At 58.2% G+C, this 55048-nt stretch carries 63 protein-coding genes and 1 tRNA gene (1 of these 64 running past the window's edge); 58 read left to right on the forward strand and 6 right to left on the reverse strand.

Going from position 1 to position 55048, the window contains the following annotated elements:
• Nucleotides 1–135 precede the first annotated feature (135 nt).
• Together ALP40_RS25405 and ALP40_RS14200 are read right to left on the reverse strand one after the other, a co-directional pair.
• Nucleotides 136–1620 (reverse strand): HEPN domain-containing protein, encoded by a 1485-nt coding sequence (locus tag ALP40_RS25405; protein WP_147478323.1) that lies wholly within the window; start codon nucleotides 1618–1620, stop codon nucleotides 136–138.
• Nucleotides 1621–1866: 246 nt separating this feature from the next.
• Nucleotides 1867–2625: a S24 family peptidase gene (locus ALP40_RS14200; RefSeq protein WP_122208883.1), complete on the reverse strand. Its 759-nt coding sequence runs from the start codon at nucleotides 2623–2625 to the stop codon at nucleotides 1867–1869.
• 125 nt (nucleotides 2626–2750) lie between these two features.
• Here ALP40_RS14200 and ALP40_RS26200 point away from each other — a divergent pair, with 125 nt between their 5' ends.
• From ALP40_RS26200 to ALP40_RS14355, 30 genes are all read left to right on the forward strand, one after another.
• Nucleotides 2751–2990: a YdaS family helix-turn-helix protein gene (locus ALP40_RS26200; RefSeq protein WP_122208884.1), complete on the forward strand. Its 240-nt coding sequence runs from the start codon at nucleotides 2751–2753 to the stop codon at nucleotides 2988–2990.
• A gap of 227 nt (nucleotides 2991–3217) precedes the next feature.
• Nucleotides 3218–3706, forward strand: coding sequence for a phage regulatory CII family protein (locus ALP40_RS14210; RefSeq protein ID WP_122208885.1), 489 nt, complete (start codon nucleotides 3218–3220; stop codon nucleotides 3704–3706).
• Complete coding sequence (locus ALP40_RS14215) at nucleotides 3699–3905, forward strand: TraR/DksA C4-type zinc finger protein (protein WP_122208886.1); 207 nt, start codon at nucleotides 3699–3701, stop codon at nucleotides 3903–3905. Before ALP40_RS14210 ends, ALP40_RS14215 begins: the two co-directional genes overlap by 8 nt.
• Complete coding sequence (locus ALP40_RS14220) at nucleotides 3902–6592, forward strand: bifunctional DNA primase/polymerase (protein ID WP_122208887.1); 2691 nt, start codon at nucleotides 3902–3904, stop codon at nucleotides 6590–6592. The genes ALP40_RS14215 and ALP40_RS14220 overlap by 4 nt, the downstream gene beginning before the upstream one ends.
• A 328-nt stretch (nucleotides 6593–6920) precedes the next feature.
• The gene (locus tag ALP40_RS14225) at nucleotides 6921–7403 is read left to right on the forward strand and encodes a hypothetical protein (RefSeq protein ID WP_122208888.1); all 483 of its coding nucleotides are present in this window, start codon (nucleotides 6921–6923) and stop codon (nucleotides 7401–7403) included.
• Nucleotides 7404–7656: 253 nt separating this feature from the next.
• On the forward strand, nucleotides 7657–7980 hold the full coding sequence (locus tag ALP40_RS14230; protein ID WP_122208889.1) for a phage holin, lambda family: 324 nt from the start codon (nucleotides 7657–7659) through the stop codon (nucleotides 7978–7980).
• A complete protein-coding gene (locus ALP40_RS14235; RefSeq protein ID WP_122208890.1) occupies nucleotides 7977–8363 on the forward strand; it encodes a hypothetical protein in 387 nt (128 codons plus the stop codon). Before ALP40_RS14230 ends, ALP40_RS14235 begins: the two co-directional genes overlap by 4 nt.
• 357 nt (nucleotides 8364–8720) lie before the next feature.
• Nucleotides 8721–9290, forward strand: a complete 570-nt coding sequence (locus tag ALP40_RS14245) for a terminase small subunit (protein WP_122208891.1) — start codon at nucleotides 8721–8723, stop codon at nucleotides 9288–9290.
• 4 nt (nucleotides 9291–9294) lie between these two features.
• Entirely contained in the window at nucleotides 9295–11325 is a 2031-nt protein-coding gene (locus ALP40_RS14250) for a phage terminase large subunit family protein (protein WP_122208892.1), read from the forward strand.
• A gap of 1 nt (nucleotide 11326) precedes the next feature.
• Nucleotides 11327–11533 (forward strand): phage head-tail joining protein, encoded by a 207-nt coding sequence (locus ALP40_RS14255; RefSeq protein WP_004881104.1) that lies wholly within the window; start codon nucleotides 11327–11329, stop codon nucleotides 11531–11533.
• Nucleotides 11530–13011, forward strand: coding sequence for a phage portal protein (locus ALP40_RS14260; protein ID WP_122208893.1), 1482 nt, complete (start codon nucleotides 11530–11532; stop codon nucleotides 13009–13011). Before ALP40_RS14255 ends, ALP40_RS14260 begins: the two co-directional genes overlap by 4 nt.
• On the forward strand, nucleotides 13008–14150 hold the full coding sequence (locus tag ALP40_RS14265) for a head maturation protease, ClpP-related (protein WP_122208894.1): 1143 nt from the start codon (nucleotides 13008–13010) through the stop codon (nucleotides 14148–14150). Before ALP40_RS14260 ends, ALP40_RS14265 begins: the two co-directional genes overlap by 4 nt.
• A complete protein-coding gene (locus ALP40_RS14270; protein WP_122208895.1) occupies nucleotides 14150–14494 on the forward strand; it encodes a head decoration protein in 345 nt (114 codons plus the stop codon). Before ALP40_RS14265 ends, ALP40_RS14270 begins: the two co-directional genes overlap by 1 nt.
• 87 nt (nucleotides 14495–14581) lie before the next feature.
• Nucleotides 14582–15577 carry a major capsid protein gene (locus ALP40_RS14275; protein WP_122208896.1) on the forward strand — a complete coding sequence of 332 codons (996 nt, stop codon included), beginning with the start codon at nucleotides 14582–14584 and terminating at the stop codon, nucleotides 15575–15577.
• Between the two features lie 2 nt (nucleotides 15578–15579).
• A complete protein-coding gene (locus tag ALP40_RS14280; RefSeq protein ID WP_122208897.1) occupies nucleotides 15580–15894 on the forward strand; it encodes a hypothetical protein in 315 nt (104 codons plus the stop codon).
• On the forward strand, nucleotides 15891–16547 hold the full coding sequence (locus ALP40_RS14285; protein WP_122208898.1) for a hypothetical protein: 657 nt from the start codon (nucleotides 15891–15893) through the stop codon (nucleotides 16545–16547). Before ALP40_RS14280 ends, ALP40_RS14285 begins: the two co-directional genes overlap by 4 nt.
• Nucleotides 16540–17070, forward strand: a complete 531-nt coding sequence (locus tag ALP40_RS14290; protein ID WP_122208899.1) for a hypothetical protein — start codon at nucleotides 16540–16542, stop codon at nucleotides 17068–17070. Before ALP40_RS14285 ends, ALP40_RS14290 begins: the two co-directional genes overlap by 8 nt.
• Nucleotides 17067–17651: a phage baseplate assembly protein V gene (locus ALP40_RS14295; protein WP_122208900.1), complete on the forward strand. Its 585-nt coding sequence runs from the start codon at nucleotides 17067–17069 to the stop codon at nucleotides 17649–17651. Before ALP40_RS14290 ends, ALP40_RS14295 begins: the two co-directional genes overlap by 4 nt.
• A 42-nt stretch (nucleotides 17652–17693) precedes the next feature.
• A complete protein-coding gene (locus ALP40_RS14300) occupies nucleotides 17694–17954 on the forward strand; it encodes a hypothetical protein (protein ID WP_122208901.1) in 261 nt (86 codons plus the stop codon).
• A gap of 4 nt (nucleotides 17955–17958) precedes the next feature.
• Entirely contained in the window at nucleotides 17959–18285 is a 327-nt protein-coding gene (locus ALP40_RS14305) for a GPW/gp25 family protein (RefSeq protein WP_122208902.1), read from the forward strand.
• The gene (locus ALP40_RS14310; RefSeq protein ID WP_122208903.1) at nucleotides 18282–19163 is read left to right on the forward strand and encodes a baseplate J/gp47 family protein; all 882 of its coding nucleotides are present in this window, start codon (nucleotides 18282–18284) and stop codon (nucleotides 19161–19163) included. Before ALP40_RS14305 ends, ALP40_RS14310 begins: the two co-directional genes overlap by 4 nt.
• 1 nt (nucleotide 19164) lies before the next feature.
• Nucleotides 19165–19770: a phage tail protein I gene (locus tag ALP40_RS14315; RefSeq protein ID WP_122208904.1), complete on the forward strand. Its 606-nt coding sequence runs from the start codon at nucleotides 19165–19167 to the stop codon at nucleotides 19768–19770.
• Entirely contained in the window at nucleotides 19767–21065 is a 1299-nt protein-coding gene (locus ALP40_RS25865) for a phage tail protein (protein WP_258198122.1), read from the forward strand. The genes ALP40_RS14315 and ALP40_RS25865 overlap by 4 nt, the downstream gene beginning before the upstream one ends.
• 6 nt (nucleotides 21066–21071) lie before the next feature.
• A complete protein-coding gene (locus tag ALP40_RS14325; RefSeq protein ID WP_122208905.1) occupies nucleotides 21072–21506 on the forward strand; it encodes a phage tail assembly chaperone in 435 nt (144 codons plus the stop codon).
• Nucleotides 21507–21596: 90 nt separating this feature from the next.
• A complete protein-coding gene (locus ALP40_RS14330) occupies nucleotides 21597–22760 on the forward strand; it encodes a phage tail sheath family protein (RefSeq protein ID WP_122208906.1) in 1164 nt (387 codons plus the stop codon).
• 12 nt (nucleotides 22761–22772) lie between these two features.
• On the forward strand, nucleotides 22773–23282 hold the full coding sequence (locus ALP40_RS14335) for a phage major tail tube protein (RefSeq protein ID WP_004881137.1): 510 nt from the start codon (nucleotides 22773–22775) through the stop codon (nucleotides 23280–23282).
• A 45-nt stretch (nucleotides 23283–23327) separates the two neighbouring features.
• Nucleotides 23328–23600 (forward strand): phage tail assembly protein, encoded by a 273-nt coding sequence (locus tag ALP40_RS14340; RefSeq protein WP_183136046.1) that lies wholly within the window; start codon nucleotides 23328–23330, stop codon nucleotides 23598–23600.
• Between the two features lie 138 nt (nucleotides 23601–23738).
• Nucleotides 23739–26498: a phage tail tape measure protein gene (locus ALP40_RS14345; RefSeq protein WP_122208948.1), complete on the forward strand. Its 2760-nt coding sequence runs from the start codon at nucleotides 23739–23741 to the stop codon at nucleotides 26496–26498.
• A 9-nt stretch (nucleotides 26499–26507) separates the two neighbouring features.
• On the forward strand, nucleotides 26508–27353 hold the full coding sequence (locus ALP40_RS14350; protein ID WP_183136044.1) for a phage tail protein: 846 nt from the start codon (nucleotides 26508–26510) through the stop codon (nucleotides 27351–27353).
• Nucleotides 27328–27534 carry a tail protein X gene (locus ALP40_RS14355; protein ID WP_122208908.1) on the forward strand — a complete coding sequence of 69 codons (207 nt, stop codon included), beginning with the start codon at nucleotides 27328–27330 and terminating at the stop codon, nucleotides 27532–27534. The genes ALP40_RS14350 and ALP40_RS14355 overlap by 26 nt, the downstream gene beginning before the upstream one ends.
• Here the strand turns inward: ALP40_RS14355 and ALP40_RS14360 are convergent.
• Nucleotides 27531–27980 carry a hypothetical protein gene (locus ALP40_RS14360; protein WP_122208909.1) on the reverse strand — a complete coding sequence of 150 codons (450 nt, stop codon included), beginning with the start codon at nucleotides 27978–27980 and terminating at the stop codon, nucleotides 27531–27533. The two genes, ALP40_RS14355 and ALP40_RS14360, sit on opposite strands and share 4 nt — an antisense overlap.
• Nucleotides 27981–28074: 94 nt before the next feature.
• Here ALP40_RS14360 and ALP40_RS14365 point away from each other — a divergent pair, with 94 nt between their 5' ends.
• The 3 genes from ALP40_RS14365 to ALP40_RS14375 all read left to right on the forward strand — a co-directional run bounded on the left by ALP40_RS14365 (nucleotide 28075) and on the right by ALP40_RS14375 (nucleotide 30672).
• The gene (locus tag ALP40_RS14365) at nucleotides 28075–29118 is read left to right on the forward strand and encodes a phage late control D family protein (RefSeq protein WP_122208910.1); all 1044 of its coding nucleotides are present in this window, start codon (nucleotides 28075–28077) and stop codon (nucleotides 29116–29118) included.
• Nucleotides 29119–29155: 37 nt separating this feature from the next.
• A complete protein-coding gene (locus ALP40_RS14370) occupies nucleotides 29156–29701 on the forward strand; it encodes a glycoside hydrolase family 19 protein (protein WP_122208911.1) in 546 nt (181 codons plus the stop codon).
• 176 nt (nucleotides 29702–29877) lie between these two features.
• The gene (locus ALP40_RS14375) at nucleotides 29878–30672 is read left to right on the forward strand and encodes a DNA adenine methylase (protein ID WP_122208950.1); all 795 of its coding nucleotides are present in this window, start codon (nucleotides 29878–29880) and stop codon (nucleotides 30670–30672) included.
• A gap of 1087 nt (nucleotides 30673–31759) precedes the next feature.
• Here ALP40_RS14375 and ALP40_RS14380 read toward each other — a convergent pair.
• On the reverse strand, nucleotides 31760–32449 hold the full coding sequence (locus ALP40_RS14380; RefSeq protein WP_122208912.1) for an SOS response-associated peptidase: 690 nt from the start codon (nucleotides 32447–32449) through the stop codon (nucleotides 31760–31762).
• A 112-nt stretch (nucleotides 32450–32561) separates the two neighbouring features.
• Between ALP40_RS14380 and ALP40_RS14385 the strand changes: the two genes are divergently transcribed.
• Nucleotides 32562–32996 (forward strand): LexA family transcriptional regulator, encoded by a 435-nt coding sequence (locus ALP40_RS14385; protein ID WP_004881169.1) that lies wholly within the window; start codon nucleotides 32562–32564, stop codon nucleotides 32994–32996.
• Nucleotides 32983–34263, forward strand: a complete 1281-nt coding sequence (gene umuC / locus ALP40_RS14390) for a translesion error-prone DNA polymerase V subunit UmuC (RefSeq protein ID WP_122208913.1) — start codon at nucleotides 32983–32985, stop codon at nucleotides 34261–34263. Before ALP40_RS14385 ends, umuC begins: the two co-directional genes overlap by 14 nt.
• Nucleotides 34264–34346: 83 nt before the next feature.
• On the opposite strand, the gene ALP40_RS14395 is transcribed toward umuC, so the two are convergent.
• Nucleotides 34347–34431, reverse strand: a tRNA-Leu gene (locus tag ALP40_RS14395).
• A gap of 117 nt (nucleotides 34432–34548) precedes the next feature.
• Between ALP40_RS14395 and queA the strand changes: the two genes are divergently transcribed.
• From queA to ALP40_RS14425, 6 genes are all read left to right on the forward strand, one after another.
• Nucleotides 34549–35613 (forward strand): tRNA preQ1(34) S-adenosylmethionine ribosyltransferase-isomerase QueA, encoded by a 1065-nt coding sequence (gene queA, locus ALP40_RS14400; protein ID WP_122208914.1) that lies wholly within the window; start codon nucleotides 34549–34551, stop codon nucleotides 35611–35613.
• Between the two features lie 14 nt (nucleotides 35614–35627).
• Entirely contained in the window at nucleotides 35628–36743 is a 1116-nt protein-coding gene (gene tgt, locus ALP40_RS14405; protein ID WP_122208915.1) for a tRNA guanosine(34) transglycosylase Tgt, read from the forward strand.
• 55 nt (nucleotides 36744–36798) lie between these two features.
• Nucleotides 36799–37134 carry a preprotein translocase subunit YajC gene (gene yajC / locus ALP40_RS14410; protein WP_002552468.1) on the forward strand — a complete coding sequence of 112 codons (336 nt, stop codon included), beginning with the start codon at nucleotides 36799–36801 and terminating at the stop codon, nucleotides 37132–37134.
• Nucleotides 37135–37196: 62 nt separating this feature from the next.
• Nucleotides 37197–39065 (forward strand): protein translocase subunit SecD, encoded by a 1869-nt coding sequence (secD, locus tag ALP40_RS14415; protein ID WP_122208916.1) that lies wholly within the window; start codon nucleotides 37197–37199, stop codon nucleotides 39063–39065.
• Between the two features lie 9 nt (nucleotides 39066–39074).
• Nucleotides 39075–39986, forward strand: a complete 912-nt coding sequence (secF, locus tag ALP40_RS14420; RefSeq protein ID WP_122208917.1) for a protein translocase subunit SecF — start codon at nucleotides 39075–39077, stop codon at nucleotides 39984–39986.
• Between the two features lie 110 nt (nucleotides 39987–40096).
• Entirely contained in the window at nucleotides 40097–40636 is a 540-nt protein-coding gene (locus ALP40_RS14425) for a glycine zipper 2TM domain-containing protein (protein WP_122208918.1), read from the forward strand.
• A 64-nt stretch (nucleotides 40637–40700) separates the two neighbouring features.
• Here the strand turns inward: ALP40_RS14425 and suhB are convergent, their stop codons facing one another.
• Nucleotides 40701–41516, reverse strand: a complete 816-nt coding sequence (gene suhB / locus ALP40_RS14430; RefSeq protein ID WP_004878727.1) for an inositol-phosphate phosphatase — start codon at nucleotides 41514–41516, stop codon at nucleotides 40701–40703.
• 215 nt (nucleotides 41517–41731) lie between these two features.
• Between suhB and trmJ the strand changes: the two genes are divergently transcribed.
• The 17 genes from trmJ to ALP40_RS14520 all read left to right on the forward strand — a co-directional run.
• Nucleotides 41732–42499 (forward strand): tRNA (cytosine(32)/uridine(32)-2'-O)-methyltransferase TrmJ, encoded by a 768-nt coding sequence (gene trmJ, locus ALP40_RS14435; RefSeq protein ID WP_122208919.1) that lies wholly within the window; start codon nucleotides 41732–41734, stop codon nucleotides 42497–42499.
• Nucleotides 42499–43287, forward strand: coding sequence for a serine O-acetyltransferase (gene cysE, locus ALP40_RS14440; protein WP_122208920.1), 789 nt, complete (start codon nucleotides 42499–42501; stop codon nucleotides 43285–43287). The genes trmJ and cysE overlap by 1 nt, the downstream gene beginning before the upstream one ends.
• Before the next feature lie 158 nt (nucleotides 43288–43445).
• Nucleotides 43446–43937, forward strand: a complete 492-nt coding sequence (gene iscR / locus ALP40_RS14450) for a Fe-S cluster assembly transcriptional regulator IscR (RefSeq protein WP_004878734.1) — start codon at nucleotides 43446–43448, stop codon at nucleotides 43935–43937.
• 44 nt (nucleotides 43938–43981) lie between these two features.
• Complete coding sequence (locus ALP40_RS14455; RefSeq protein WP_122208921.1) at nucleotides 43982–45196, forward strand: IscS subfamily cysteine desulfurase; 1215 nt, start codon at nucleotides 43982–43984, stop codon at nucleotides 45194–45196.
• Nucleotides 45197–45282: 86 nt separating this feature from the next.
• On the forward strand, nucleotides 45283–45669 hold the full coding sequence (gene iscU / locus ALP40_RS14460; protein ID WP_002552476.1) for a Fe-S cluster assembly scaffold IscU: 387 nt from the start codon (nucleotides 45283–45285) through the stop codon (nucleotides 45667–45669).
• Nucleotides 45670–45711: 42 nt separating this feature from the next.
• Nucleotides 45712–46035: an iron-sulfur cluster assembly protein IscA gene (gene iscA, locus ALP40_RS14465; protein WP_003365093.1), complete on the forward strand. Its 324-nt coding sequence runs from the start codon at nucleotides 45712–45714 to the stop codon at nucleotides 46033–46035.
• A gap of 11 nt (nucleotides 46036–46046) precedes the next feature.
• Nucleotides 46047–46568 (forward strand): co-chaperone HscB, encoded by a 522-nt coding sequence (hscB, locus tag ALP40_RS14470; protein ID WP_122208922.1) that lies wholly within the window; start codon nucleotides 46047–46049, stop codon nucleotides 46566–46568.
• A 46-nt stretch (nucleotides 46569–46614) separates the two neighbouring features.
• Nucleotides 46615–48477 (forward strand): Fe-S protein assembly chaperone HscA, encoded by a 1863-nt coding sequence (gene hscA / locus ALP40_RS14475; RefSeq protein ID WP_122208923.1) that lies wholly within the window; start codon nucleotides 46615–46617, stop codon nucleotides 48475–48477.
• A 3-nt stretch (nucleotides 48478–48480) separates the two neighbouring features.
• Complete coding sequence (gene fdx / locus ALP40_RS14480; RefSeq protein ID WP_122208924.1) at nucleotides 48481–48822, forward strand: ISC system 2Fe-2S type ferredoxin; 342 nt, start codon at nucleotides 48481–48483, stop codon at nucleotides 48820–48822.
• Between the two features lie 14 nt (nucleotides 48823–48836).
• Nucleotides 48837–49037: a Fe-S cluster assembly protein IscX gene (gene iscX / locus ALP40_RS14485; protein WP_122208925.1), complete on the forward strand. Its 201-nt coding sequence runs from the start codon at nucleotides 48837–48839 to the stop codon at nucleotides 49035–49037.
• A 96-nt stretch (nucleotides 49038–49133) separates the two neighbouring features.
• On the forward strand, nucleotides 49134–49559 hold the full coding sequence (gene ndk, locus ALP40_RS14490) for a nucleoside-diphosphate kinase (protein ID WP_007916882.1): 426 nt from the start codon (nucleotides 49134–49136) through the stop codon (nucleotides 49557–49559).
• Between the two features lie 31 nt (nucleotides 49560–49590).
• Nucleotides 49591–50739 carry a 23S rRNA (adenine(2503)-C(2))-methyltransferase RlmN gene (rlmN, locus tag ALP40_RS14495; protein WP_122208926.1) on the forward strand — a complete coding sequence of 383 codons (1149 nt, stop codon included), beginning with the start codon at nucleotides 49591–49593 and terminating at the stop codon, nucleotides 50737–50739.
• A gap of 38 nt (nucleotides 50740–50777) precedes the next feature.
• The gene (pilW, locus tag ALP40_RS14500) at nucleotides 50778–51536 is read left to right on the forward strand and encodes a type IV pilus biogenesis/stability protein PilW (protein WP_122208927.1); all 759 of its coding nucleotides are present in this window, start codon (nucleotides 50778–50780) and stop codon (nucleotides 51534–51536) included.
• Nucleotides 51536–52537, forward strand: a complete 1002-nt coding sequence (locus ALP40_RS14505) for a RodZ family helix-turn-helix domain-containing protein (RefSeq protein WP_122208928.1) — start codon at nucleotides 51536–51538, stop codon at nucleotides 52535–52537. The genes pilW and ALP40_RS14505 overlap by 1 nt, the downstream gene beginning before the upstream one ends.
• 3 nt (nucleotides 52538–52540) lie before the next feature.
• Nucleotides 52541–53650 (forward strand): flavodoxin-dependent (E)-4-hydroxy-3-methylbut-2-enyl-diphosphate synthase, encoded by a 1110-nt coding sequence (gene ispG, locus ALP40_RS14510; protein ID WP_122208929.1) that lies wholly within the window; start codon nucleotides 52541–52543, stop codon nucleotides 53648–53650.
• Nucleotides 53651–53672: 22 nt separating this feature from the next.
• A complete protein-coding gene (hisS, locus tag ALP40_RS14515) occupies nucleotides 53673–54962 on the forward strand; it encodes a histidine--tRNA ligase (RefSeq protein WP_122208930.1) in 1290 nt (429 codons plus the stop codon).
• Nucleotides 54963–55001: 39 nt separating this feature from the next.
• A protein-coding gene (locus ALP40_RS14520) for a tetratricopeptide repeat protein (RefSeq protein WP_122208931.1) crosses the window boundary here: on the forward strand, nucleotides 55002–55048 show its 5' portion. The gene runs 595 nt beyond the window's last position; the window shows 47 of its 642 coding nt (coding positions 1–47); the start codon lies at nucleotides 55002–55004; the stop codon falls past the right edge of the window.

The following is a 55048-nucleotide window of genomic DNA, read 5'->3' on the forward strand; positions in this document are numbered from 1 at the left end:
GCTCGTGTCTACAAGACGGTTCCAGGTCTACCATTCCAACGCCATCCATCGCTCATGCTATTCGCAATATCATCCTGTTTAGAGGCCATGCTCGTCTGTCGCAGACACTGGACAGCTATCTGCCAAGCCGTTATCTCATTTTTGCGCATTTTGTTTTGCAAGTACAAAATTACCGAGTTCAGAGGTGTAGCGGCGATAGAAAGCGGCAAGAGGATGTGAATATCCGAGGTATTTTGAAGACCATTGCTTTGCATTCCATCCACACTCTATTAGGTCGGAGGCGATGAAAGCGAACTCTAGAGCATCTGTCAAAAACGGCATCAGATGCTCGTAATGTTCATAACCAAACTTATTGGTTCCATGTACAAAATAATTTCTCATGTTAATAGCGGTTGTCAGTACTAAATCTAAATCTACGAAATAATCACCAAAGGAGTCGTGAATGATTTTAGATCTACTGAGTACTTTTAATTTGAGATTTTTTCCTCCCCAAAAGGAAAGTGTGTTTAGAGCCTGTTCTCTTTCGGGGCCTGACCTGAGTGCTCGGATCAATGCTTTACACTGGCGCCTTGCTTCAAGAGTTTCTTCCGATAAATCACCTGTTTCCGGATATGCTGAGTAAGGAAGGATATCGAAAGCATTCGCCGCTGCGACCAGTCGATTTTCATCGAATACTCTCCCGGCTTTTTGCCAATTAATGATTCTTAGTCTGGCTGGCAACCACCTGTCATGTCGCTCCGACCATTGTCGGAACAGGGTATAGAATTCATCGCTGTCTACCTGGGGAGTGACGGGTATATCCCTAAGATTACTGGCCAAGTGCGTGCTGCATGTGGGAGCGAAGCTCCAATGGATTCTCATCTTATCTGATTCGTTTTGCGATACTGAAAGCTTCGGATTTTCCACGTCTGCTAGTAAGCTGTGAACTCCCTGATAACGGCCGGCGATAATTGTAAAGAAGTGCTGCGCTACTATAATTCCGTCGAGTGCTTCAGTCAGGGATTTGCGTTCCTTGAACCGTAGTGTTGCAACTGTAGTCTTCACGTAATGTATTTCTTTATAACTATTCGCAGTTGCTTTCAATTCGACCGCCACTGAGAAAAAACCGACAGATATGTCGTGCTCAACAAAATTTTGATCGGCTGCATGATGAAAAGGTATGTGGTCGTTATTTGACGTAATATTTGCGTTAGGAGAGCAACTTTCCAACCACGCTTTTAGGTTTTGATGGTCAGGGGCATGGGCCGCAGAGCCAAATAACCCTTGGTTGGCAAAAACTAATTCGAGATCGTCGGTACGGAATGATATGGATTTGAAAGCCTTTTCATTCTCCGCTATGTGACGTTGTCCTAGCACTGCGTAGTGAGGGAAGGATGATCTTGTGTGCGCGATATCCGGATACAGGCCTGCGGAATCTGGCGGATCGCCTACGCATTCGAAAAGGCTGATTTTCTGATAGTCTAGGGATTCACCGTAGAGTGAGTGGGGCTCCGGGTCGTATGGTATTTGATGCCGACTATGAAGATTTAAAGATGATTTCTCTGCGTCTAATAGGAGTTCACTTAGGTATTGTTGACCGCCCAATGTAAAGCAGCAAAGTATTTTTTCAGTATTTGACACATGAATCCCCTTTTTGTAGGTGCTGATTTCCTGAGTTCTTATGGTCTAATTCCGAGTTGCCGACTTTTTTGGGTTTGAGTCGTTTACAGATTCATTTCTCTCAGGCTGCGCGTAAACTTAGCTGAAGGTTTTCGGCTGTATCCACTGTGGATTCAAAAACCAGAAGAGTTATGTGATTCAGCTAGTTTTGTAAATGTAGAAATTGCTGGATGCAGTAAATTTTAGCCGCGTTCATAGACGGTTTGATTATCTTAAGACTGAGTACCAGAACACTCTGCCAAGGATTTTAATGTCTTCAAGTTCGATTTTTTCTGGCGTATATTCTTCGTCCGGGTACTCGTCCCGATTAAAGCTTCGCATTCTAATTCCTCCGGAGGGTAGCCGGTAAAGCATCTTTATCCGGAGGTGATCGTTGTGGCTAAGTGCGTAAATATCGCCATCCTTGATGTCTTTTTTACTCTGGTCGACACCTACAGTACTTCCATTGGGAAGAACCGGCTCCATACTAGAGCCAGACACGGAAACACAAATTACGGCTGCAGGCTCAATGCCCTGTCTGCGAAGAGTGACCTTCCCGAAGCGCAGTTTGGCGCTGGAGTGCTGTTGAATAACCAAGCTGCCATTCCCCGCCGACAGCTCGACCTCCTTCAGAAGCGGTACTTCCACTTCGTCAGTGTCTAGCGGGGTTTCGTCATCCCAAACCTCGATCGCTCCCAGCAGCACGGCCTCTGGCTGCTCAAGCGGGTGTGGGTCTGTTGAGCTCGGGGAGGGTAAAGTCAGTTGAGTGAGTGTAACGCCAAGCACTTGGGCAATCTGTAGAGCGAACCTAGTGTTCTGGGCAACCCCTGATTCGAAAGCGGCGTACGTTTGCTGAGTGAAGGTGTCTTCAGGACCTAATAGCTCTCTAACCTTATCAGCAAGTGCAGACTGACTCAGCTTGAGCGCTTTTCTTTTTGCTTTGAAGAGAACGGCGGCAGGGGATGGGGGACGCTTTGATTTTTTCATTTTCTGATCTTACAAAGTAATTTGTACAAGCTCCAACAGGATGGCTTGTTGCAAAATTACAAATTAGCCTGTAAATTTGCCTCTGATCTTCTTACCTCGAGGTTTCTATGACCCCATCGCAGGATATGCGTATCGCGCTTCTTGAGGCTGTAGAGGCAGCCAGTGGGCAGGTTGCGTTCGCTGCAGCTATGTCATCGTCTGAAAGGCTGGTCTCGCAGCAAATCGTTTCATATTGGATCAAGCGGGGAACGCTGCCTGCAGAGCTGGTCCTTCGAGCCGAAATTTTCACTGGTGTATCAAGGTACAGACTGCGGCCCGACGTATTTGGCAACCCCATGGAACACTGTAGCGTTCACGCTGCTTAAAAGCCGCAGGGTCGGAGACCTCTCACCACAAGATTCCTCCGACCCGGCAAAGGTAGTGCAAAACACTGCCAACTCCGCCGACCAGGTCCTCTCACCACAAGAATCACCTGGTTGGCTAGAACGACGAACCGTGCCGCACAGCACGTTTAGCACAGCACATCGGTCGTGGTCGTAGGATAGGGCGTGCCCGATTCTATGGCTACACCGTAAACGGGGATTTTACGGTTATGAGTCGCATGGATCTTTTACCTGACGCTGGTCAGGTGCTTTCGTTGCGTCAGGCGCTTTACCGCGCCGGTCGCGACTACAAGGGCGGAGTTACCGCGCTTGCCCATGACATGGTGTTGGAAAACGACGCCCTCCAGAAAAAACTGAAGCTGGATGAGGAACGGCGCTGGCTGAATCCAGATGAGCTGGAAGACGTCATTCGGCTGACAGGCAGCCCGCTTCTGCTGGACGCCTTGATGCGTCCAGCCGCGGCCGTCTGGTACCAGCCAGAGCCGGTCGCTGCTACACAGGATGCGCTCAAGTCGGTCGGCAAGCTGCTGACCGAAACAGGCGAGTTCGTTTCAGGTATGCACAACGGCGCGGCCGACGGTGTGTGGGAGTTGCACGAGGTCGCTCTGCTGGAAAAGCAGGGCAACGACATCATCCGTGCGGTGCTTGGCATTATGGCCGGCGCTCGTCAGGCGATGGAGGATCGCGCAAATGGCTGACGATATCGACCGCGCTACCGAGCAGGCGCAGTACTTGCTGGACGTCGCTTTGTTTCGGCAACGCCGAATCCCCTCCAGCATGGTGAGTGCGCATTTTTGTGAAGACTGTGACGATCCAATTCCCGAGCCGCGTCGTGCCGCAATAGAGGGCTGTGAGACGTGCATCCACTGTCAGTCGCTGCGGGAGCAGCGTAGATGAGTGATCGTCCAGTCCCGCTTTCCGCTTGGGCACGCCGCTACTGTGAAACCTTCAACTTTGCTTTAGTACCGATTCAACCGGGTGAAAAAGGCCCGAAAGGGAAGGGCTGGAATCAGCCCGGCAAGTACATCGTCGATCCCGACAAGGCCGAGGCGTTCTGGACGAAGAATCCGAACCACAACCTCGGCGTTGTTTTGGGGCCTAGCCGTGTGTGCTCGCTCGATGTGGATGATGTGCAATGGACGCGGTTTGTCCTGTATGAGCTGCTGGGCCTTGATCTGGACGCGCTCGCTTTGGCGTTCCCGAGTGTCGTTGGCAACCCGCTGCGCTTCCGCGTGCTGTTTCAAGTGCCGGAAGGGCTGGAGCTGACGCGCCATTCATTGTCCTGGCCCAATGAAAATGATCCAGACGGCTCAAAGCACAAGTCGATCATGCTGAAGGCGAACGCAGCTCGGGAAGCGGGCGACACCGCGAGAGAAGCGCTGTATCGAGCGGATGCAGAGAATTACAAACGGTTCACGGTGTTCGAACTGCGTGCAGGCTTGGTGCAAGACGTGCTGCCGCCATCCATACACCCAGGCACCGGGCAGCCATATACCTGGCGCACTCCGCCGGACGCCTCCGGGCTCCCGGTCCTGATCGGCGATTTGCTGAATGTCTGGAATAACTGGGACGTCTTCAAGCGCGGTGCTGAGGCTGCGTGTCCTTGGTTGCCAAAGGATACGAAGCCTGCAGGCAAGCAAAAGTCTAAACCCAAGCCTGCGCCTGCATCCGGTAACCGGCCGTCCGTGATTGACGAATTCAACAACTGCCACGATATCGAAGAGATGCTGCGCGCCCACGGTTACATCAAGCGCGGCGGCAAGTGGCTGTACCCGCAAAGCAGCACCGGGCTGCCCGGTGTCACGGTTGCTGAGGGCAAAGTGTACTCGCACCATGCCGCTGATCCTCTGGCCAACGGGCACCAGAACGACGCATTCGAGGTTTTCTGTCTGCTCGAGCACGGTGGTGATCAGTCCAGGGCGGTCAAGGAAGCGGCGCGGATGCTCGGTATGCAATCCACCCGGCCAAGCGCAAGCGATCTTCCCCCCGCCCCAACTGGGGAGAGCGACCCGCCAGAAGCGGCAGCACCTGCGCCCAGCGAGGCGGCTCCTGCACCTGACGGGGGGGCGGGGGAGGAGCTGACCATTGAACAGGTACTACGGCGTTTTGCGCTGGTGGAAGGTACGACGCATGTGTGGGACTTCGACAAGTCCAGGGTGATGAAGAAGTCTGCTTTTGAGGCGCGGGTTGGCAAGCCTATTGCCAAACTGTGGCTCGACGCGACGGACAAGAAGCTGATCGCTGATGATCAGGTGAAGGACATCGAGCAGGCCCGGAAAATGGCGGGCAAGAAGGGCGGTGCGCTCGGCATGCGGCCCACGGAACGTTACGTCTACATCGACGGCACTAAAGACGTTTGGGATCGAGAGAAGAAGCGGCGGATCGCCGAGGGTGCCGTCAAGATGGCCTTGGGTGACACATACGCGCTCTGGCTGAATAGCAGCGAGCGGCGGGTGGTGGACGTTGAGCACATCGTTTTCGACCCAACCATGACGAAGGACCCCAGCATCTACATCAATACGTTTGACGGGCTGCCCTTGGAGCCGGTCAATGACGACGCGGCGTGCGCCAATCTGCGGTGGTTGATCTCGTTCCTCTGCAATCACGACGAGGCGGCTGCTCTGTGGCTGACGCGGTGGCTTGCGTATCCGTTGCAGCACCTCGGGGCCAAGATGGACACGGCGGTGCTCATGCACTCCACTATGGAGGGATCGGGTAAAAGCCTGTTGTTCGCCGATACGTTTGGCGCGCTTTACGGGCAGTACGCCGCAACGGTTGGTCAGACGCAGCTGGAGAGCAACTTCAACGCTTGGCAGAGCCGCAAAATGTGGGCCGTGTTCGAGGAGGTGGTCAGCCGGGATCAGCGGTACAACCAGGTCGGCAAGATCAAACACCTGGTCACCGGCAAGACGGTTCGCATGGAGTCCAAGTTCATCAATGGCTGGGAGGAGGCCAACCACATGAATGCGGTGTTCCTCAGCAACGAGATCCTGCCGTGGCCGATCAGCGACAGCGACCGGCGAATGCTGGTGATGTGGCCCATGGAAACCTTGCCGATCGCCCGACAGAAAGCCATCGGGCACGAGTTGGACAACGGTGGCGTTGCTGCCCTCTATGGCTGGCTGCTGCGCGTGGATCTGGGTGACTTCAATGAACGCACACGACCGCCTAGCACGGCTTCACGTGAGCGATTGGTCGCACTCAGCCGGGCAGGGTGGCAGACGTTTCTGCATCTCTGGCGGTATGGCGAATTGGGTCGAGGTCTTTGGGGTGCATGCCTTTCGACCGACCTGTACGCCTTGTTCCTCGAATGGTGCCAGCGCAACAAAGAGCATGTGATGAGTCAGACGAAGTTCTCGCTGTTCATCAGCTCGGAGGTGGAAAAGACCCGGTCAATACCCTGGACTGAGCGCAATGATCGGCGCTTCGGCGCTTTCTTTGTGCCTGACGATCCTGAGGCTTCCCTGCCCCCATCAATGAGAGCGCCGGACTTGGGCATCGCCGTCGAAGCGTGGCGGGCCAAGGCGCGGCTTGCGGGATGGAACGTGGACAGCTGGGACCATATGAAGGCGGCTGCAGCATGAGTGCCTCTCAATGTGTGTCGGGTGTGTTGGGTCTTTGCTGGGTTGGTGTCGGCTACCCGACACAGGCTGAACGCCCATTTTTCGCGGCGTGCAGACGTGTGTGTTGGGTGTGTTGGGTTTGGCGTCGCGTGCGCGCATGCGTGACGTTATTTAGATCGTTCAAACACCATTCAATTTTTTCCCATGCGAGAACCAATAAACCCGACAAACCCAACACACCTAACACACTTCTTTTTAATGCATTGTTTTTAAAGATTTTTGACTGTGTTGGGTCTGTGTTGGCTTGGGTGATTTGTGTGTTGGGTTCAGATTTCGAGAGGAAAGGGCAGTGATCAAGGAAATCGAAGCGTTGATGGTGCATTGGGGCGAGCAGACGCGAGAGCGCGGCCAGGGCGGTGGATTGGGCAGTCAGATGGGGGCGATCATCGAATGGGGCGGCGCACCACCGCGTGGCACGCCGGGTTCGCGTGTGCTGGGCGGTGCGGGATGCGGCATTGACCACGTTGCCAGTGAGGTGCAGGCAGCGGTGGCTGAACTCGAACGGTCAGGCCGCGCACCTCTCGCACGCCTGGCGCGGGATCGCTACTGCAACCTCACCACGGTTCGCGAGCAGATGAGAGCGGTCGGGATCGCGGAAGGGGCTGATCGCACATACCGCAACTGGGTTGCTCGGTTGCATCAGCAAGTCCTGTTGATTCTGACACTGCGGAGTGGATCAACCCGAGGCTACACAATCGGACAGCAAGCCGACCGTCATCTGAAGGTTGCTACAGGCGGTTCGAAGGCGATGCTGATCCCACGGGCGCTGTAACCGTTCGTCCGGGTAAGTTGTCGCATTGTGGTCGTATTGATGTTGCATTGTGGTCGGATCGTGACCAACCTTTAAACAGCCCTTTTCGGTTTTTCCGAACGCCGGTACAACGTGGGCATGATCTGCGATTTGCGCCTGAATCGTACCCAGAGCACCTGCTGTGCATGCTTCAACCAGCCATCCCCAAGGCTGTTCCCAACCCCGCTTCGGCGGGGTTTTTCATTTCAGCTCCCCCCAGAAGGGTGGCAACCGGATGCGGACCATGCCCGACAAACCAGATACGTGGGCGCGGTTCCTCGCGGCCATTTCAAACCCATCAATGCAGGGCCTGATCATGGCCATCATCGTTTCTCTACTGCGCATCCTTTACGACGCAAAAGAAACCAGCAAACGCCGGATCTTCTTTGAGGCGTTGATTTGCGGCTCCCTGAGCCTGGTCGCGTCCAGCCTGATCGAGTGGATGACCTGGCCCCCCAGCCTGTCGGTAGCGGCAGGCGGAACGATTGGCTTTCTTGGCGTTACCGCCATTCGCGAACTGGTCTCACGATTCATTGGCCGCAAGGTGGACTCCCTATGAAAGCCATCGCGGCTGCAATCATTATCACGCTGGTGGGCTTACTGCTCGTTGGCATTCAGCACTACCAGATCGTCGCATTGCGCGGTGCTGTAGAAGTTGAGGCCACTGCCAAGAAGAAAGCGCTCGACGCCAATCTCGAAAGCGAAGCCACCATCACCACACTACGGGCAGAAGCCCAGCGCAACGCGGCCTACCTGAAAGATCTGAACCAACGGATCAAGGCCAGCGAAGACAAAGCCAAACAGGCGAGGAAAGACTTTGAAGACCTCAAGCGCAACAGCAAGCCGGTTCGTGATTGGGCTTCTCAGCCTTTGCCTGACGGCCTGCGCGGCAAAGCCGGTGGTGGTAACAAAAACGTCAGCCGTTCGAATCGAACCCCCTGAGCTGATCCCTTGCGAACGTATCGATGCGGACGAGGCTGTGCTGCATTCGAACGGCGACGTGTGGGAGCTGAAGGATCAGGCCATCAAGCTGCTTGATACCTGCGCTGATCAGGTCGACGCACAGATCCAGCGCAGCCAGAGCAAGTAGCCCAAGAGGCCGCCGGTTTGGCGGGAATCGGGCCGGTTCGGCCGTCCGGATTCTCCCGCCAGCCCCCAAACGGCGGGGGACCCTGGGGTTATTTGGACCATACGGGGCTGCAGACTCGCGGTTCTTCGTTAGCGGGCAATTCACCAGCTTAGTGAACTGGGTGAACTGGTTAACCTCCCGTATTCATTGGGTGAACAGGACATTCAATCATGACCTTTATCAGCAAGTCGGAGTTTGCTGCACGGCGCGGCTGGGCCAAATCGTACGTTTCTAAACTCGCCAAGCAAGAGCGGCTGGTGCTCACACCAGACGGCAAGGTAGAGCTGGAGGCGACCGAGGCTCTGCTGGCCGAGTCGGCAGACCCCAGTAAAGCTGCTGTCGCCGCCCGCCATGAAGAGGCCCGCGTTGACCGGGGCGTCTACAGCGAGTTGGTACCGACTGCCGAGACTGCTCCGATTCAGCAGCCCGGCAAAGGCCCGGACTTTCAGAAGGCCAGGGCGCATCGCGAGTACTACCTGGCGCAGCTGGCCGAGGCCGAGTTTCACAAGGTGCAGGGGAATCTGGTGGTGCGGGAAGCCGTGAACAAGGCGGCTTACACCGCCGGGCGCACGGTCCGCGACCTGATGTTCGGCCTGTCTCCGCAACTGGCTCCCGAGCTGGCAGGTATGAGCGATCCCTGGCAAATCGAAAAGCACCTGACGGCCGCGTTCCGACGGGTATTCGATGACGCTGCCCGTATGGCTACCGCTGACCTTGATCACGCTATGACTGAGAAATAGACCTATGCCCACTGGATACGCAGACGGTGCCGAGGTGTACCGCGAGGCGTATTACCGTGGGCTTGAGCCCGACCCCGAACTCTGGGTCGATGAGTGGGCTGATGAGTTCATGCGCATCCCGCGTGACACTGGCGCAGCAGAGCCCGGCCAATACCGCACGGCCCGCACGCCTTATGCGCGTGAGCCCATGCGTTGCCTGTCCCCGGCACACCCTTGCAAGCGTGTGGTTACGATGGTGGCTTCGCAGCTAATGAAAACCCAGATCGCGCTGAACTGGATCGGCGCACTGATCCACATGTCACCGTCGAACATCCTGACCTTGCTGCCCAGCCTGAGCCTGGCTCGGCGTGTGTCGGCGAGGATCAGCAAGACGATCAGCGCCACGCCGGTGCTGCGGGACCGTGTCGCGTCAGCGCGCTCGCGTGATGCGCGCAACACGATAGACACCAAAGAGTTTGAGGGCGGTGCGCTGTATGCCACTACGGCAGGCTCGGCCGCCAACCTCGCTGAGCTGTCGGCACGATTCGTCTACGGGGACGAGGTCGACCGCTGGGACGTGGACGTCGACGAAGAGGGCGACCCGATTGAGCTGGCGGAAACACGCGGCAGTACGTTCGGGCGCAACGCCAAGTTTTACTTCTCCAGCTCGCCCACCATCAAGGGTGCGTCACGGATCGCTGATCTGTTTGAGACGAGCGACCAGCGCTATTACTACGTGCCTTGCCCGACTTGTGGTCACCGGCAGGTTCTGGAGTGGGAGCGGCTGCTGTATTCGCCCGATTTCAGCACCGTTCATTACCAGTGCGCCGGTTCCGATTGCGATGTTCTGATCGAGGAACATCACAAGGGCGAGATGTTGGCCCAAGGTGAGTGGCGCTCACACGCCGAGGGCGACGGGGAGACCGTCGGCTTTCACCTGAACGCGTTGTATGCACCCCTTGGTTGGACCAGTTGGGTCACGCTCGCCAAGCAATATGAGAAGGCCAAAAAGGCTCAGGACCGTGGCGACCTTGAACCGATGCAGGTGTTCTATAACACCCGTCTCGCCAAGGTCTGGGACAGTGCTCAAGAGCAGACCAAAGCCGATGTGTTGCAGGCCCGAGCCTTGCTGGAAAACTACGTGCTGGGTTCCATGCCCGCTGGTGTGCTGTCGCTCACGGCGTCTGTGGACGTTCAGGCCAACCGGCTGGAGATGATGGTGGTGGGGTGGGGCGAAGGGATGGAGCGCTGGATCGTCGATTTTCAGGTGATCATGGGCGACCCTGCTGACGACCGCACCTGGCTGGTGCTGGATGAAAAGCTCAAGGAACGCTACCGGCATCCGTGTGGCGTCAGCCTGGCGATCCTCGCAACGGGCGTCGACTCCGGTGGACACCACACCCATGAGGTCTACCAGTTTTGTCGCGTTCGACGCTGGCGGAACATTTTCGCCATCAAGGGTGCGAGCAAGTCCGGCAAGCCAGTGATCGCACAGCGGCCATCGTTGGTCGACGTGACGTGGAAAGGACAGACCGAACGCAATGGTGCCGAGCTCTGGATGGTCGGTACCGACACAGCCAAGGACTGGATCTACAACCGCTATCAACTGGAAAGCGGACCCGGTGCGCTGCACTTCGCCAGGGACCTGCCTGCCGACTTCTTTGCACAGTGCGTTGCCGAGCGCAAGGTCGCCCGGTATGTGAAAGGCTTCAAGCGCATCGAGTGGGTCAAGGGCAAGGCGGAACGAAACGAGGCGCTCGACCTGTTGGTGTACAGCCTGGCGATGGCTCATTACCTGGGCCTGCATCGCTACGGCGAGCACGACTGGGCACGGCTCAAGAATGCATTGGCCCAAGCCGGTCTGTTCGACGAGGCGGGTCAGGCCAGCGCCCCGGCCGCCGAGCGCGTGAGCGTTCAGCACCGCCCAGCTCCTACGCCTGAACCGCGACCACAACCTCAGGCTGCCGTTGCTCAGTCACCGGCACGTCCAGCATCGCAACCCCCGCAACCCCCGCAACGCCGCGCTTCCAACAGCGGCTATCTGAAGAGACGTTGATATGGCCTATACCCAGAAGCATCTTGACGCCGTCGAGGCGGCGATAGGGCGTGGCGAAAAGATCGTGCGGTACGCGGACCGAACGGTCGAGTATCGCTCTGTGGATGAGCTGATTCAGGCACGGGATCTGATCCGCACCAGCCTTACCAACGCGGCCGGGCCTCGCTCTCGGGTGATCCGGATCTATCATGGGGGCAAAGGCCTGTGACCACACGCTACCCCACGCTGTCCCGCTCGGGATTTCTGGTGCCGGAACGCATCAAGGCCAGCTACGAGGGTGCTGCCGATGGTCGCCGGTCGGCTACCTGGGATGCACCGGACACGGGCGTCAACAGCCTGATCATGCCTGCGTTGCGCAACCTGCGTTCCCGTTCACGGGCTGCAGTGCGCAACGATCCCTACGCAGCCAATGCGATTGATCGCCGGGTCAGCAACCTGATCGGCACCGGGATCACGCCACAGCCCAGAACGGACGACAAAGCGTTACGGCGGATCTTTCAGGAACTGTGGGAAGACTGGGTGGATGAATCCGATGCGGACCAACTGACCGACTTCTACGGGCAGCAGGCGCTAATCGCCCGGACGGTCGAGCAGTCAGGCGAGTGCTTTGTAAGGTTGCGCCCCCGGCGAGCCGATGAAGGTTTCGCGGTGCCGCTGCAGTTGCAGTGCCTGGCTCCGGAGTTCGTCCCGCATGACAAGTTTGAAACCACCAGCACCGGCAACATCATCCGCGCCGGGATTGAGTTCAACCCTATGGGACAGCGTGTTGCGTACTGGTGTTATCGCTCACATCCCAGCGACATGGCCGCACTAAACGCAGGCTACAACATGCTGGTGCGGATCCCGGCCAGCCAGATGTTGCACATCTTCGAGCCGGTGGAGCCCGGCCAGTTACGTGGCGTTCCCAGGCTAGCGCCGGTGCTCAAGCGCCTGCGCAGCTTGGACAACTACGACGATGCCGTGCTGTTCCGACAGGAGGTGGCCAATCTGTTTGCCGGGTTCATCCGCAAGCCAGCGGCCGACGGCCCGCCAATGCTGGACCCGCTGACCGGCGCACCGCTTCAAACCGGTGGCGATGGCTTCACGCCGATGGTCGCACTGGAGCCCGGCACGATGCAGGAGCTGTTACCGGGGGAAGAGGTCGAGTTCTCGACACCGCCCGATGGCGGCAACAACTATCCCGACTTCATGCGTCAGCAACTGATGGCGGCAGCCGCTGGGGCAGGGCTGCCTTACGAGCTGATGACCGGCGATATGCGGGGCGTCAACGACCGCAGCATTCGTGTCGTGCTCAACGAGTTTCGGCGACGTCTGGAGCAGCTGCAGTTCAGCGTGTATGTCCACCAGCTGTGCCGTCCTGTACGTGCCGCTTGGATGGACATGGCGGTCCTTTCCGGAGCGCTGGAGCTGGACGATTACGCAAAGCGTCGTCGCGAATACCTGCGCACCCGCTGGGTTCCGCAAGGCTGGTCCTATATCCACCCAGTGCAGGACGTTCAGTCCCGAACGATGGAGATCAACGCCGGGCTCGCCTCACGCAGTGAGATGTGCCTGCGCACCGGCACTGACGCGGAAATCGTGGATGAAGAAAACGCCGCAGACGCGGCTCGCGCCCGTGGGCTGGGCCTCAACTACAGCACCTTGTCGGAGTTCGATGAGGACCCCGACGAAAAGGAGAACCCATGAAACCGCTGTTGCCGTTTCGCATTTTCAACAAGGCTCCGGTGGCCTTGCCGGTCGAGGACCAGAACTGGTATCGCATCAAGGCCGAAACACTGGCTGAGCAGACCACCATCGAGATCTACATCTACGGTGAGATCGGCGGCTGGGGTATCACGGCCAACCAGTTCATCCAGGATCTGAAAGCCATTGACGACGGCGTGTCTCCCATCGTGGCCGCGTTCAACACCATCGGCGGCGACCTGTTCGACGGGCTGGCGATTCACAATGCGTTGAATCGGCTGGGTGAGCGCTGTACGGCGCGGATCGATGCGCTGGCAGCCAGTGCCGGGAGCGTCGCTGCCTGTGGCGCTCACCGGGTGGTCATGGCGTCCAATGCCATGTTCATGATCCATAACCCTTGGACTTACATCGCCGGGGATGCGGAAGGCCTGCGAAAGGTTGCCGATGTGCTCGATCAGACGCTTGAAGCCATCATCGCGGCCTACAAGGCAAAGTCGCCGGACATCGATGAGGTCGAGCTGCGGCGCATGGTCAATGCAGAAACCTGGCTGACAGCGCAGGAAGCCTTGGCCTTGGGGCTGGCGGACGAGATCGGCAACGGCGTTGAGGTCAAGGCGTGCCTAGGCCAGGGTGCTGCCATGCAACGATATCGACAGACCCCCAAGGCCTTGTTGGACCAGCTCAATGCGGTGGAGCCCGAACCTGATCAGGACGATCCTCCGACTGATCCTGAACCGGCTGATGCCTCTGCACTGGCATTGATGATCACGAAGGCGTGTGGCGCGGCGGGCATCAACAATCTGATCGAGCCGCTGATTGCATCCACCAAGCTTGCGGACCAAGCCACCGTGCAGGCGGCGATCACCCAGGCCAAGTGCGTGCGCGACCTCTGCGTTGCAGCTCGGCTGCCGGAGCTGACCGCTGAATTCGTCACTGCCGGTCTGGGCAAGGAGGCCGTGCAGGCACGCTTGTTCGACAAGCTGGTCAGCAGCGGCAAGGGGTTTGAGATCGACAACAGCCTGCCGCTGCAGGACGACCCACCCGCCAAGGTTCAGGCCCGGCAGCCTGACCATCAGGATATCTACGCGGCCCGCAGGGCGGCGCATAACGGCAAGAAACAGACCTCTACAGGAGCGCGCTAATGACCATCAAAATGGAGCCCATCCATGCCGGTGAATTCCTTCTTTCCGAAGGTGCCGGAAACATCTCGCGAGAATCGATCAACGTGGCCGCGAGCGAAGCCCTGAACGCGGGACAACTGCTGGGGCTGGTCACGGCGTCCGGTGAGTTCGCACCCTACGACCCGGCCGCTGAAGACGGGAGCGAGATCGCCGCAGCGATCCTGTTCGCTCCGCTTCCAGAGTCCGACATCGTTCGCCGCGGTCGCGCCGTCGTACGACTGGCCGAGGTCGCGGAAACGCTGCTGACCGGTCTTGATCTGGATGCCGAGAAAGCGCTCGCCAAGCAGTTCATCATCATTCGCTGAACCATCCCCGTTTCAAATCCCGGCTCAATGCCCCTGTTTATCTGACCCCGCCCTGAGCGGGGTTTCGTCTTTTTGGAGAACACCCACATGGCCGACATCGCCATTTTTGACGACGAAGCATTCAGCGTTGCGACCCTGACTGCTGCGATCAACGAACAACCCTACCTGCCTGGCCGCATCAGCGGACTTGGCCTGTTCCAGGAAGAGGGCATCGCGACCCTGACCGTGCAGATCGAAAAGGACGGCGACACCCTGGCGTTGGTTCCGGCCGGTGAACGTGGCAGTTCCGGTTTTGTGGTCACCGGCACGAAGCGTCGCATGATTCCGTTCAATACCGTGCACCTGCCTGAGCGTTTCACTATCCGGGCTGATGAGATTCAGGGCATCCGCGCATTCGGTTCTCGCACTGAGCTGCAGGCCGTCCAGGACGTGATCAATACCCGTTTGGCAAAAGCCCGTCGTCAGCTGGATGCAACTCACGAATTCCAGCGAATGGGCGCGTTGAATGGCCTGGTGCTGGACGCTGATGGCAAGACACCGCTGCTGGATATCTACTCGGCTTTCGGCGTTCAGCGTCAAAGCCTGTCCATGAGCCTCAACGACGCAGGCACCGAGTTGCGCGTCAAGGCGGGTGAGGCGCTGGACATGCAAGAGGACGCGCTCGGCAGCGTCACCAGCACCGGTTCGCGTGCGTTCTGCGGCAAGAACTTCTGGAACAAGATCATCGTTCACAAGTCGGTTAAAGAAACCTACCTGAACTCCACACAGGCATCGGAGCTGCGCGGTGATGCCCGTGAAAGCTTCGAGTTCGGCGGCATCGTCTGGGAGCGCTACCGTGGCAAGGTCGCCGGTATCTCCTTCGTCCACGACGACGAAGCTCTGCTCGTCCCTGAAGGCGTGCCAGACCTGTACATCTCGGCCTTCGCGCCTGCGGACTACATGGAAACCGTCAACACGCAGGGCATCCCGTACTACAGCAAGCTGGAAACGCTGCCGTTCGGTAAAGGCGTCGCAGGTGAGGCCCAGTCCAACCCGCTGCACCTCTGCACCCGACCACGGGCGCAGATCCGTTTGACCCTGTAGTCATGGCGTTCCGCGAGCTGATCGGGACCCTTGATAACGCTGTGTTCGACGTGTTGAGCGACGCAGCATTCATTGAGGGGCGCGAAGTGTCAGGCATGTTCTCGGCACCCTGGCTTCAACCCAAGCTGGGCCGCATCAACACCGGGCTTCGTGAGCCGCACCTGGTCATCCGTGTTGCGGATGCACAGGGCGTGCAGGAGCGGCAGCAAGTGCGCATTGATCTTCCGGTGCAAGACGGCGGCGGTACTTACACGCTGATCCGCCAAGAGCCTGGCGGGGACGCGTTGGTCACCCTCATCCTGAGAATCAACCCATGAGCGTCGGCAGCTTTTACAAGCAATCGGTCCGCGACGGCGTGATTACGCTGCAGCCTTCGGCAGCCGATCTGAATGCATTCAAGGACTTTGCTGCGGCGGTTCCCAACGCGGCGGTAGCGGCCCAGCGGCGTGCCATTAACAAGACGCTTCGTTGGTTGCGCACGCACATCGCCAGGGCTGTTGGTCGGCAGGAGCGCATCGCGGTTGCGGCCGTCCGGCAACGCCTTCGGGCCTATCCGGTAAACAGCGGTGCGATGCGCGGCAAGCTCTGGTTCGGGCTGGATGCCATTTCTGCCAGTCGGATCGGCCGTGCGCGGCAGAGTCGTACCGGCGTAACGGTGGCTGGTCGGCGCTTTCAGGGTGCGTTCTTCAAGACGGTCTACGGTGGCAGTCCTGACATCTGGATTCGTACCGCGAGCAAACACTTTGACGCAGGCGAATACGCGGAGACCCGACAGGGCAAGCGGCGCTCCGGCTTCATCGAAGAAAACGGCAGCCGCTTCCCGTTGGCCAAAGCCAAGGTGTCGCTGGAAGAGGCCCGGCCGCACTTTGACAGCTGGGTGAAGCGGGCCGATGAACGCCTGATGGAAATCCTCAAGCAGGAATTCAACTTCGAGATGCAGAAGTACTTGAAAGGAGCCGCCCGTGTCTGACGAAACCTTCAATCTTGATTCACTGTACGAAGCTATCGAGCAGCACATCAGGGCAGCGATTGCTGGGCTTGAGTATGTCGGCACCATGCCGGACATGCTTCAGCAGGTGGCAGTGCCCGCCGTGTTGATCGAGCTGGTGGAGTTTGAGCCGGGCATCGATCAGGGCACAGGTGAAACCGCCCTGGTCGCCCGCTTCGAAGCACGCGTTATCGTAGGGTCCGAGCGCGATCAATGTCAGCAACAGGCTGCTTTCGCGGCTACTCAGTTGGCCGTTCTGCTGAGGCTGCAGACCTGGGGGCTTGAAGTTGAACCTGCTGAGTTCGTGCGGGCTGCACAGGATTGGTCACGCCCAGAGCTTGACGGCTACGCGGTCTGGGTCGTCGAGTGGACGCAGGGTATCTATCTCGGTAACGAGGAGTGGCCGTGGCCCAATGAGCCGCCTGGCACATTAGTGTTCGCGTTCAGCCCGGACACAGGTACGGGGCGCGAGGACAGTTACCAAGCGCCCGAGGGCACGACATGAGTTACGCCACAGCAGAACACGACCGCATGCTGGCTGGAGTGGTCAAGGACTGCTACGTCGTTGCGCTAGATCTAACCGCTTCCCCTCCGGTGTGCCGCGTGTCTGACGGCAATTGGGTCAGCGCATGGGTGCGCTGGCACAGTGTGGCAGCTGGCAAGGCCCGACATTGGCGGGCACCTTCACTGAACGAGCAGGGCACGCTGTTCAGTGCCAGCGGCGATGTGTCACAAGGCACGTTCGTTCCGGGGCTGTATGGAAGCGCGGGTGCTCAGCCTGATAACCGCGATCACGTCGAGGTTTGGCGCTTCGACGACGGCGGTTCGCTGATCTACGACTGGCAGGCCAAAACTTACACGATTGATCTGCCCAGCGGCACGGTGGCGATCAACGTCGGTGCAAGCTCTGCCATCGTGACTGACGAATCAATCACCGCAACCTCCGGGACGATAACCGCCAAGGCAGGGACCATCACGCTGGACGGCGAAGTCTTGATCACCGGAACACTCAAAGTCGCCAAAGATATTTTGGGCGCTGGGAAAATCATCGACACCGGTGGCAACACCGCAAACCACAAGCACTGACCCGGCCCGCATTGCGGGCTTTTTACTGTCTGGAGAAACGAAATGGCGACTGTCAAAAACGATACATCCTCTGTCGATGAGGGCGTGCGCCAGTCGAAGCCGGTGGCCCAGCTGGCATCGCCACCCTCGGCATTTGCACCTGCGACGCGTACCTATCGCGACAAGCTCTACACCTCGCGGACGCTTATCCTTACGGATAACCGCACACTGGCTGTTGTTGCAGGACAAGTCACCGTTCCGGCAGACGATACTGCTGCGCTGGACTGCCTGCATCAGCACCCGGACCTTGAGCCGTTGGAGTAAGCCCATGATCGGAATGGATCGCCGTACCGGTCAGCCCGTCTCAGGCCTGGCGCACCTGCGGCAGTCCATCGAAGACATCCTGAGCACGCCCATAGGCAGCCGTCGCATGCGGCCTGATTACGGCAGCAAGATTCGACGCTTCGTCGACTTACCCGTAAATGATGGCTGGAAGAGTGCGGTGCAAGCCGAGGTCGCAAGATCACTCTCACGCTGGGAACCGCGCTTGCGCCTTGAGCGTGTCCGGGTAATTGCGGTTCTGAACGGGCAGGTCACATTGCAACTGACCGGGGTCTACCTGGGTGACAACGCGGTACTGGAGGTGACGGCATGAGCCTGATCGAGTTGTCGGCCCTGCCCGCGCCGCAGGTGCTGGAGGATCTGGACTTCGAAGAGGTCTATCAGGGAGAGCTGAGCGCTTTCCGTGATTACTTGGGGGACGACTGGACCGCGATGCTTGAGAGCGATCCGGTCACCAAGCTGCTGGAACTGGGGGCGTACCGTCGACTGCAAAACCGCGCTCGGGTCAATGATGCAGCCAAGTCGTTGATGTTGGCCTACGCACAGAAGGGCGACCTGGATCAGTTGGCGGCAAACGTCCATCTTAAACGGCTGGTTGTCCAGGCACAGGACCTGAGCGCGGTACCCCCTGTGATGCAGGTCTTGGAAGAGGATGATGCGTTACGGGAACGGGTTCAGTTGGCGTATGAGGGGCTGACGACGGCTGGTCCCCGTAACAGCTACATCCTGCATGCCCGCAACGCATCCGGTCTGGTCGCTGATGCAACCGCTGAGAGCCCATCTCCGGCGGTAGTGGTTGTCACGGTTCTCGCATTGGAGGGAAGCGGCGCAGCGTCTGAGGGGCTGCTTGAAACGGTTCGACAGAATCTCAGCGACGACGACGTGCGGCCATTGGGTGACCGGCTGACGGTACAAAGCGCGCAGATACTGCCGTATCGGATCAACGCAGTCGTGCACATGATTGGGAGCGGGCCTGAGACTGAAGCGACGCTGGCCGAGTGCCGGAGGCGTTTGCAGTCCTGGGTCAACCCCAGACGTCGCCTTGGCCTTGAAGTCGCCCGCTCCGGCGTAGATGCACAGTTGCATATCGAAGGTGTCAGCAGGGTGGACCTGCAAGGCTGGATGGATATCAGTCCTTCCAAGGCCCAGGCCGCATGGTGCGAAGCCCTGACTGTCACCCGAGGGCGTTGAGATGCCGAGTTTGCTACCTCTCAACAGCACCTCGCTTGAGCGGGCCATCGAAGCGGCCACGGATGAAACTACACAGATCCCGCTCCGTACTTTGTACAACCCGCAGACGTGTCCCGCGCACCTGCTTTATCACCTTGCCTGGGCCTGGTCTGTCGACCGCTGGGATGAGGAGTGGGCCGAGCCAGTCAAGCGGGCTGCCATTAGCGCGTCGTTCTACATTCACGAACACAAAGGCACGATTGGGGCGATTCGTCGCGTGGTCGAGCCACTGGGTTACCTGATTGAAGTGATGGAATGGTGGCAAACCGTACCGGAAGGCGTGCCAGGCACGTTCGCCCTGGTGGTCGGGGTGCTGGATACCGGTATCACGGAAGAGATGTATTACGAACTGACCGCGTTGATTGACGATGCCAAGCCGGTCAGTCGGCACCTGACGGGGCTGGCCATCAGCCTTGAAAGCAAGGGTGCCTTGAATATTGCTGTCGCCTTGTACGAAGGCGACGTCATCGACGTCTACCCGCCTGTCATGCGCGACATTGAAGTCACCGGCACCCTCGGCGTGGCTGGGCGTGAAATCTCAATTGATACTCTGGATGTTTACCCATGATCGATGCGAACTCGCAGTTCTTTGCCATCCTCACGAAAGTGGGTGAGGCCAAGCAGGCGAATGCCGATGCGCTTGGCATTCCCTGGTTGCTCACACACATGGGCGTCGGTGATGCCAACGGCACGGACCCGGTGCCAGACAGGCTGCAAACGAAGCTGATTAACGAATGGCGACGCCGTCCGTTGAATCAACTCAAGATCGATCCGGCCAACGAAGCCGTGATCATTGCCGAGCAGATCATCCCCGCCGATGAAGGCGGCAAATGGATTCGCGAAATAGGGCTCTATGACGCGGATGGGGATCTGGTTGCGGTTGCTAATTGTGCGCCTAGCTTTAAGCCGGTGCTGTCCCAAGGCTCGGGGCGGACTCAGGTTGTGCGGATGAATTTCATTGTGACGAACTCTGGGGTGATCACGCTCAAGATTGACCCGGCCGTCGTACTGGCCACCCGTGAATACGTCGACGGCCTTACGGGCCGAGCCAGTCAGGCGGACGCTGAGAAAGGCGAAGACAGCACCCTGATCATGACGGCGCTTCGGGTGTTCCAGGCGATTGCCAAGGTGGTGCGTCAGGCCACGGAGACCGCATCAGGCTGGGCCAAAATATCGACGCAGGATCAGGTGTCCGCTGGCGTGAATGACGCGACCATCGTGACGCCTAAAAAAATGCGCGGCGCACAGGCCAGTCAGGCCGAGGCTGAACTGGGGACGAATGACACCAAACTGATGACACCGCTTCGGGTGTTTCAAGCGGTCGCGCAACCGAAGCGATTCGCAATGTTTACCGCTAACGGTAGTTGGACATGCCCAGCAGGCGTCACGGAAATCCTGGTCAATGCCTGTGGCGGCGGGGCGGGCGGCGCTGGTTCAAATGGATCGACAAATACCGGTCAGGGCGGTGGTGGTGGCGCATGCCTACGTGATCAGCGCTACGCCGTTGAACCGGGGAAAGTCTACGCGGTGACCATCGGCAAAGGTGGTGCTGGCGGGGCAGTTAATTCCGATGGCGTCGGGGGTTCTCTGACCAGTTTGGGTGCTGTCTTCACGTTGCCAGGGGGCGTTGCCGGATCGAAAAACGGCATGGGGTTCGGCGGTCCTGGTGGCTGGGGCGGCCAGCCGGGCGGCGATTCGTTTGCGTTGGGTGGTGCAGGCGGATCGACTTTGTTCGGGTCGGGCGGTGCTTCCCGTGCAGCCTCCGGTTATCAGGGCACGGGCTTTGGGGCTGGTGGCGCTGGCGGCTCTATTAACTGGGCTGGCGGTGCCGGTACCGATGGCTTTATCTCAATCAGGTGGTAAACGGCAATGAAAACGCAAAAAGGGCATTGGTATGCCCATATTCAAACTGCTCGGGTTGTCTGGATTTTTACTCAGGCGGATCTGCCAGAATTCAATGAAAACGACATCGAGGTCATTGACGTGACATCACTTGCACCCAGACCGCAAGTGGGGTGGGTTGTTATTGATGGCGTACTTGAGCCTCCGCCCGATCAGTCTGTGGTTGAGTTGGCCGCTGTTGAGCGCGTCTGGCGGGACGGCCAGTTGACGGCTACCCAATGGCTGACCGGCCGTCATCGAGATGAAATAGATCTGGGCGACGTTCTGACATTGACCGCTGACCAATACGTCGAGCTGCTGACGTTCCGCAAGGCGCTGCGTGACTGGCCCCAAGGCGCACAGTTTCCTTATGCGACGCATCGCCCTTCGCCTCCAGACTGGATGGCTGCTCAAGCCCTCTGAATGCCCCGCACTGCCCGGGCGTTTTTTCCCTGCACAGCAAAAAAACATAACCTCGCTTTGCGGGGTTTTTCCGTTTCTGGAGATCGTCTTATGAGTTTCTTCCACGGCGTGACTATGACGAACGTCGACACCGGCGCACGTACCATCTCGTTGCCTACTTCCTCGATCATCGGTCTGGTCGACACGTTTACCGAAGCGCCTGCGCGCAGTGCCAAAGTCAACGACCTCGTACTGATCACGACCGAGCGTGAAGCTATCGCTGCATTTGGTCCCGACTCGGCTATTACCAAAGCCTGTCAGGCGATCTACGTGAAAGCCAAGGCGGTAATCGTTGCATGTGGCGTCGCGAAGCTGGATGACCCGGCCCAGCAAACTTCGGCCATCATCGGCGGCGTGAAAGCTGACGGCACCCGCACCGGGCTCCAGGCACTGCTGGATGGGAAAAGCCGCTTCAATGCCCAGCCGCGTTTGCTGATTGCGCCCAAGCACAGCGCGACTCTGGCGGTCGGCACCGCAATGGCGGCACTCGCCGACAAGCTCCGTGCGCTGCCCATCTTCGATGGTCCCAACACCACCGACGAAGCGGTTATGGCCTACGCCAAGAACTTCGGCGGCAAACGTTCTTTCATGGTCGACCCTGGCGTCCAGTACTGGGACACCGTTGCTAGCGCAACGATTGACGCACCGGGTTCTGCCTGGGTGGCGGGCTTGTTTGCCTGGACCGACGCCGAGTACGGATTCTGGGCGTCGCCGTCCAACAAAGAGTTCGCGGGGATCACCGGCACCACGCGGCCCATCGAGTTTCTGGACGGCGACGAAACGTGCCGGGCCAACCTGCTCAACAACGCCAACATCGCGACAATCATCCGCGACGACGGTTACCGCCTGTGGGGCAACCGCACCCTGAGCAGCGACCCCAAGTGGGCGTTCGTCACCCGTGTACGCACGATGGACATCGTCATGGACGCGATCCTCTACGGGCACAAGTGGGCCGTCGACCGCTCGATCACTGCGACCTATATCAAGGACGTGACAGAGGGCCTGCAGGCGTTCATGCGTGATCTGAAAAATCAGGGGGCGATCATCAACTTTGAAGTGTTCGCGGACACCGAGCTGAACACGGCCAGCCAGCTGGAGCAGGGCAAGGTGTACTGGAACATTCGTTTCACCGACGTACCGCCTGCCGAAAACCCCAACTTCCGCGTTGAAGTCACCAACCAATGGCTGACCGAAGTGCTCGACTCTGCTGCTTAAGGAGCTGCAACGATGGCAATGATTCCCGAAACACTGAGCAACCTGAACCTGTTCGTGGACGGTGTCAGCTTTCAGGGCGACGTACCCAGCCTGACCCTGCCTAAGATGACGCTCAAGACCGAAGAGCATCGTGGTGGCGGTATGGATGCGCCGGTCGAACTGGACATGGGCATGGAAAAGCAGGAGTCGAACTTCACCACCACGGGCGTGCGCCGTGAGTCGCTGAAGTTCTTCGGCCTCGCTGACGGTACCGCTTTCAACGGTGTTTTCCGCGGTGCTTTCAAGGGGCTCAAGGGCAAGATCACCCCGGTGGTGGTGACCCAGCGTGGCCGACTCAAAGAGGTCGACATGGGGGACTGGAAGGCCGGTGACAAGTCCGAGATCAAACACGCCGTCGCGCTCACTTACTACAAGCTGGAAGTGGATGGCCGTCTGATCTACGAGATTGATGTGCTGGGTATGAAACGCGTCATTGACGGTGTGGACCAGCTCGCTGCAGAACGTTCGGCCCTTGGCCTCTGATAGAAGGAAAACTCTGTGTCCCAAGTAAATACCAACCCGAAGTGGATGACCCTGACTGCCGAGAACGTTTCGGTAAAGCTGACCAAACCTGCGGAGGTCAACAGCGTTCAGGTCGACAGCATCACCATGCGTGCCCCGACAGTACGCGATGTGCGCACGGCCCAGGCAGCTGCCAATGGCGATGACGAACAACGTGAACTGAACCTGTTCGCATCTCTGGCAGAGATGGGCGTCCGCGATCTGGAAGGGCTGTCTCTCAAAGACTACAGCCGCCTGCAGGCCGGTTATTTTCGCCTGGTGCGCGACGACGAGCTTTGATCCCGCGCTGCAAAGGCTCGCGGCGAAGCGGCTCGCCAAAGAGCTAGGTTTTTCTTCGGCGGAAATCATGTCCATGTCTTTCTCGGACATGATCTGGTGGCTCACGGACTGAGCCCATCCCAACATCAGAGGTGAATGATGGCGAACAATCTGGCGCTGGGCCTGGTGATTGGCGGCGCTGTCAGTCCGACCGTGGGTGCGGCATTCAACACCGTTGAAAACCGCATCAAGAAGCTGGAGCAGCGCGGCAATCAGGCCAAGGTGCTGAGGAACACGATTGGCGAAACGATGCGCCTTCGTGACGAGTGGAAGAAGGCGCACGACACTGGTGCCGCATCGGCCTCCGGGTTGTTGCGCAAGCTTGAAGGCAACCTCGATACCCTGCGCAAACAGGGTGTTCAGGTCGGCAAACTCAGGCAGGAATACCAGTCCCTTGACCGTGTGGCCAGAAGCATGGACCTCAAGGTCAAGGGGCATCATCAGATCGATGAAGGCAAAGCCAAGCTCAGGTCCGGGATCGGCACCGCCGTCGCCGGAGTCGGAGCGTTGGCGGTACCGACCAAAATCAGTGCCGACTATCAGGCGATCATTCGGGACATCGCCATCAAGGCCGGTGTGGCCAACAAGCCACAGGAAGCGGAGCTGACCACCTCGGTGATCAAGACTTCGCAGGACACCGGTATGGCCCGCAACGAGGTGGCCGACCTGGTCAACAAGCTGGTCGGCGCTGGTATGAGCCTGGACAAGGCGTTGTCCTATGCGCCGGTGGCGGCCAAGTTCGCTGTCGGACAGGGTGCCAGCGGCACCGATACGGCCAACATGATCCAGGCGCTGCAGCAGAATGCCAAGATCACCGATCCCAAGATCATGGAGAAAGCCCTCGAGGCGGTCGCCATGCAGGGGCAGGCAGGTAGCTTTGAGGCCAGCGACATGGCGCGCTGGTTCCCGCAGTTACTTGCGGGCATGGGCAAGCTGGGCGTGACCGGAATGGACTCGGTGAGCCAGCTCGGTGCGATGCTTCAGGTTCAGATGAAAACGGCTGGCGGCTCAGATGAGGCAGCCAACAACCTGAAGAACTGGATGGAGAAGATCGGCTCCACCGACGTGGTGAAGTCGTACAAGGACGTTGGTATCGATTATCAGGGCTCCCTGAACACCGGCATCCAGAAAGGGATGTCGACGCTGGAGTCCAGCTTCGCGCTGGCCCAGCACTACATTGAGAAGACCGACCCGGCGAAAGCCAAAAAGATGAAGGATGCCACGGAGAAAATCAGCAAAGAGGCTGATCCGGCCAAGGCCAAGGAGATGCTGGACTCGCTGGAGCAGGCTCTGCGCACTGGCGACCTCTTTGCCGACATGCAGGTCAAAGCCGCGCTGACGGCGTACTCGCAGAACCGTGCCCTGTACGACCAGTTAAAAAAGGATTCACAGAACGCCTCCGGAATCCTCGACAAGAACCTCGCCGAGCGCCGCGGTGCGTCGTCGCAGATCTGGGCCGAGACGTTCCAAGCGGTCAATGATTCGATGCGTAGCGTCGGTGATGCGATTCGTCCCGTTACCGACGCTGTCGCCAAAGGCATCACGGCAACGGCCAAGGGCTTCACAGCGCTTTCTGACACGTCCCAACCTGTGGTGCTGGCCATCACCGCTGTAGGCGCAGGGCTGGTGGCGCTCAAGTCAGCGGCGGGTGCTTTCAAAATCGGTAAGGGGCTGCTCAATCTGGGGCGCGGGTCGCTCGGCGGCAACCCGAACAAGGTTCAGAAAGTCTATGTCACCAATTCTGGCGACAAGAACGACAAGCCCGAGGGCAAGGTGGGTGCCGTCAAAGGATTGCTTGAGACTGGTCTCAAAGCCTTCAAGGGCAAAGACAAGCCAAAGGGTAAGGATAAGGACAAGCCGGGCGCTGACGGCAAGGACAGCACTGATGATGGGGATGAGGCAGAGGAGGGCGGTAAGACTGGGTTTGATCCTGTCGAAACCGGGCTGAAACTGCTCGATATCTTCGGCGAGGCCAGCAACGACGGGGACGGTGCCGGTAGCTCGCGCAGCAGTTCGGAGCCGCAGAAGGTGTTCGTCGTCAACGCCAATGCCATCGGCGGCGGTGCTGGTGCCGGTGGGCCGGGAGATCAGCGTCGTTCACGGCGCAGCCGTCGCCGCGGTGCTGCTAGCGGCGGCGCGGGCAGTCGACGCGCAGGTCCTCCTCGACCACCGATACCGCCGAGCCCGCCCGTGCCACCTCCTGCGGCGGGCCGACTGGCACGTCTTGCCGGTGCCGCAGGAAAATTGGGCGGTGTTGCCAAGCTGGTCCCCGGTGGGAAATTTCTGGATGCCGGGATGTTGGCTCTGGACACCTATCAGAACGCCGGGACCCAGGACGAGAAAGCGGAAGGCTACGGTGGTGCTGCCGGAGGATTGGCCGGTGCGTTGGCAGGTGGCGCGGCGGGTGCTGCAATCGGCTCCATCGTGCCGGTGATCGGCACGGCGATCGGCGGTGCGGTCGGTGCGTTTCTGGGCGGCATGGGCGGTGAGGGCATCGGCGGCTTTCTGGGCAAAGCGTTGTTTGGTTCGGATGAGAAGGCCGAGGCTGTTGCCGACAAGGCAGGGGAAGCCAAGCCCGCTGCGATGCCTGGTGATGTCGTCAAAGCGATGGCCGCAGCGACGCCTGCGCCGCTGGCGTTGCCCGCTATCGTCAATGCGTCCGAGAAGGCCAAGCCCGAGTCCACCAAGGTCGACCAGCAATTCACCTTCTCGCCACACATGCCCGTTAGCGTACAGGGCGATGTGAAGGACCCGGCCCAGTTGGCGCGTGAAATCGCTCCGTTTCTCCAGCGTCAGTTCGAAGAGTTCAGCCGCCAGGCTGCAGCCCGTCAACTGTTTGATGCCCCACACGTGGGGTGAGGAAAGGTCATGGCTTATGCAGAACAACTCCAGTCTTCTTTGAAGTACCTGGTATCCGCTGGCGAGGTGGGGCGCCGTAGCTTGGACGGCATGCTTGGACCCTTGAATGGGGCCATCAGCGATATGACCGGTGCTGCCTCGGAGCTTGAGAACATTCCGTTCATTGGTCCTGCCATCGGCGCGAAGCTGCAGCGCACCATGCGTGGCATCAACGTCGCCCAGTCCACGGTTGGCAGAGTGGTGTCGATGTACGGGCAGGCCACCACCGCGATGTCGCAGGTACAGGAGCGCATGGGGACATTAAAGGAACAGGCATCGAAGGCCGGTGCTGCAATCAACCGGGCAGCCGGGAGTGTTAGCCCCGCGCTCAGCAATATCGTGCCGACTGGCAGCTTCCAAACACAGACCACGCCTGCGCCGGAGGCGGTCAAGCCGTTTCCACATTTGTTGATCGTCCAGCCGCTCAAGCCCGAGGCCCAGCCGTACTACTTCAACCTGGACACGGCGGCGTTTGACGAGTTGCGACGACAGACCGCGTTTCGCTGGGCAGGCCAAGAACGTCTGACACGCAGCATTGCCCAGCAGGCGGTCGGTCTGGGTGACGACAAGCTCAGTTTGAAAGGCGCAATTTTCCCAGGCTTCAAGGGCGGGCTCAAGCAGCTGGACACCTTGCGCAGCATGGGACGCAATCTACAACCGCTGAGCCTGACCACGGGTTACGGCGAGGTGTTGGGCAACTGGTGCCTGCTTAGCGTGGATGAGGAACAGAGCAACCTGCTGGCCGGGGGCATCCCTCGCAAGCAGGGCTTTTCACTGGAGTTTGTGAGCTATGGCGACGATCTGCAGAACGTCTGACGGGGATCTGCTGGACACGCTGTGTCAGCAGTATTACGGCCACCTGAGCGGTAGCGTTGAGGCCGTGCTGGATGCCAATCAGGGGTTGGCAGATGAACCCCAACCTTTTCGGGCTGGGGTGCAGATTTTATTGCCGGATTTGCTTACCCAGACCGATGAAGTGATTCAGTTGTGGGGTTAGCTCGCTGCCTTGATGCATTCCATAGCGGCTTGCAAATAGGACTGATGAGACTGGACGAACAACTTCTCATTGCTCCCAATCAGACCTTGCCATGATGTTGCTGCCTCAATGGAAGCTGTATTGCACTTTGCGAATGGAGTAAAAACCGTTCCAAACTTCGCGCCTTCATCTTGAAGCTTGTTCAGGGCGATGGCCTGGTTGCGGCTTTGGGTGCCGTTCATGGTTCCCGACTTGGCCAGAGCATGTCCATCCTCGACTGCGCTGTTTAGTCTGACGATGAAATCCATAGCGTCCGCTTTTGGAATCTTTGCTGCGGCGTCTTGTGCTTCCAGATAGCGTTGGCCTCTGGCTTTGTCCTCGGCGCTGACATGCTCGGGTGCGAGGTCAATCACCTCAAGTTTCTTTTCTGCTTGCACTGAGCCAGCGGCCAGCACGAGCAGGATCATTCCGGTAGTCCTTTTCAACGTTCCATCCTTATTTATATTCGGCGGCGGATTCTAGTGAATCCGCCATGTCGTGTCATGGCTATAAGAAGGTCTCATGAAACCGGTATTCCGAATTGTTGCGGACCGCAACGATATTACGGCGCTGATCAACGACCGGCTGCTGCTCCTTCGCACGAGCGATAAGCCAGGCATGGAGTCAGACGAGTTTGAGTTGCGCATTGACGACAGGGATCGTGCTGTCTCACTGCCTGCGCGTGGTGCAGGCATCGAGATTTATCTGGGTTACGAAGGGCATCGTCTCACTCGGCTTGGCCTCTACACCGTGGACGACATCGAGGCGTCAGGTCCGCCCGATACGCTGGTTATACGCGGCAAGGCCAGCGATATGCGCGGCAGCGGACGCACGACACGATCTGGTAGCTGGGAAAACGTCACCCTGCAGCAAATCGTCAGTGACATCGCTGCGCGTAATGGTTGGAAACCGGTCTGTACCGTGACTACAAAAGTGCCACGAATCGATCAGCTCGACGAATCCGATTTCAACTTCATCACACGGGTGGCCAAGAAGTATGACTGCACCGCAAAAGTTGCGGACGGCCAACTGCTTGTGCTCCCGCGTCAGGAAGGCGTCAGCGCGAGCGGCAAGGCATTTGGCGTCGTAACGATCCGCCGTGCTGATGTGGCGCGCTGGCAGTTTCGTCTCAGCGATAAAACCACGCAGAAAGCCGTTCAGGCCAAGCATCAGGACAAGAAGACCGGGAAGCTGCAGGTCGTCGAGTTGAGAAACGACCAGTCCCCCGCTGGCCTCCCGGCTGTTCATACCGACCGTCATATCCATCCCAACAAGTCTGCCGCTGAGCAGGCTGCCAAAGCGCGCCTCGCTGCATTCAACCGTAGTACGGCGGGCGTTCGCCTTGAAATGGCAGGCCGTACCGACTTGTTCGCAGAGCGAATGATCAGTGCGGTGGACTTTAAGGTCGGCCTTGATGGCGAGTACCTGGTCGACTCGGTTGAACAGGTCTTCACCCAGTCGGGTTGGACCACGACGGTTGAGTGCAACGGCGGGAAGTCCGGCAAGGCCAAGGCGAAGGGTAAGAAAAAGAAAGAGAAAAAACCGGTCAAGGTCGTACAGCTCTGACCGGTCAAGTCACCACACACTCATCAGGAGAACACGCATGTCGATTACCGCGCAGCAGTTGCTGCAGATACTCCCCAACGCCAGCTCCCGAGCTGGCGTTTTTGTTCCTGCCCTAAACGTTGCGATGGGCAAGTACGGCATCGTTACCAAATTGCGCATCGCCGCGTTCCTTGCGCAGATCGGCCACGAGTCCGGCCAGCTTCGCTACGTGCGTGAGTTGGGCAGTGACAGTTATCTGGACAAGTACGATACGGGGCGGCTCGCTGAGCGTCTCGGCAATACTCCGGAAGATGATGACGATGGCCAGCTGTATCGGGGCAGGGGGCTTATTCAAATCACGGGCCGGGCGAACTATGCCGCGTGTGGTGAAGCGCTTGGCCTTGATCTGCTCGCGCACCCTGAGCTGCTTGAGGAGCCGCAACACGCTGCGATGTCGGCTGGGTGGTTCTGGCACCGAGCAAGCTTGAATGCGCTCGCTGACAAATCTGACTTTTTGTTGATCACGAAGCGCATTAACGGAGGCACGAACGGGTTGAAGGATCGTGAAGATATCTACCAGCGAGCCCTGAAATTTTTGCCATAGCACTCGTTACGAAAGCAGCAGCAAACAAAAGAGCGACCAGCCTGGATGCGTCAACATCCCGGCTGATCGCCGTTCCCGCAGAATACCCCTGCAAGTCCAGCCAAGGCTCTCGCTTCGTGCACAAAGCGCGGTGAGCCTAGCACCTGTTCATGCATACAGTAAAGGTCTTGCTACTCATGTCCACACCCATCATCCCTTGGATGGGCGGCAAACGCCGCCTGGCCGACCGTCTCATCCCGCTGTTCCCACCCCACGAATGCTACGTCGAAGTATTCGCTGGCGGTGCGGCCCTCTACTTCATGCGTCCCCAGGCTGCCCCCGTCGAGGTCTTGAACGACATCAACGGGGATCTGGTCACGCTGTACCGCGTCGTCCAAAACCACCTAGAAGAATTTGTACGCCAGTTCAAATGGGCACTCAGCTCGCGCCAGGTATTTGAGTGGCAGAAGATGACCCGCCCCGAAACCCTCACCGACATCCAGCGCGCCGCCCGTTTCTTCTACCTGCAGCACCACGCCTTCGCTGGCAAGGTCAGCGGGCAGACTTTCGGCACTGCGACAACTGGCCCGGCCATCAACCTTCTGCGGATCGAGGAAAACCTGTCTGCAGCCTGGCAGCGTTTGTCGGGTACGTATGTGGAAAATCTGCCGTGGCTTGAGTGTGCTGAGCGGTATGACCGGCCTCATACGTTCCATTACATGGACCCGCCTTACTGGCAGACGGCTGGGTATGGTGTGGATTTTCCGTTTGAGAATTACGAGCGGATGGCTGAGTTCATGCGAAGGTGTAAGGGGAAGGTGATGGTGAGCATCAATGATCACCCTGATATCCGGCGAGCATTCAGCGGGTTCCATTTTGAGATGCTGGACATTCGCTATACGACTCCAAACCAACGAAAAGGCAAAGCCCCCGTTACCGGTGAGTTGATCGTAATGAACTGGAAGCCCGACCCCTTGGGTCGGCTGTTTTAGATGAGGTGGAAAACCGGCAGAGCTGATGCTCCACCGGTTTTTTGTTAGCACCAGTTCTGAACAATCCTGATCAGCTCAATAGCTAGGTAGATGAGCGCTACCAAAAGCTCGATTTTGGGGTCCATACCCTAATCTCCATAGGAGGTGTGGCCGGTGTTGGTCTCTCCGATCCTGTGTGCTAACGTTGCATCGTTGTGGACAGCACAGTAGAGCGGGGCAAAGCGTCACCGGGTTAACACTTTGCGCTGTCAGCCTCAAGGGGGGGTGGAGCTGCAACTCCATCCCCTCTACCTCTCAACAAACAGCTTTCTTACACATGTGCCAAAGCAAACCCGCTTTTAAGATTGTCAAAAAAGTTTGATCGCTATATGCGGTCTGAGTGTGCTGGTGCAGTGTACTTGCACTCTAGTTTGTCTAATGATGTCTCGTCAATAGTCCTGTACGCATCTTTTTGTTTTATATGTGAAGGCGGGGTGTGGAATTGAGGATCTGGAGATTCACTATTTCGCTAATTGTGTCTGCAGAACACCACTTTTCCGAATCGGAAATTTCTTGTGGCGAGACACCTAGCTGTTTGCTTTCGTCCTTGAAAGGCCCTATCTATAAGGTCTTTGGGTGTTTGCACAGGTCCAAGCAGTCTCTCACGAGCGAGTTCGTCGAACCAATGTTTGGCTCTAAGACGGTATCTTCTGGTAGCTGATAGTACCTTTTAGTACCAATAGATATCTTTGGTTGGTGGAAGGCATCTCCTGGCTGAGTTTGGTAAGCTATCCCAAGTTGATTGCCTTTCTGAAAGTTTGAAAGTTTCTGAAAATACAAAACCTATCTGAAGATACAGAACCTTCTGAAGATACAGAACCTATCTGAAGATACAGAACCTTCTGAAGATACAAAACCTATCTGAAGATACAGAACCTTCTGAAGATACAGAACCTATCTGAAGATACAGAACCTATCTGAAGATACAGAACCTATCTGAAGATACAGAACCTTCTGAAAATCAAGATACGCAGGCTTCGGCTGTTGGAGTGAGAATCTAAACTCTATGGCTACCTTCAAGCGTATGCTGGCCCATCGGCGAATTAGCTCATTTTGATTGGCGAATGAGGTCAATGCCCTGATTTCTGACATTGCCGACTGCTTTTCCAACCGCATACCATTCGAAGTCAGCTACCGGCCTACAGGCGTTTCGGGCAATTTCCTCAGCCGTTGACGCGTTAAGTCCTGGCTCGATCCATCTTCGTGCATCGCTGGGTGACAGTACAACGGGGCGCCGGTCATGGATGTCTACCATCCCCGAATCACTCTCCGCAGTAATGACCACGAACCCATCTCCCTCATTAGGCTCAAGCCCTGAATGAACCTGGGCGAGCGCCGCAAAAAACATCGGCTTCTGGCTCTTGAGTCGAATGTAGTACGGCTGCTTTTTCTTCGGGTCGTCCGGATCCTTAACCCACTCAAACCACCCATTGGCTGGAGCCAGTGCTCGCCCATTCGGCCACAGCTCTTTGAAAAACTTCCCGGTCATCACGGTTTCGACACGCGCATTGATCGGCGGCGGACGTTTGCCTTTGGCCCAGAACGGTGCCCATCCCCAACGCACTTTGTCGACGCTCAGGCCCTGCTCGGTTGGACGAATGATCTCGACGCGGGTTGATGGGGCGACGTTGTATCGCTCGATAGGCCAAAGGTCATATCTGTTGATGACCAACTGCTCTGGCGCAAGCTCCTTGAGGTAGTGGTCCATAGATTCGTAGATCGAATACCGTCCGCACATGATGTCACCTCTGATGTCATTCGTCGAAAATGCCCGTCCTTACGATTGACCGCGCAAAGACCACAGAGTTAACTGTATATGCATACAGCTTCTTAACCACAAGGTCTTTCCCATGAGCGTAGTCATTCTCGGCCCACTGTCTGAAGGGGGTGTCAAACTCCCGTTGTACTCGTTTCAGGTGCCAGCAGGATTTGCTTCCCCTGCCGTCGATTACATTGAGAAACACGTGTCTCTCGATGAAATGGCTGAGGTGCGTGCGCCGCATGTGTACCTGGCGAAGATCCTCGGAGACAGTATGGTAGGGGCTGGGATCTACGATCAGGATCTGATCGTCGTCGACCGCAGTCGCGACGCTGAGCATGGGGAAGTTGTGGTGGCAGCGCTGAATAACTCCGATCCGATGTGCAAGCGGCTCTACATGAAGGACGGAGTGGTGATGCTCAAGTCGGAAAACGGCGCGTATCCGACTCGGCACATTCTGGAGGGTGACAACCTGGTCATCTGGGGCGTAGTCAATTTCAATCTGCACCGTCTTGGAAAGGTTTAACCCGGTCTTCGCGCTGATCGACTGCAACTGCTTTTATGCGAGCTGCGAGCGCGTCTTCCGTCCGGACCTGGAGAAGACTCCTATCGTCGTGCTCAGCAACAACGACGGGTGCGTCATTGCTCGCAGCTACGATGCCAAGCCGTTTGTGAAAATGGGCGCTCCTTACTTTCAGATCAAGGATGTGCTGCGTCGGCACGGCATCAAGGTGTTCAGCAGCAATTACGCGCTTTACGGGGACATGAGCGAGCGCGTCATGTCGATCATCGAGTCGATGGTTCCGGCCACTGAGGTCTACAGTATCGACGAAGCATTTGCGGATCTGACCGGTATCCCTGGAGATCTCACAGCGTTCGGTCGTCGCATAAGATCCTCTGTCCTTAAATGCACTGGAATCCCTGTCGGCGTGGGTATCGCTCCGACCAAAACCCTGGCCAAGCTTGCGAATCACACTGCTAAGCGCCTGCTGGCTCAGACCGGTGGAGTAGTCGATATCTGTGACCTGCATAAGCGGAACTGGGTGCTGCGCAACACGGCGGTGTCTGAAGTGTGGGGTGTGGGCAGAAAGATGAAAGCCCATCTGGAGGCGATGAACGTCCGCACGGCAATGGATCTGGCCACTGCCGATGCGCGGACCTTGCGTGACCGGTTCAGCGTCGTCATTGAAAAGACTGCCCGTGAGCTGGCCGGTATTCCATGCTTGGAGCTGGGCGAGGCTGCGCCGCCCAAGCAGGAGATCTGCTGCAGTCGGATGTTCGGCCAGCGGCTGACCGCCATCGAGCCTATTAAAGAGGCGGTGGCCACTTACACACAGCGGGCGGCTGAAAAGCTTCGTTCGCAGAATTCCCTGTGCAAGAAAATCCGCGTCAGCATTCGTACTGGCATGTTCAATCCGGAAGAGGCCAAGTACGCCAATGGTGCGTTGGTTGAACTGCCTTATCCCACTAACGACGTGCGGTTAATGACGAAGGCTGCAACAGAAGCGGTGAATCGTCTGTTCAGGTCGGGCTTCAAGTACAGCAAGGCAGAGGTTCTGCTGCTGGATCTTCGCCAGCCCGGTGAATTCACGGACGACCTATTCGCGGCTTCTCAGCCTGTGGCTGCAGAGAAGGTCATGAGCGTGCTGGACGAAATCAATACTCGCTGGGGCAGGGGAACACTACGCACGGGAAGCGTGCCGACCAATCCGGAGTGGGCCATGCGCCGGGAGATGATGAGCCAAAGCTTCACAACCAGGCTGGATCAACTATGGACCGTGAGGTGTGATTGATCCCTTTTCCTCAGCACCATTACGCCAACTTTACGCCAGGCGAAAAAAAAGACCTTGAGAATCAAGGTCTTTCTTCAATTTGGTGGTGCCCCGAGGGAGAATCGAACTCCCACTTCTTTCGAAAACGGATTTTGAATCCGCCGCGTCTACCAATTCCGCCATCAGGGCTCAATGGCGGCGAAGTATAGGGATGAGTTCTCCGTTGGTCAACAGGGATTTGCGTTGGTTTTTTACTAATTCCGTCAAACCGGATAAACTTCCCGGCCCTGCTAAACGAACCCCATCATGCGCGTCGCTGACTTTACCTTCGATCTCCCGGATTCCCTGATTGCTCGTCACCCGCTGGCCGAGCGTCGCAGTAGTCGTCTGTTGACCCTGGACGGGGTGAGCGGCGAGCTGGCACATCGTCAATTCACCGATTTGCTCGAGCATCTGCGCCCGGGCGACTTGATGGTGTTCAACAATACCCGCGTCATTCCTGCGCGTCTTTTCGGGCAGAAGTCTTCTGGCGGCAAGCTGGAAATTCTGGTCGAACGCGTGCTGGACAGCCATCGTGTACTGGCCCACGTGCGCTCCAGCAAATCGCCCAAGCCGGGGTCATCGATCCTGATCGACGGCGGTGGCGAGGCCGAAATGGTGGCGCGCCATGACGCGTTGTTCGAGCTGCGTTTCGCCGAGGAGGTGTTACCGCTGCTCGACCGTGTCGGGCACATGCCATTGCCTCCTTATATAGACCGCCCGGACGAAGGCGCGGACCGCGAGCGTTATCAGACCGTTTACGCCCAGCGTGCCGGTGCCGTGGCCGCGCCGACGGCAGGTCTGCATTTCGATCAGCCACTGATGGAGGCGATTGCCGCCAAGGGCGTCGAGACGACGTTCGTCACGCTGCATGTCGGGGCGGGGACGTTCCAGCCGGTGCGTGTCGAGCAGATCGAAGATCACCACATGCACAGCGAATGGCTGGAAGTCGGCCAGGACGTGGTCGATGCCGTGGCGGCGTGCCGTGCGCGGGGCGGGCGGGTGATTGCTGTCGGGACCACCAGCGTGCGTTCACTGGAGAGCGCGGCGCGTGATGGTGTGCTGAAGCCGTTCAGCGGCGACACCGATATCTTCATCTACCCAGGCCGCCCGTTTCATGTGGTCGATGCCTTGGTGACCAATTTTCATTTGCCCGAATCCACGCTGTTGATGCTGGTTTCGGCGTTCGCCGGTTACCCCGAGACGATGGCCGCCTACGCCGCCGCCATTGAGCAGGGTTACCGCTTCTTCAGTTACGGTGATGCGATGTTCATCACCCGCAATCCCGCGCCGACGGCCCCACAGGAATCGGTACCAGAGGATCACGCATGAGTCGCACCTGTCGTATGTCTTTCGAGTTGTTGGCCACCGACGGCAAGGCCCGTCGCGGTCGCCTGACCTTTCCCCGTGGCGTGGTCGAAACCCCGGCGTTCATGCCGGTGGGCACCTATGGCACGGTCAAGGGCATGTTGCCACGCGACATCGAAGCCACCGGCGCGCAGATCATTCTGGGCAACACCTTTCACCTGTGGCTGCGTCCCGGTACTGAGGTCATCAAGGGCCACGGAGACCTGCACGATTTCATGCAGTGGCAGGGGCCGATTCTGACCGACTCCGGCGGTTTTCAGGTGTTCAGCCTGGGCGCGATGCGCAAGATCAAGGAGGAGGGCGTCACCTTCGCGTCGCCAGTCGATGGCGCCAAGGTGTTCATGGGCCCTGAAGAGTCCATGCAGGTCCAGCGTGATCTAGGTTCGGACATCGTGATGATCTTCGACGAATGCACGCCTTACCCGGCCGATGAAGACGTGGCGCGCATTTCGATGGAGCTGTCCCTGCGCTGGGCCAAGCGTTCCAAGATCGCTCACGGCGAGAATACCGCCGCGCTGTTCGGTATCGTTCAGGGCGGCATGCACGAGAGCTTGCGCATGCGCTCGCTGGAAGGTCTGGACCAGATCGGTTTCGATGGTCTGGCCATCGGTGGCCTCTCGGTGGGCGAGCCCAAGCACGAGATGATCAAGGTGCTGGATTACCTGCCGGGCCAGATGCCAGCAGACAAACCCCGTTACCTGATGGGGGTAGGCAAGCCGGAAGATCTGGTCGAAGGTGTTCGGCGCGGTGTCGACATGTTCGACTGCGTGATGCCGACCCGCAATGCCCGAAACGGCCATTTGTTCATCGATACCGGCGTGTTGAAAATCCGTAACGCGTTTCACCGGCATGACAATTCGCCGCTGGACCCGACCTGCGATTGCTACACCTGCAAGAACTTCTCGCGCGCTTATCTGCATCACCTGGACAAGTGCAACGAAATGCTGGGGAGCATGCTCAATACGATCCACAATTTGCGGCACTACCAGGTGCTTATGGCTGGTTTGCGCGAGGCTATTCAACAGGGTACATTGGCCGCCTTCGTCGATGCCTTCTATGCCAAACGCGGACTCCCAACGCCGCCTCTGGGTTGAAACAGAACGAGTTTTTCCTGCTTTTTTATACTAATTATGTAACTTGGAGCGACACATGAGCTTTTTCATCTCTCCCGCTTTCGCGGATGCTGCTGCACCGGCTGCCGGTCCTGCGGGCAGCGGTTTCGAGTGGATCTTCCTGGTTGGCTTCCTGGTCATCTTCTATCTGATGATCTGGCGTCCACAGGCCAAGCGCGCCAAAGAGCAGAAAAACCTGCTGGGCAACCTGCAGAAGGGCGATGAAGTGGTCACCAGCGGTGGTATCGCGGGCAAGATCAACAAAGTGACCGACGATTTTGTCGTGATCGAAGTCTCCGACACCGTCGAGCTGAAAATCCAGAAAGGCGCAATCGCAGCCACTCTGCCTAAAGGCACCCTGAAAGCGATCTGAGTACCAACTTTTACCCATCGACGGGGCGCGCAAGGCGCCCCGCGTTTTAAGCGGGCGGCGTGATGCTGAACAAATACCCTCTGTGGAAATACGTACTGATCCTGGCGGTGCTGGTGGTCGGTTTTATTTATTCCGCACCCAATCTCTACCCTGACGATTCGGCCATTCAGATCAGTGGCGCAAGTACTGCGTTGCAGGTCACTCAGGCAGATGTGGATCGTGCAGCCAAGGCGCTGACCGATGCCGGGATCTCGGTCAAGGCTTCTTCTCTGGCTGAGAATGGCAAAGGCGGTTTGTTGCGTCTGAGCAAGCAGGAAGACCAGTTGCCGGCCAAGGATGTCGTGCGCAAGGCGCTGGGTGATGACTATGTCGTTGCGCTGAACCTGGCTCGCACCACGCCGAACTGGCTGCGTAACGTTGGCGCAACTCCGATGAAACTCGGCCTCGACCTGTCCGGTGGTGTTCACTTCCTGCTGGAAGTCGACATGGACAAGGCGATCGATGCCCGTCTGAAGGTTTACGAAGGCGAAGTCAAAACGCTGCTGCGCAAGGAAAAGGTGCGTTATCGCAGCCTGCCGCAGTTGGGTAATGTGATTCAGCTGGGCTTTACCGACGACGCAGAGCGCGAGCAGGCCCGTGCGCTGGTGCGCAAGACCTTTACCGATTTCGAAATCACGCCTGCCGAGCTGAACGGGATTCCCGTGCTGCGCATGGCGCTGACGCCGGCCAAGTTGGCCGAGATTCGCGAATACTCCATCAAGCAGAACCTGACCACGGTGCGTAACCGGGTCAACGAACTGGGTGTGGCCGAGCCGCTGGTCCAGCGTCAGGGTGCCAACCGCATCGTGGTTGAACTGCCGGGCGTGCAGGACACAGCCGAAGCCAAGCGTATCCTGGGCAAGACCGCCAACCTCGAATTCCGTCTGGGCGCAGGTCCGGAAGATTCGAAGGGCACCACCGAGATGTTCGAATTCCGTGAAGGCGGACGTCCGGCAGCGGCGGTGGAGCGTGGTCTGATCATCACCGGTGATCAGGTGACCGACGCCAAGGCGAGCTTCGACGAGCATGGTCGTCCACAGGTGAACATCAACCTTGATGGTCACGGTGGCGAGCTGATGAGCCGTGCAACCCGCAGCAATGTGGGTCGCAGCATGGCGGTGATCTTCATCGAACAGCGTCCGACCACGACCTACACCAAGCAGATGGTCAACGGCGTCGAGAAAGACGTGCCGGTCCAGACCTTCAAGGAAGACAAGAAGATCATCAGCCTGGCGACCATCCAGTCGCCACTGGGCAGCCAGTTCCGTATCACGGGCCTGAACGGTCAGGGCGAGTCGTCCGAGCTGGCGCTGCTGTTGCGTGCCGGTGGTCTGGCGGCGCCGATGTATTTTGCTGAAGAGCGCACCATCGGTCCGAGCCTGGGTGCTGACAACATCACCAAGGGTGTCCACGCTTCCCTGTGGGGCATGCTGTTCGTGTCGCTGTTCATCATGGCCATCTATCGCTTCTTCGGTCTGATCGCGACCGTGGCGCTGGCCTTCAACATGGTTATGCTGCTGGCGCTGATGTCGCTGCTGGGCGCAACGCTGACCCTGCCGGGTATCGCCGGTATCGTATTGACGATGGGTATGGCGGTGGACGCCAACGTGCTGATCTTCTCGCGGATACGTGAAGAGATCGCCAACGGGATGACGGTTCAGCGTGCAATCAGTGAAGGTTTCGATCGTGCCTACACGGCGATCCTCGACGCCAACCTGACGACGCTGCTGGTCGGCGGCATTCTCTTTGCGATGGGCACCGGTCCCGTCAAAGGGTTTGCGGTGACCATGTCGCTCGGGATCTTTACCTCGATGTTCACAGCCATCATGGTGACCCGCGCAATGGTCAACCTGATCTATGGCGGGCGTGACTTCAAGAAGTTGTGGATTTAAGGGGCTGCCATGAAACGTACCATCAACTTCATGGGCGTTCGCAACGTTGCGTTCGCCATTACCATGCTCCTTACTGCACTGGCGTTGTTCAGCTGGTTCCATAAAGGGCTTAACTTTGGTCTGGACTTCACCGGCGGTACGCTCATTGAGCTGACCTACGAGCGTCCGGCCGATCTGGGCAAGGTCCGTCAGGAACTGGTCGAGGCCGGGTATCACGATGCCGTGGTACAGAGCTTCGGTGCGACCACAGACCTGCTGGTGCGCATGCCGGGTGAAGACCCGCAACTGGGCACTCAAGTGGCAGAAGCGCTGCGCAAGTCGGGTGCTGACAATCCTGCGGTGGTCAAGCGCGTCGAATTCGTCGGTCCTCAGGTCGGCGAAGAGCTGCGCGACCAGGGCGGTATCGGCATGCTGCTGGCCCTCGGTGGCGTACTGATCTATCTGGCGTTCCGCTTTCAGTGGAAGTTTGCGGTCGGTGCCATCGTCTCGTTGATCCACGACGTGGTGGTGACGCTGGGTATCCTGTCGTTCTTCCAGATCACCTTCGACCTGACGGTGTTAGCGGCGGTGTTGGCGATCATCGGCTACTCGCTGAACGACACCATCGTGGTGTTCGACCGGGTGCGTGAAAACTTCCGTCTGCTGCGCAAAGCGTCGTTGATCGAGAACATCAACATCTCCACGACGCAGACACTGCTGCGCACTATGGCAACGTCGATCTCCACGCTGCTGGCGATCGTGGCGTTGTGGGTGTTCGGTGGCGACAGTCTGGAAGGCTTCTCCATCGCGTTGTTCATCGGTGTGCTGGCGGGTACTTACTCGTCGATCTACATCGCCAACGTGGTGCTGATCTGGCTGAACCTGACCACTGAGGATCTGATTCCTCCGGTCGTGGTTGAGAAGGCAGATGACTTGCCTTAATAGCCGGCCGTCATAAAAAAGGCGCGAGTGATGAACTCGCGCCTTTTTTTATGCTCCAAGGCTAGGCATTGCGCAGTCATGCTGCGTTTCGATTGGGTCAGGAGGTTCACGTGAACAAGTCTATGCTTGTTGGTGTTGTATTAGGTGCTGCTGTTGTAACTGCTGGCGGTGCCGTTGCCACCTATAGCCTGGTCAAGGGTGGTCCTGAGTATGCGGATGTATTGGCTGTCGAGCCGATCAACCAGCAGATCAAAACCCCCCGCGAAGTTTGCAAGGACGTAACCGTTACTCGTCAGGCGCCGGTCAAGGACCAGCATCAGATCGTGGGTAGCGTCATCGGTGCTGTAGCTGGCGGTTTGCTGGGTAATCAGATCGGTGGTGGTAACGGCAAGAAGATCGCAACCGTTGCAGGTGCAGTCGGTGGTGGTTATGCCGGTAACAAGGTTCAGGAAGGCATGCAGGAGCGTGATACTTACACCACCACGCAGAATCGTTGCACGACAGTCAACGACGTGAGCGACAAGGTTGTGGGTTACAACGTGAAGTACAAGCTGAATGAGAAAGTGGGTCAGGTCCGTATGGATCGCGATCCAGGCAATCAGATTCCTGTCGACAAGAATGGTCAGCTGGTTCTGGGCCAGGCCCAGTAAGTCAACTGAGTTTCTGCAAGGCATAAAAAAAACCGGCTTTCGCCGGTTTTTTTACGTCTGTCGCTTAGCGCTTGAGCGAAGGCGGCAAGTGCGGTGCGATTGCAGTCAGTACGGCCTTGAAGCATTTGGTGTTGCCAGCAACGATGTGGCCTTTCTCCAGGAAGTCGTGACCGCCTGTGAAGTCGCTGACCAGACCGCCTGCTTCTTGAATCAGCAGAGCGCCTGCAGCGATGTCCCACTCGGACAGGCCCGACTCCCAGAATGCGTCAAAACGGCCGGCTGCGACATAGGCCAAGTCCAGGCTGGCAGCGCCTGCGCGGCGGATACCTGCGGTCTGGCCAACCAGGCTGCGGAACATGCCCAGGTAGTTTTCGAGATTGTCCATCTGGTTGTCGCGGAAAGGGAAGCCGGTGCCCAGCAGAGCGCCTTCCAGGCTCTTGCGCTGGCTGACCCGCAGACGGCGACCGTTCAGGGCTGCGCCACGGCCACGGCTGGCGGTGAATTCTTCCTGGCGGACGGGGTCGAGAACGACAGCGTGTTCAAGGCGACCACGGTATTTGCAGGCGATGCTGACCGCGAAGTGCGGAATGCCGCGAACGAAGTTGGTGGTGCCGTCCAGTGGATCGATGATCCACAGGTAGTCGGTGCCTTCGCCGCTGCCTTCGTGCATGCCGCTTTCTTCACCCAGAATGCCGTGGGTCGGGTAGGCTTTGCGCAGAGCGGTGATGATGCTCTGTTCGGCAGCACGGTCGATCTCTGAAACGTAGTCTTTGGCTTCTTTTTCGTCGACCTTGATGGTATCCAAGCGCTCGATGGAGCGGAAAATCAATTCGCTGGCGCTGCGGGCGGCGCGCAGCGCGATATTCAGCATGGGCTGCATGGACAATTCACCTAAGGTTGTTAAAGAGAGCCGGCCATTCTATGGGGTGCGTCGAATTATTTCCAGCCTTGCGTTGTAACGGTTGTCGGGTTTCAGGGCGTTTCCCATCGTGCCTGTCATAGGCCAAAGGTCGCCTGGCTTCAACAGGTTCATAGCGTTAATCGGGTCGTTTCTGTAAGATTTGCCCCCCTAATTCGCGTCAGTGAGCGTTCGCTTTGTTGCAGAACATTCGTGTTGTCCTGGTCGGCACTACCCATCCCGGAAATATCGGCGGGGCGGCTCGCGCCATGAAAAACATGGGGCTTTCGCGCCTGGTGCTGGTCGATCCGCGGATCTTTCCGTCGCCCGATGCCGATGCCCGTGCATCCGGGGCCACCGATATTCTTGAGGGCGCGCAGGTCGTTGCCACCCTTGAAGAAGCGCTGGTGGGTTGCCGTCTGGTACTCGGCACCAGTGCCCGTGATCGCAGTCTGCCGTGGCCGATGCTTGACCCTCGCGCTTCGGGCGTGAAGGTTGTCGAGCAGGCAGGGCAGGGGGCTGAAGTCGCCTTGGTATTCGGTCGCGAGCACGCGGGGTTGACCAATGAAGAACTGCAGCGTTGCCATTTTCATGTGCATATCCCGTCGGATCCCGGTTTCAGCTCGTTGAATCTCGCTGCTGCCGTGCAGGTCCTCAGCTACGAAGTGCGCATGTCATGGCTGGCGGCTTCCCGGCAGCCCGCTCATGATGAGCCCGCCAAAATGGCGCACAACGCCGAACTGGCGACGATGGACGAAATGGAAGGTTTCTACGCTCATTTGGAAGCGACGCTGGTCGCCATTGGTTTTCTTGATCCTGAAAAGCCCCGACATCTGATGGCGCGCCTGCGCAGGCTTTACGGGCGCAGCGAGGTTGAGCATTCCGAACTCAGTATTCTGCGCGGCGTTCTGACCGAAACGCAGAAAGCTGCACGCGGTGAGCCCTACAAGCGGAAGGATCAGTAATGTTCGAGCGTTTGCGAGAAGATATTCAAAGCGTATTTCATCGTGATCCGGCTGCGCGCAATGCGTTCGACGTGCTGACGTGTTACCCGGGCATGCACGCCATCTGGCTGCACCGCTTCGCACACATCCTGTGGGGTAGGGGTTGGAAATGGCCGGCTCGTGTGGTTTCCAATTTTGGACGCTGGATGACCGGGATCGAAATTCATCCAGGGGCGCGCATCGGTCGTCGCTTCTTTATTGATCACGGCATGGGTATCGTCATCGGTGAGACTGCCGAGATCGGAAATGACGTGACGCTCTATCAGGGCGTGACCCTGGGCGGCACCAGCTGGAACGCGGGCAAGCGCCATCCGACGCTCGAAGACGGCGTAGTGGTGGGTGCGGGCGCCAAGGTGCTCGGCCCGTTCACCGTCGGTGCTGGCGCCAAGATCGGTTCCAACGCGGTCGTGACCAAGGCGGTGCCTGCCGGGGCTACGGCGGTGGGTATTCCGGGTCGCATCATCGTCAAGTCGGACGCTGAGACCGAAGCCAAGCGCAAGGCGATGGCCGAGAAGCTGGGTTTCGACGCGTACGGCGTCAGTGCCGACATGCCGGACCCGGTTGCGCGGGCCATCGGCCAACTGCTCGATCATCTGCAGGCTGTGGATGGGCGTCTTGAAGGTATGTGCGGAGCCCTCAGTCGGCTGGGCAGCGACTACCGCGCCAAGGATCTGCCTGAGCTGCGCGATGAGGTCTTCGATTGCGTCAAGGATAAGCGCGAAGAGGTTGCCGAGCAGAAGGTCGACTAGGCAGGGCAAGGGGTTGCGGCGTGTCATTACGCAGCACGTTTGCTATGATGCAGCCCGCGCTTTTTGCTAATCCCGACTGTTTTACTCGGTCTAATAGTTGACTCATTTACTCGGGAATAGCATACTTACGCTCATTCCGATCCTCTGCGGTACACGCCATGCGACTGACTACAAAAGGCCGATACGCTGTAACAGCCATGCTTGACTTGGCCTTGCACGCGCAGAACGGGCCAGTGTCTCTGGCCGATATCTCCGAGCGACAGGGCATCTCCCTGTCTTATCTCGAGCAGTTGTTCGCCAAGCTGCGTCGCGGCAACCTGGTTTCCAGTGTTCGTGGCCCCGGCGGCGGTTATCAGCTTTCTCGCGATATGAAAGGTATCCAGGTGGCTCAGGTAGTCGACGCGGTCAACGAGTCGGTCGACGCTACACGCTGTCAGGGGCTGGGTGATTGCCACGCTGGCGACACCTGTCTCACTCATCATTTGTGGTGCGACCTGAGCCAGCAGATTCACGAATTTCTAAGCGGTATCAGCTTGGCGGATCTTGTCACTCGCCGTGAGGTACAAGAAGTCGCTCAGCGCCAGGATATGCGCCGTAGCCATTGCAATACGTCGCAACTGGGTAAGATTGAAACGTCCGCCGTTGAATGAACGCAGATGAATGAGCGGTGCGCCTGCCTGATAGGAGAGCTTCAATGAAATTGCCGATTTACCTCGATTACTCCGCGACGACCCCGGTCGATCCGCGTGTAGCGCAGAAAATGATCGATTGCCTGACGGTCGAAGGAAACTTCGGCAACCCGGCTTCGCGCTCCCACGTCTTTGGCTGGAAGGCTGAAGAAGCGGTCGAGAACGCCCGCCGTCAGGTCGCTGATCTGGTCAACGCCGACCCACGTGAAATTGTCTGGACGTCCGGTGCCACCGAGTCCAACAACCTCGCGATCAAAGGCGTTGCTCACTTCTACGCCAGCAAGGGCAAGCACATCATCACCTCCAAGGTCGAGCATAAAGCCGTCCTGGACACCACGCGCCAGTTGGAGCGTGAAGGTTTTGACGTGACGTACATCGAACCGGGCGAAGACGGTCTGATCACCCCGGCCATGATCGAAGCTGCACTGCGTGACGACACCATCGTGGTTTCGATCATGCACGTGAACAACGAGATTGGCACCATTAACGACATCGCGGCGATCGGTGAGCTGACCCGTTCGCGTGGCGTGCTGTTCCATGTTGACGGTGCTCAATCGACCGGTAAGGTTGAAATCGACCTGGCCAGCCTCAAGGTTGACCTCATGTCGTTCTCTGCCCACAAAACCTACGGTCCAAAAGGCATCGGCGCGCTGTACGTGAGCCGCAAGCCGCGTGTTCGTCTTGAAGCCGCCATGCACGGCGGTGGTCACGAGCGCGGTATGCGTTCCGGCACGCTGGCGACCCACCAGATCGTCGGCATGGGTGAAGCGTTCCGCATCGCCAAAGAAGAAATGGCCGCTGAAAACGTGCGCATCAAAGCGCTCAGCGATCGTTTCTACAAGCAGGTCGAGAATCTGGAAGAGCTTTACGTCAACGGCAGCCTGACTGCCCGCGTACCGCACAACCTGAACCTGAGCTTCAACTACGTTGAAGGCGAGTCGCTGATCATGGCGCTCAAGGACCTGGCGGTATCTTCCGGTTCTGCCTGTACGTCGGCGTCGCTCGAGCCTTCCTACGTATTGCGCGCCCTGGGCCGCAACGACGAGTTGGCGCACAGCTCGATCCGCTTTACCTTCGGCCGCTTCACCACCGAAGAAGAAATCGATTATGCCGCGCAGAAAGTCTGCGAGGCCGTTACCAAGCTGCGTACGCTTTCGCCGCTGTGGGACATGTTCAAAGACGGCGTCGATATCTCCAAGATCGAGTGGGCGGCGCACTAATTTAAAGTCGCCTCCAACACAGGTCGTTGTCAGCACTTGCTGGCGCGGCCTGAAGAGCGGCTCCCTGATGTGAGAGGAACAGAATCATGGCTTACAGCGAAAAGGTCATCGACCACTACGAGAATCCCCGCAACGTCGGCAAGATGAACGCGGAAGATCCTGATGTTGGCACCGGCATGGTCGGCGCTCCGGCGTGCGGCGACGTGATGCGTCTGCAAATCAAGGTCAACGAGCAAGGCGTCATCGAAGATGCCAAGTTCAAGACCTACGGCTGCGGTTCGGCAATCGCTTCCAGCTCCCTGGCGACCGAGTGGATGAAAGGCAAGACTCTGGACGAAGCAGAGACCATCAAGAACACTCAGTTGGCTGAAGAACTGGCACTGCCGCCGGTAAAGATTCACTGCTCGGTACTCGCCGAAGACGCTATCAAGGCGGCCGTTCGCGACTACAAGCAGAAGAAAGGCCTGCTGTAAGCAGTCCTTTTTCAGAAAGCTTGCGACAAGTAAGGAGTTCCGATGGCTATCAGCATGACAGAAGCTGCCGCTAACCACGTGCGACGTTCCCTTGAGGGGCGCGGCAAGGGTGATGGCGTCCGTCTGGGTGTTCGCACCACAGGCTGTTCAGGTCTTGCCTATGTGCTCGAGTTCGTCGATGAGGCGGCCAGCGAAGACACCGTGTTCGAAATGCACGGCGTGAAGGTGATTATCGACCCGAAAAGCCTGGTCTACCTTGATGGCACCGAGCTCGACTTTGTTCGGGAAGGGTTGAACGAAGGCTTCAAGTTCAACAACCCCAATTCGCGCGGTGAGTGCGGCTGCGGCGAAAGCTTCAACGTCTGAGGCTTTCTATCGTGGGTACTCCTTGTCACTTCGCTCTGTTCGAGCTCAAGCCCGATTTTCAGCTTGATCTCGACCAGTTGGCGACGCGTTATCGCGAATTGGCGCGTGGCGTCCATCCAGACCGTTTTGCCGATGCTTCCGAGCGCGAGCAACGCACGGCGCTGGAGCGCTCTGCGAGCCTCAACGAAGCCTATCAGACCCTCAAGAGCCCCCCAAAAAGGGCGCGTTATCTGTTGGCCATGAATGGCAACGAGGTGCCTCTTGAGGTCACCGTGCATGATCCTGATTTTCTTCTGCAGCAGATGCAATGGCGCGAAGAGCTTGAGGACCTGCAGGATGAAGCTGATCTTGCCGGGGTTGCGACGTTCAAACGTCGGCTCAAGGTGGCTCAGGATGAACTGAACCAGAGCTTCGCTGCCTGTTGGAATGACGCTGCACAACGCGAGCAGGCCGAAAGGTTGATGCGGCGCATGCAGTTTCTCGACAAGCTTTCTCACGAAGTGCGCCAGTTAGAAGAGCGCCTCGACGATTAACCCCGTGCTGCCCCGGCCGCACGCCCAGTGATTATTCTGAAAACGCATGGCCTTACTGCAGATCGCCGAACCCGGCCTCAGTCCTCAACCGCATCAGCGCCGTCTGGCTGTCGGGATCGACTTGGGCACTACCAATTCTCTGGTCGCTGCAGTGCGCAGTGGCCTGTCCGAGCCACTGGCCGACTCAGAAGGTCAGGTCATCCTGCCTTCCGCCGTCCGTTACCACGCTGACCGTGTCGAAGTGGGGCAGTCGGCGAAAGCTGCGGCCTCTCAAGATCCGTTCAACACCGTGCTGTCGGTCAAACGCCTCATGGGGCGCGGGCTGACCGACGTGAAGCAATTGGGTGAGCAACTGCCTTACCGCTTCGTGGGTGGCGAGTCGCACATGCCCTTCATCGAGACCGTCCAGGGGCCGAAAAGCCCGGTGGAAGTGTCTGCCGACATCCTTAAAGTGCTGCGTCAGCGTGCCGAAGCGACACTGGGTGGCGAACTGGTGGGTGCTGTCATCACCGTTCCCGCTTACTTCGATGATGCTCAGCGTCAGGCCACCAAAGATGCTGCCAGACTGGCTGGCCTTAATGTGTTGCGCCTGCTCAATGAACCCACCGCCGCTGCGGTCGCTTATGGCCTGGATCAGAATGCCGAAGGTGTGGTCGCCATTTATGATTTGGGTGGCGGCACGTTCGATATCTCCATTCTGCGCCTGACGGGCGGTGTGTTCGAAGTGTTGGCCACCGGCGGTGACACCGCGTTGGGTGGCGATGATTTCGATCACGCGATTGCCAGCTGGATCGTCGCCGAAGCGGGCCTGTCTGCCGATCTGGCGCCTTCTGCCCAGCGCAGCCTGTTGCAGGCAGCGTGCGCGGCCAAGGAGGCACTGACTGATGCTGCCTCTGTCGACGTGACCTACGGGGAATGGCAGGGTGCGCTGACGCGCGAAGCGTTTGACGCCATGATCGAGCCTATGGTTGCTCGCAGCCTCAAAGCCTGCCGCCGTGCGGTGCGTGACACCGGTATCGAGCTGGAAGAGGTCGAGGCGGTGGTCATGGTTGGCGGATCGACTCGCGTGCCGCGTGTGCGTGAAGCGGTTGCCGAGTTATTCGGTCGTCAGCCGTTGACCGAGATTGACCCGGATCAAGTGGTAGCCATTGGGGCCGCGATCCAGGCCGATACGCTGGCCGGTAACAAGCGCGACGGCGAAGAACTCCTGCTGCTCGATGTGATTCCGCTCTCGTTGGGGCTGGAGACGATGGGTGGGCTGATGGAGAAAGTCATTCCGCGCAACACGACCATTCCGGTGGCGCGCGGTCAGGACTTCACGACGTACAAAGATGGTCAGACGGCCATGATGATTCATGTGCTGCAGGGCGAGCGTGAGCTGATCAGCGATTGCCGCTCGCTGGCGCGCTTCGAATTGCGCGGCATACCGCCGATGGTGGCAGGCTCGGCAAAGATTCGTGTCACCTTTCAGGTAGACGCCGATGGTCTGCTGAGCGTTTCTGCGCGTGAGCTGGGATCGGGCATCGAGGCGAGCATTCAGGTCAAGCCCTCGTATGGTCTGACCGACGGCGAAATCACTCGCATGCTCAAGGACTCCTTCGAATACGCCGGTGATGACAAGGTGGCCCGCGTGCTGCGCGAGCATCAGGTGGACGCCGAGCGCCTGCTTGAAGCCGTTCAGGGCGCGCTGGATGCCGATGGCGAGCGTCTTCTCGATGAAGAAGAACGCATGGTCATCAACCTGCAAATGGACGAATTACGTGAATTGATGCACGGCACCGATGGTCATGCCATCGAGCAGCAGACCAAGCGTCTGTCGCAGGTAACCGATGCATTTGCTGCCCGCCGACTCGATTCGACGGTAAAAGCCGCATTGGCTGGGCGCAACCTGAATGAGATTGAGGAATAACTGATGCCGCAGGTGATTTTTCTGCCCCACGCCGAGCACTGCCCGGACGGGCTGGTTGTAGAGGCGCAAACCGGTACGTCTATCCTTGAGCTTGCTCATGAGCATCACATCGAGATCGAAAGTGCCTGTGGCGGCGTCTGTGCGTGCACGACGTGCCACTGCATCATTCGCGAGGGTTTCAATTCGCTGAATGAGGCCGACGAGCTGGAAGAAGACATGCTCGACAAAGCCTGGGGCCTGGAAGCGCATTCGCGTCTATCCTGTCAGGCAATTGTCGGCACGGAAGACCTGACCGTCGAAATACCGAAATACTCGCTCAACCACGCCGCCGAAGCGCCGCACTGATTCAAGGAACGCTCATGAGTCTCAAATGGGTCGATGTGCAGGAAATCGCTATCCAGCTGGCTGAAAAGTACCCGGATACCGATCCTTTTTCTCTGAACTTCGTAAAGTTGCGTGATCTGGTCATGGCGCTCCCTGAATTCGATGATGAGCGCGATCGTGGCGGGGAGAAGGTCCTCGAAGCGATCCAGACCACATGGAAGGACGAGGCGGATTGACGTTCGGTTACTTACGCAGTTAGGCAATACACCAGAACCCGCGTATAATTCGCGGGTTTAATTTTTCGCTTCAATCACTGTTTCTGGAGTTTCACCATGGCTGTTCAACGTACTTTCTCCATCATCAAGCCTGACGCCGTTGCAAAGAACGTAATCGGCGAGATCACCACTCGTTTCGAAAAAGCCGGTCTGCGCGTTGTTGCTTCCAAGCTGAAGCAGCTGTCCAAGGCCGAAGCTGAAGGTTTCTACGCTGAGCACAGCGCTCGTGGTTTCTTCGGCGACCTGGTTGCTTTCATGATCTCCGGTCCGGTTGTCGTTCAGGTTCTGGAAGGCGAAAACGCCATCGCTCTGAACCGTGAGCTGATGGGCGCTACCAACCCTAAAGAAGCTGCTGCCGGCACCATCCGTGCTGACTTCGCTGACTCCATCGACGCCAACGCTGTTCACGGTTCCGATTCCGAAGCAGCCGCTGCTCGTGAAATCTCGTACTTCTTCGCAGCTACCGAGGTAACCACTCGCTAAGTCTTGCGACTAACGAGTGAGGGGTGAATTCATGATTGCATCGACTGGTAAAACCAACCTGCTGGGTCTGACTCAGCTGGAAATGGAGAAATTCTTCGACTCTATCGGGGAGAAGCGCTTCCGTGCCGGTCAGGTCATGAAGTGGATTCACCACTTTGGCGTCGATGATTTCGACGCCATGACGAACGTCAGCAAGGCATTGCGCGAAAAGCTTAAGGCCTGTGCTGAAGTTCGCGGTCCTGAAGTCGTCAGCGAGGACATTTCGAGCGATGGCACCCGTAAATGGGTGGTGCGCGTCGAGTCCGGCAGCTGCGTCGAGACCGTCTACATTCCGCAGGGCAAGCGCGGCACGTTGTGTGTCTCGTCCCAGGCGGGTTGCGCGCTGGATTGCAGTTTCTGCTCTACCGGCAAGCAAGGCTTCAATAGCAACCTCACCGCCGCCGAAGTCATCGGCCAGGTGTGGATTGCCAACAAATCCTTTGGCAGTGTCCCGGCAACCGTCGACCGTGCCATCACCAACGTGGTGATGATGGGCATGGGTGAGCCACTGCTGAACTTCGACAATGTCATCGCCGCCATGCATCTGATGATGGATGATCTGGGGTATGGCATTTCCAAGCGCCGTGTGACCCTGTCCACCTCGGGCGTAGTACCGATGATCGACGAGCTGTCCAAGCACATCGACGTATCGCTGGCCCTGTCGCTGCACGCGCCTAACGATGCGCTGCGCAACCAGTTGGTGCCGATCAACAAGAAATACCCGTTGAACATGCTGCTCGAGTCCTGCCGTCGCTATATGTCCAGCCTGGGTGAAAAACGGGTGCTCACTATTGAGTACACCATGCTCAAGGACATTAACGACAAGGTCGAGCACGCCGTTGAAATGATCGAGTTGCTCAAGGACACTCCTTGCAAGATCAACCTGATCCCGTTCAACCCGTTCCCGCACTCCGGTTACGAGCGTCCCAGCAACAATGCGATACGCCGTTTCCAGGACCTGTTGCATCAGGCCGGCTATAACGTCACTGTGCGCACCACGCGTGGTGAAGACATTGATGCTGCTTGCGGCCAGTTGGTCGGGCAGGTGATGGATCGCACGCGTCGTAGCGAACGTTATATCGCAGTGCGTGAGTTGAGCGTCGAGGCAGATGCAGCTCAAGGCGCGGCACCCCGAACCTGACTGCGAAACTCATCGCGAAACTGACCAAGAGGGACTTCATGTCTGTGCGCGCCCCGTTATTGCTTTTCGTTGTCATGTTGCTCACGGGCTGCGTCTCAACCGGCAATGTCAATCCGCTCACGACTTCCCAAGGTCGTGACGAAGCGCGCAAGGCGTATGTTCAGCTGGGCATCGGCTACCTGCAGCAAGGGCAGACCGAGCGCGCCAAGGTTCCGTTGAAAAAGGCGCTTGAGCTGGACGGTTCGGATGCCGAGGCCAACGCTGCACTGGCGCTGGTCTTTCAGACCGAGATGGAGCCGGAGCTCGCTGACCAGTACTTTCGCAAGGCCTTGTCGGCAAGCCGCAACGAAACACGTATCGTCAACAACTACGGCAGCTTCCTGTTCGAGCAAAAACGCTACAAGGAAGCTTACGAGCGTTTCGAGCAGGCGGCTGCCGACAACCTCTACCCTGAGCGTTCGCGGGTTTTCGAAAGCCTGGGCATGACATCGCTCAAGCTGGGCGACCGTGAACAGGCTCGTGAACAATTCACCAAAGCGCTGCGTCTGGACCGTCAACAGCCACGTGCGTTGCTGGAAATGGCTGAGTTGTCTTACGAAGACGGGCATTATGTGCCGGCGCGTGACTATTACGACCGTTTTAGCCAACTGAGTGAGCAAAATGCACGTAGTCTATTGCTCGGTACGCGGTTGGCTAAAGTGTACGAAGACCGCAACAAAGCGGCCAGTTTTGGTCTGCAATTAAAAAGACTCTATCCCGGTACGCCGGAATATCAGCAATACCTGTCGGAGCAATGATGAAAGCGGCGCATCCCGAAGTTGTAGCAACCAACCGCGTGAATCCTGGAGAAACCCTGCGCCAGGTTCGCGAGAGCAAAAACTGGTCGCTGCCAGATGTGGCTTTGAGGCTGAACCTTACCGTGGCTTCACTGAGTCATCTGGAAAACGGGAACTTCGAAAAGCTGCCTGGGCATACCTTTGCCCGAGGCTATGTGCGTGCCTACGCGAAATTGCTGGAGCTGGATCAGGCCGCACTGGTCGCGCAGTTCGATCAGTTCACGGGCACGGACGGCAAAGGCAGTTCGGTTCACGCGCTGGGGCGTATCGAAGAACCTGTTCGTCTCTCGCATAATATCTTGCGCATCGTCAGCCTGTTATTGCTGATTGTGTTGGTAGGTGGCGGCTTTTTCTGGTGGCAGGATCAGGCGTCGATGCGTGGCAAGGATCAGTCCGGGCTCAACCTTGAGCACGTCGAAGTCGAAAGCGCCGACGGCACGACCCAGATCCACCCGCTGGACGAGCCGGAAGACCAGGCCGTCGTCGAAAACCAGGCCACCGGCGAGACGGCCTTGCCGTTGACACCTTCGCTACCTTCCACCGAATCCCAAAGCGCTGCGCCTGTCGCTCAGGCTCCTGCTGCAACGGCCCCTGCGCAGACCCCGTCATCTGTTGCGTCCACGCCTGCTGCACCGACCGCCCAGGCACCCGCTGTTGCGCCGTCTGTTCCGTCCATGCCAACCACGCCACCGGTCGAGCAGGCTGCTCCCGTTGTTGCGGGTGCCGGGCAGGTCAACGTTCAGTTCACGGCCGATTGCTGGACACAGGTTACCGATGGCAACGGCAAGGTGCTGGTCAGCGGCCTCAAGCGCAAGGGCGAAAGTCTGGACGTCAACGGTAAGCCGCCGCTGACGCTGCGCCTTGGGTTCGCCCGTGGTGCGCAAGTCAGCTATAACGGTCAGCCTGTAGACGTGGCACCTTTTACCAGCGGCGAAACTGCTCGCCTGAAACTAGGGCAATAAGTCATGCACGGCGAATCCCCGATCAAGCGTCGCGAATCCCGAAAAATATGGGTTGGTTCTGTTCCTGTCGGCGGTGATGCCCCGATTGCAGTGCAGAGCATGACCAACAGTGACACCAACGATGTGGCGGCCACGGTTGCACAGATCAACCGGCTGGAAGCGGCCGGTGTCGATATCGTTCGGGTTTCCGTACCGGACATGGATGCAGCCGAAGCATTCGGTCGCATCAAGCAACTGGTCAAGGTGCCGTTGGTGGCCGATATCCATTTCGACTACAAGATTGCACTGCGCGTGGCCGAACTGGGCGTCGACTGCCTGCGCATCAACCCAGGCAACATCGGTCGCGAAGACCGCGTTCGCGCAGTGGTTGATGCTGCTCGCGACCGTGGCATCCCGATCCGTATTGGCGTCAACGCCGGTTCCCTGGAAAAAGACCTGCAGAAGAAATACGGCGAGCCCACGCCCGCTGCGCTGGTCGAGTCGGCATTGCGTCACGTCGAGCACCTGGACCGGTTGAATTTCCCGGACTTCAAGGTCAGCGTGAAGGCGTCCGACGTGTTCATGGCCGTCGAAGCCTATCGCCTGCTGGCCAAGCAGATCATCCAGCCGCTGCACCTGGGCATCACCGAAGCGGGTGGATTGCGTTCAGGCACAGTGAAATCGGCTGTCGGCCTAGGTATGCTGCTTGCCGAGGGGATTGGCGATACTATCCGCATCTCGCTGGCCGCTGATCCGGTCGAAGAGGTGAAAGTCGGTTACGACATCCTCAAATCGTTGCGCCTTCGTTCCCGTGGCATCAACTTCATCGCCTGCCCGAGTTGCTCGAGGCAGAATTTTGATGTGGTCAAGACCATGAACGAGCTGGAAGGTCGTCTCGAAGATTTGCTGGTGCCGCTGGATGTTGCCGTCATCGGTTGTGTGGTCAATGGTCCAGGTGAAGCCAAGGAGGCGCACGTCGGCCTTACGGGCGGTACGCCGAACCTGATCTACATCGATGGCAAGCCTGCGCAGAAACTGACCAATGACAATCTCGTGGATGAGCTTGAACGCTTGATTCGCGAGAAAGCGGCTCAAAAGGTCGAAGCCGACGCCTCGGTCATCGTGCGCGGCTAACCCGTATTGCTAAGGATTTTTTGTGAGTAAGTCTCTGCAAGCCATTCGTGGCATGAACGACATCCTGCCCGAGCAGACCCCGCTGTGGCGTCATTTCGAAGGCACTGTTTCGCGTCTGCTCGATAACTACGGTTACCGGCAGATTCGCATGCCTATCGTCGAATTCACCGACCTGTTCAAGCGCTCCATCGGTGAAGTCACCGACATCGTCGAGAAAGAGATGTACACCTTTGCCGATCGCAATGGTGACTCCCTCACGCTGCGTCCTGAAGGCACGGCAGCGTGCGTGCGTGCCGTGCTTGAGCATGGCATTACCGGTGGCGGCCAGGTCCAGAAACTGTGGTACATCGGGCCGATGTTTCGCCACGAGCGTCCGCAGAAAGGCCGTTATCGCCAGTTTCACCAGATCGGCGTGGAAGTCTTCAACCTCGACGGTCCGGACATCGACGCCGAATTGATCGTCATGACCTGGCGTCTCTGGGGCATGCTGGGCATTCGCGACGCGGTCAAGCTGGAGCTCAACAGCCTGGGCACCAGCGAAGCGCGGGCACGTTATCGCGACGCACTGGTCGAGTTTCTTTCTGCCCGTCTCGATCAACTGGACGAAGACAGTCAGCGCCGCCTGAAAACCAACCCGCTGCGCGTTCTGGATACCAAGCACCCTGAAACTCAGGCCGTGCTGGTGGATGCCCCCAAGCTGGCCGACTATCTGGACGATGAATCCCGTGTGCATTTCGACGGCCTGAAAGCCCGTCTGGACGCAGCCGGTATTCCCTATGTGATCAACCCCAAGCTGGTGCGCGGGCTGGATTACTACAGCAAGACCGTTTTCGAATGGGTCACCGACAAACTAGGTGCCCAGGGCACTGTCTGTGCTGGCGGCCGTTACGACGGCCTGGTCGAGCAGATGGGCGGCAAGTCGACAGCAGGTGTCGGTTTCGCGATGGGCATCGAGCGTCTGGTTCTGCTGCTTGAAACCCTTGATCAGATCCCTGAAGAAATTTCCCGTCAGGTCGACGTTTACCTGTGCGCGTTCGGCGAAGCTGCCGAGCTGGCCGGGCTGACCCTGGCCGAACAGGTGCGTGACCGGTTGCCCAACCTGCGTCTGCAGATCAATGCCGGTGCCGGAAGCTTCAAGAGCCAGTTCAAGAAGGCCGACAAGAGCGGCGCGCTGTATGCTCTGATCCTCGGCGACGAAGAACTCTCCCAGAAGATCATTGGCGTCAAACCCCTGCGCGGTCAGGGTGAACAACAAAATATTGCCTGGGACGCTCTGTCAGAGCACCTGGCCTCCTGCGTCGTGCAGGGTTGAAGCTGATTAACAGCCGTTTTAGCGAATAGGAGTATTGGGGTGTCGAGTTCTGAAGATGATGAGCTGGCGGGAGTGAAGGACTGGTG

The organism is Pseudomonas viridiflava, from assembly GCF_003702045.1.
GTDB lineage: Bacteria > Pseudomonadota > Gammaproteobacteria > Pseudomonadales > Pseudomonadaceae > Aquipseudomonas > Aquipseudomonas viridiflava_C.

Excerpts from the sequence above, each read along its gene's own strand:
- ALP40_RS14200 (WP_122208883.1), bottom strand. The coding sequence starts at position 2,625 with ATGAAAAAATCAAAGCGTCCCCCATCCCCTGCCGCCGTTCTCTTCAAA.
- ALP40_RS26200 (WP_122208884.1), top strand. The coding sequence starts at position 2,751 with ATGCGTATCGCGCTTCTTGAGGCTGTAGAGGCAGCCAGTGGGCAGGTT.
- ALP40_RS14210 (WP_122208885.1), top strand. The coding sequence starts at position 3,218 with ATGAGTCGCATGGATCTTTTACCTGACGCTGGTCAGGTGCTTTCGTTG.
- ALP40_RS14215 (WP_122208886.1), top strand. The coding sequence starts at position 3,699 with ATGGCTGACGATATCGACCGCGCTACCGAGCAGGCGCAGTACTTGCTG.
- ALP40_RS14220 (WP_122208887.1), top strand. The coding sequence starts at position 3,902 with ATGAGTGATCGTCCAGTCCCGCTTTCCGCTTGGGCACGCCGCTACTGT.
- ALP40_RS14230 (WP_122208889.1), top strand. The coding sequence starts at position 7,657 with ATGCGGACCATGCCCGACAAACCAGATACGTGGGCGCGGTTCCTCGCG.
- ALP40_RS14235 (WP_122208890.1), top strand. The coding sequence starts at position 7,977 with ATGAAAGCCATCGCGGCTGCAATCATTATCACGCTGGTGGGCTTACTG.
- ALP40_RS14245 (WP_122208891.1), top strand. The coding sequence starts at position 8,721 with ATGACCTTTATCAGCAAGTCGGAGTTTGCTGCACGGCGCGGCTGGGCC.
- ALP40_RS14250 (WP_122208892.1), top strand. The coding sequence starts at position 9,295 with ATGCCCACTGGATACGCAGACGGTGCCGAGGTGTACCGCGAGGCGTAT.
- ALP40_RS14255 (WP_004881104.1), top strand. The coding sequence starts at position 11,327 with ATGGCCTATACCCAGAAGCATCTTGACGCCGTCGAGGCGGCGATAGGG.
- ALP40_RS14265 (WP_122208894.1), top strand. The coding sequence starts at position 13,008 with ATGAAACCGCTGTTGCCGTTTCGCATTTTCAACAAGGCTCCGGTGGCC.
- ALP40_RS14270 (WP_122208895.1), top strand. The coding sequence starts at position 14,150 with ATGACCATCAAAATGGAGCCCATCCATGCCGGTGAATTCCTTCTTTCC.
- ALP40_RS14275 (WP_122208896.1), top strand. The coding sequence starts at position 14,582 with ATGGCCGACATCGCCATTTTTGACGACGAAGCATTCAGCGTTGCGACC.
- ALP40_RS14280 (WP_122208897.1), top strand. The coding sequence starts at position 15,580 with ATGGCGTTCCGCGAGCTGATCGGGACCCTTGATAACGCTGTGTTCGAC.
- ALP40_RS14285 (WP_122208898.1), top strand. The coding sequence starts at position 15,891 with ATGAGCGTCGGCAGCTTTTACAAGCAATCGGTCCGCGACGGCGTGATT.
- ALP40_RS14295 (WP_122208900.1), top strand. The coding sequence starts at position 17,067 with ATGAGTTACGCCACAGCAGAACACGACCGCATGCTGGCTGGAGTGGTC.
- ALP40_RS14300 (WP_122208901.1), top strand. The coding sequence starts at position 17,694 with ATGGCGACTGTCAAAAACGATACATCCTCTGTCGATGAGGGCGTGCGC.
- ALP40_RS14305 (WP_122208902.1), top strand. The coding sequence starts at position 17,959 with ATGATCGGAATGGATCGCCGTACCGGTCAGCCCGTCTCAGGCCTGGCG.
- ALP40_RS14310 (WP_122208903.1), top strand. The coding sequence starts at position 18,282 with ATGAGCCTGATCGAGTTGTCGGCCCTGCCCGCGCCGCAGGTGCTGGAG.
- ALP40_RS14315 (WP_122208904.1), top strand. The coding sequence starts at position 19,165 with ATGCCGAGTTTGCTACCTCTCAACAGCACCTCGCTTGAGCGGGCCATC.
- ALP40_RS25865 (WP_258198122.1), top strand. The coding sequence starts at position 19,767 with ATGATCGATGCGAACTCGCAGTTCTTTGCCATCCTCACGAAAGTGGGT.
- ALP40_RS14325 (WP_122208905.1), top strand. The coding sequence starts at position 21,072 with ATGAAAACGCAAAAAGGGCATTGGTATGCCCATATTCAAACTGCTCGG.
- ALP40_RS14330 (WP_122208906.1), top strand. The coding sequence starts at position 21,597 with ATGAGTTTCTTCCACGGCGTGACTATGACGAACGTCGACACCGGCGCA.
- ALP40_RS14335 (WP_004881137.1), top strand. The coding sequence starts at position 22,773 with ATGGCAATGATTCCCGAAACACTGAGCAACCTGAACCTGTTCGTGGAC.
- ALP40_RS14340 (WP_183136046.1), top strand. The coding sequence starts at position 23,328 with ATGACCCTGACTGCCGAGAACGTTTCGGTAAAGCTGACCAAACCTGCG.
- ALP40_RS14345 (WP_122208948.1), top strand. The coding sequence starts at position 23,739 with ATGGCGAACAATCTGGCGCTGGGCCTGGTGATTGGCGGCGCTGTCAGT.
- ALP40_RS14350 (WP_183136044.1), top strand. The coding sequence starts at position 26,508 with ATGGCTTATGCAGAACAACTCCAGTCTTCTTTGAAGTACCTGGTATCC.
- ALP40_RS14355 (WP_122208908.1), top strand. The coding sequence starts at position 27,328 with ATGGCGACGATCTGCAGAACGTCTGACGGGGATCTGCTGGACACGCTG.
- ALP40_RS14360 (WP_122208909.1), bottom strand. The coding sequence starts at position 27,980 with ATGATCCTGCTCGTGCTGGCCGCTGGCTCAGTGCAAGCAGAAAAGAAA.
- ALP40_RS14365 (WP_122208910.1), top strand. The coding sequence starts at position 28,075 with ATGAAACCGGTATTCCGAATTGTTGCGGACCGCAACGATATTACGGCG.
- ALP40_RS14370 (WP_122208911.1), top strand. The coding sequence starts at position 29,156 with ATGTCGATTACCGCGCAGCAGTTGCTGCAGATACTCCCCAACGCCAGC.
- ALP40_RS14375 (WP_122208950.1), top strand. The coding sequence starts at position 29,878 with ATGTCCACACCCATCATCCCTTGGATGGGCGGCAAACGCCGCCTGGCC.
- ALP40_RS14380 (WP_122208912.1), bottom strand. The coding sequence starts at position 32,449 with ATGTGCGGACGGTATTCGATCTACGAATCTATGGACCACTACCTCAAG.
- ALP40_RS14385 (WP_004881169.1), top strand. The coding sequence starts at position 32,562 with ATGAGCGTAGTCATTCTCGGCCCACTGTCTGAAGGGGGTGTCAAACTC.
- queA (WP_122208914.1), top strand. The coding sequence starts at position 34,549 with ATGCGCGTCGCTGACTTTACCTTCGATCTCCCGGATTCCCTGATTGCT.
- tgt (WP_122208915.1), top strand. The coding sequence starts at position 35,628 with ATGTCTTTCGAGTTGTTGGCCACCGACGGCAAGGCCCGTCGCGGTCGC.
- yajC (WP_002552468.1), top strand. The coding sequence starts at position 36,799 with ATGAGCTTTTTCATCTCTCCCGCTTTCGCGGATGCTGCTGCACCGGCT.
- secD (WP_122208916.1), top strand. The coding sequence starts at position 37,197 with ATGCTGAACAAATACCCTCTGTGGAAATACGTACTGATCCTGGCGGTG.
- secF (WP_122208917.1), top strand. The coding sequence starts at position 39,075 with ATGAAACGTACCATCAACTTCATGGGCGTTCGCAACGTTGCGTTCGCC.
- suhB (WP_004878727.1), bottom strand. The coding sequence starts at position 41,516 with ATGCAGCCCATGCTGAATATCGCGCTGCGCGCCGCCCGCAGCGCCAGC.
- cysE (WP_122208920.1), top strand. The coding sequence starts at position 42,499 with ATGTTCGAGCGTTTGCGAGAAGATATTCAAAGCGTATTTCATCGTGAT.
- iscR (WP_004878734.1), top strand. The coding sequence starts at position 43,446 with ATGCGACTGACTACAAAAGGCCGATACGCTGTAACAGCCATGCTTGAC.
- ALP40_RS14455 (WP_122208921.1), top strand. The coding sequence starts at position 43,982 with ATGAAATTGCCGATTTACCTCGATTACTCCGCGACGACCCCGGTCGAT.
- iscU (WP_002552476.1), top strand. The coding sequence starts at position 45,283 with ATGGCTTACAGCGAAAAGGTCATCGACCACTACGAGAATCCCCGCAAC.
- iscA (WP_003365093.1), top strand. The coding sequence starts at position 45,712 with ATGGCTATCAGCATGACAGAAGCTGCCGCTAACCACGTGCGACGTTCC.
- hscA (WP_122208923.1), top strand. The coding sequence starts at position 46,615 with ATGGCCTTACTGCAGATCGCCGAACCCGGCCTCAGTCCTCAACCGCAT.
- fdx (WP_122208924.1), top strand. The coding sequence starts at position 48,481 with ATGCCGCAGGTGATTTTTCTGCCCCACGCCGAGCACTGCCCGGACGGG.
- iscX (WP_122208925.1), top strand. The coding sequence starts at position 48,837 with ATGAGTCTCAAATGGGTCGATGTGCAGGAAATCGCTATCCAGCTGGCT.
- ndk (WP_007916882.1), top strand. The coding sequence starts at position 49,134 with ATGGCTGTTCAACGTACTTTCTCCATCATCAAGCCTGACGCCGTTGCA.
- rlmN (WP_122208926.1), top strand. The coding sequence starts at position 49,591 with ATGATTGCATCGACTGGTAAAACCAACCTGCTGGGTCTGACTCAGCTG.
- pilW (WP_122208927.1), top strand. The coding sequence starts at position 50,778 with ATGTCTGTGCGCGCCCCGTTATTGCTTTTCGTTGTCATGTTGCTCACG.
- ALP40_RS14505 (WP_122208928.1), top strand. The coding sequence starts at position 51,536 with ATGAAAGCGGCGCATCCCGAAGTTGTAGCAACCAACCGCGTGAATCCT.
- ispG (WP_122208929.1), top strand. The coding sequence starts at position 52,541 with ATGCACGGCGAATCCCCGATCAAGCGTCGCGAATCCCGAAAAATATGG.